Source organism: Streptomyces sp. NBC_00224, from assembly GCF_041435195.1.
Classification (GTDB): Bacteria; Actinomycetota; Actinomycetes; order Streptomycetales; family Streptomycetaceae; genus Streptomyces.
In genome coordinates, this window is record NZ_CP108106.1 from 7,687,698 (window position 1) to 7,744,516 (window position 56,819).

Consider the following 56,819-nt stretch of genomic DNA (forward strand, 5'->3'; position numbering starts at 1 on the left):
CCTCGCGGGCCCCACCGGCGCCCGGGCGGACGGGATACCCAAGGCGCCCGGCCACCGCCTGGTCAGCCAGTACGAGGGCGCCCCCGCCACCGCCGCGCCGGTCCCCGGGCCGGCTCCCGCCCAGCACCCCTACCTCGCCTCCAACGGGCGCAGCGGGATGCACAGCGACGCCTGGGGCAGCGGCACCCACCCGTACGCGGGCCCGCTGGGCCGGGATCCACAGGTGACCAGCGAGCAGATCGCGGCCCTCGGCGGTGAGTGCGCCACGGCGACGTTCGACGCGGCCGGGCGGCTGATCACCGTCTGCGGCACCTTCCAGGGCTTCGAACTGAAGCTCCTGGAACCCCGCACGCTCGCCACGCTCGCGGAGTACCGGCTTCCGCAGCGCTCCTCCACCGTCGAGGCGATCACCCGCCTGGACTTCTCGAAGATCTTCAAGGACACCTCGGGCGGGGCCTACTTCTACCTCGACAACGAGGACCGCGTGGTCCTCGCCGACTCCCGCCACCACATCCTGCGCATCGCGCACGAGCGGAGCGCGGACGGCAGTTGGCGCTTCGCCGTCGTGGACGACTGGGACCTGACCGGTGCGGTCCCGCACGACTGCGTCAGCTGGACCAACCTCTTCCCCAGCGGCATCTGCGACCCGGTCACCTCCGTGATGCCGGACTGGCAGGGCCGCATCTGGTGGGTGACGCGGCTCGGCCGGGTGGGCACGGTGGACCCCGGCACGGGCCGGATCCGCTCGGTCGAGCTGCCGGGGGAGGAGATCCAGAACTCCTTCTCGGTGGCCGAGGACGGCGTCTCCATCGTCTCCGACCACGCCCTGTACAGCTTCCGCGCGGGCGCCGACGGCACACCGGTGGTGCGGTGGCGCCAGACGTACGACCGCGGCACGGGCACCAAGCCCGGCTCGGTGAACCAGGGTTCGGGCACCACCCCGGACCTCTTCGGCGACGGCTATGTGGCCATCACCGACAACGCGGACGACCGTATGAACGTGGTCGTCTACCGGCGCGGCACGGACATCCCGGACGACCGGCGCGTGGTCTGCAAGATCCCGGTCTTCGGGTCGGGCCGGTCGACCACGGACAACTCCCTGATCACCTGGGGCAACAGCATCGTCGTCGAGAACAACTACGGCTATGAGAACGTCACCTCGCTGACCTTCGGTCGGAGCGTGACCGGCGGGGCGACCCGCATCGACGTGCGCCCCGACGGCAGCGGTTGCGACACGGTGTGGGAGAGCGCCGTCCGCTCCCCCTCGACTGTTCCGAAGCTCTCGACGGCGAACGGGCTTCTCTACTTCTACGAGAAGGAACCCAACGCCCTGGGCATCGACGCCTGGTATCTGACCGCCGTCGACTTCCGTACGGGCGCGGTGCGCTGGAAGCGGCTGACGGGCACCGGCCCCGCGTACGACAACAACTGGGCGCCCGTGACGATCGGCCCGGACGGCACGGCGTACGTGGGGGTCTTCAACGGGATCGTGGCGGTGCGCGACCGGGACTGAACCGGGGCGCGGCCTGTCAGATGAGGCGGGAGCGGATGAGGAAGCGCACGCCTTCCGGGGCCTCAAGAGAGAAGCCGCTGCCGCGCCCCTCGACGACGTCGACGATCAGCCGGGTGTGCCGCCACACCTCGTGCTGACTCGTCGACATCCAGAACGGGACCGGCTCCTCGACCCCGTCGACGGCGAGGCTTTCGAGCAGGACGTCCGACCCTCCCGTACGGAACTCGCCGTCCGGGAAGCACATGGGCGCGCTGCCGTCGCAGCAGCCGCCCGACTGGTGGAACATCAGCGGCCCGTGGGCCGCCCGCAGCCGCCGTAGCAACTCGGCGGCCGCGGGGGTCAGCTCCACGCGCGCGTGGCCCGTGCCCGCGTCGCCCGTACCCGTATCGCCCGCGTTCCTGTCGGACATGAGGTTCACGGCCCTTCGGTCTGCGTGTCGTACCGGCCCCGCCAGCCAAGCACGGGCGGGGTTGCGGCGACGTTGCGGCGGGGCGGGCCTACGCCGGCGCCTGGCGCGGGTGCGGGACCGGAGCCGGGGCGGACATCAGGGAGGAGGGTGTCTGCTCGTCGTGCTGGAGCGAGACCGTCCGGGTGGGGGCCGGGATCGCGATGCCCTCCGCGCGGTAGCGCTGGTGCAGGCGCTTGATGAACTCGTGCTTGATCCGGTACTGGTCGCTGAACTCGCCCACGCCCAGGATCACGGTGAAGTTGATCCGCGAGTCGGCGAAGGTGTGGAAGCGGACGGCCGCCTCGTGGTGGGGGAGCGCGCCGGTGATGTCGATCATCACGCTGTCGATGACGTCGAGGGTCACCCGCTCGACGTGCTCCAGGTCGCTGTCGTACCCGACACCCACCTGGACGAGGATCGACAACTCCTGCTCGGGACGGCTGTAGTTGGTCATGTTCGTCCGCGCGAGACGGGCGTTGGGGATGATGACCAGGTTGTTCGACAGGTTGCGCACCACGGTGTTGCGCCAGTTGATGTCGACGACGTATCCCTCCTCGCCGCTGCTGAGCCGCATGTAGTCACCGGGCTGCACCGTCTTGGAGGCGAGGATGTGCACACCCGCGAAGAGGTTGGCCAGGGTGTCCTGGAGCGCCAGCGCGACCGCGAGGCCGCCCACGCCGAGGGCGGTGAGCAGCGGGGCTATGGAGATGCCCAGGGTGTCGAGGGCGACCAGCGAGCCCATCGCGACCACCACGACCCGGGTGATGTTGACGAAGATGGTGGCCGACCCGGCCACCCCGGTCCGCGACTGCGCCACGGACTGCACCAGGCCTGCGATGACACGGGCCGTGGAGAGCGTGGTGACCAGGATGAGCACGGCGGTCAGCGAATGGTTGACGATCGCCGCCATCCGCGTGGTGAGCGGCAGCGCCGAGGCCGCCGCCGCGGTGCCCGCGATGACGGCGGCCCAGGGGGCGACGGTGCGCAGCGCGTCGACGATGACGTCGTCCCCGCTCCACCGCGTTCTGAGGGCGTGCTTGCCCAGCCACCGCAGCAGGGCGCGCAGGAGGACCGCGGCGACGAGCCCCGCGGCCAGCGCGATGGCGGCGACCACCCAGTCGTGCACGACCAGGCCCCGGGTCAACGGACGCCCTCCGAGCCGCACCGGGCCGGAGAAACACCGTGCGGGGCCGGAGAAACACCGTGCGGGGCCGGAGAGACTCCGCGCCGGGCCGGGGAAACGCCGTGGGTGGCCACCGGCCGCCGTATGTGAAGTGTCGCCATCTTGTCACCTGTCAGTTCGTCGTGCGTGAAGCCTCGTTCGGGGTCCGCGTACACGCCGAACGGGCTGCCATCCTGCCCCATGGGCAGAGTGACGTCGCAGGTGGGCCGGGGTGACACCGGGCACCCGCTCAGCCGCGCAGGGTCTCGCCCAGATCCCGGGCCACCGGGTCCTCGGGAGCGGTGAGTCCGGCGCGTTCGGCGAGCACACCGCCCTGGAAGCGGCTTTCGGCGCCCAGCTCCTCAAGGAGATCCGCGATGTGGCGGCGGCAGGTGCGCAGGGACATGCCCATGCGCCGGGCGATCACCTCGTCCTTGGCGCCCTCCGCGAGCAGCCCCACCAGCGCCCGCCGCAGACTGTGGCCGACCTCCTTGTACGCGGCCTCGCTGGTGCCCAGGAACGGGGTCGCGCCGGACCAGTGCTGCTCGAACACCCGGCAGAGGTAGGCGACCACATCGGGGTCCCGGACGAGCACCGCGCCCTCGCCCGACCCGCCGTCCGCCCGCCGGGGCAGAAAGGCCACGGCCCGGTCGAACACCACGGCGCGGTCGGGCAGTTCGGCGGCGGTGCGGTACTCGGCACCGGCCTCGGCGAGCGTCTCCACGTACCCCTGGGTGGACAGGCTGGCGCGCGCCGAGTGCTGGTAGAGCGTGCGCATCCGGATGCCGCGGCGGAGCATCGCCAGATCGCGGTCGATGGCGTCCCCGAGGCGGTGGGGTGCGCGGCCGCCGCCCGGCTGGATGCTGAACACCTCCTCCCGGCAGCCCGCCGCCGCCTCGGTGAGCATCGCCGACGCGGCCGACAGGTCGGGCAGCAGGTCGATGCCCTCCTGGTGGTTGCGCCGGCGCCGGGCGGCGCGGTAGTGCGGCATGAGGGAGTGCAGATCGTCGCGTACGGACTGGGCGTGCGCCGCGTCCTGTGCGAGCCGCGCCTCCAGTGGACCCACCACCTCCGCCGCGGCGGCGTCGGGACTGACCGGTATGAGCTCCTCGGGTCTGCCCGGAGCGGGGCGCAGCAGCCGGAGCAGCAGCAGGGTCCGGCAGGCCGCCTCGACCTCCTCCTGGGTCAGGCCGAGTGCCGGGGGCGCGTCGGGCGGCCACCGCTTGAGGCTGCCCCGTGACAGCACGTACTCGAAGACGGCGACGGCTCTCGCGTCCAGCTGCGGCAGCTCGTCCAAGTTTGCCCCGATAGTCATGAGTTTCCCCCGCAATGCGGCCGTACTACTTCGTTGCCATGCAGGCTATTGCCAGGTCAAAGCGCTGGACCAACGGGGCCCGCCGGGATGAACTTTGGGCGTCGGGCCGGGCAAACCCCGCCAGGACGACATTTGGGACCCCGCGTGTCCGTGAGTTCATGATCTCCCGACCCTGGAGCCGTGCCATGCCCGGAGCAGTCCGCTGTCTACTCGTCCTCACAGTCCTGATGGTCGGGGGCGCGTGCGTCACCGCGGCGAACGGCGGGCCGGGGACGGCGGTCGGAGTGCACGGTGGTGCGACGGCGACGGTCGCCGCGGACATCCTCGACACGAGCTGGGGCGACGACTACATACGGCCCGAGCGCTAGGCCCAAGACCCCACCCCTTCTTCTGCGAACAGTGAGGTCGAACAGCGTGTCCACCCTCCCCGCGGCACCGCCGCCCGCCCCGTTCCCGGCTCTCCCCGGGCCCCGGCGGGCACGCGCCGAACGTCCGGCGGACCTCGCGCTGTTGCCCGATCTGGTACGCGCGGCCATCGCCCGGTCCGGGGAGGGTTCGGCGCTCCGGGGCGAGCCCGAGCCTGACGGGGCAGCGGACTGGACCGTGGAGCCGGGCGACTTCTGGTGCCACGTCGTGCCCGCCGGGGCCGCCCGCCGCACCCAGGGCTGGAAACTCCATGTCTCGGCCACCCCGCTCTCCGCGCCCCTGGCCCTGGCCCGGTCCGCCGAGGTGCTCGTCGCCCACCGGGCCGCCTTCAAGTTCGCGGGCAGCCCCGCCCGGGTCGCGGCCCTCGTCTCCGGGCGCTACGAGCGCGGTGGGGGCGGCAAGTTCATCACCGTGTACCCGGCCGACGACGACCACTTCCGGCTGCTCGCCGAGGAACTGCACCTCGCCACCGTCGGGCTGCCCGGCCCCGCGGTCCTCTCCGACCGTCGCTATCTGCCCGGGAGCCAGGTCTACTACCGGTACGGCGTGTTCGCCGCCGCCCCCGACCTCACCGCCGACGGCTGCTTCGCCACGCGGCTGACCGACCCCGAGGGGCGCCCCGTCGCCGACGAGCGGAACGCCTGGTTCAGCCCGCCGGCCTGGGCGGGCGACCCGTTCCCCGACCGTCCGGCGGCCCCGGCCCGCAGCAAGGCCACGGCCAAGCCGGTCCTGCTGAACGACCGCTATCTCGTACGCGGCGCGATCCAGCACTCCAACAAGGGCGGGGTGTTCCGGGCCGAGGACACCAGGACCGACACCCAGGTCGTCGTCAAGCAGGCGCGGCCCCACGTGGGAGCGGGCCTGGAGGGGCTGGACGTCCGCGACCTGCTGCGCCGGGAGGCGGCACTGCTCGACCGCCTCGGGAGGGTCCGCCCGGACCGGGTCCCGCGCCTGGTCGAGGTGTTCGAGCAGCAGGGCAGCGAGTTCCTGGCAACCGAGTCGGTACCGGGCGCGACCCTGCGGCGCACCGTCGCCGAGCGCCTGATCCAGGACGGGACCGGCTGCCCCGACGACCGTACGGCCGACTCCCTGGTCTGGCAGCTCGTCGAACTGGTCGGCACCGCCCATGAACTGGGCGTCACCCTCCACGACTTCAACCCCAACAACGTGATGGTCACGCCGGACGGCCAACTCCTGCTGATCGACCTGGAGATGGCGGCGCGGGAGGGCGAGCGCTGGGTACTGGGCGCCACCCCCGGCTACACCGCCCCCGAACTGCGCGCCCTGGACCAGGTGGCGCCCGCGTCGGCGCCGAGCGTCGACCTGTATGCCCTGGGGGCGACGGTCCTGCACGCGCTCAGCGGCGCCGACCCGCTCTTCGCGCCGGACCGGCCGGGCGCCGGGGCCCGGCCGGAGGAGGAGCGCCTGGCAGGCCTTGTGGGGCTGCTGGCCCGCGACAACCCGCTGGTACGCCGCTTCTCGCCGCTGATACGGGGGTTGATGCGGGACGACCCCGCCGACCGCTGGACGCTGGAGCGGGCGCGGCAGTTCGTCACCGGGTCCGCGGCGGCGGACGCGGACGCCGTCGCGGTGCAGGCGGCGCCCGCGGCCTCGGTGTTGCCGCCTGCCACCCGTACGTCAACCGACGCGGAGCCGACCGATGCCGCGCACACCCGCGCGCGGCTGCTGTACGACGGTGTCGCCCACCTCCTCGCCACCATGCGTCCGCACGACACCGAGCGGCTCTGGGCCTCGGAGGCGTTCGGCGAGACATGCGACCCGGTGGCCGTGCAGCACGGTTCGGCGGGCGGCGTGAGCGTACTGGCCCGGGCGCTGCGACACTGGGACGAAGACGCCGAAGGAACAACAGACATACAGACGACGCCTGTTGGGCTTGCGGCACTCGTCACGCGGGGCGCGCTGCGCGAGGGGCTGCGGTCCGCCGCGTACTGGACCGCGGACCGGCAGGACGCCCTGCCCGGGGACCTCCCCGGCCTGCACTTCGGCCGCTCGGGCACGGCGTGGGCCCTGCTGGACGCCGCCCGGGCGCTGGACGACACCGCGCTCGCCGCACGCGCCGCCGCACTCGCCCTGGCGCTCCCGGTCGAGTGGCCCAACCCCGACGTCTGCCACGGCGCGGCCGGATCCGGTCTGGCCCAGCTGCACTTCTGGCGCACCACCGGGGACCCGCGCTTCCTCGACCGTGTCACGCGGGCCGCCGACGGGCTGCTCGCGGCGGCCCGGCGCACCCCGGAGGGGATCTTCTGGCCGGTGCCGGAGGACTTCGCGTCCGCCCTCGCGGGAGCCTGGCACTACGGCTTCGCGCACGGCGTGGCCGGCGTCGGCACCTTCCTGCTGCTCGCGGCCGATGCCACGGGGGAGGAGCGCTTCCTCGGCGCGGCCGTCGAGGCGGGTGCCACGCTGGCCGCCGCGGCCCGCAGGGGGCCCGCGGGTGCGCTGTGGCCGGTCGACCGCGCCCGCCACCTCGCCGACTCCCCGGAGCTCGCCCGGCACTGGTGCAGCGGCTCGTCCGGAGTGGGCACCTTCCTGGTCCGGCTCTGGTCGGCCACCGGCGCGCACGACGACGCCCTGCGCGAGCTGGTGGAGGGCGCGGCCCTCGCCGTACGGGCAGGCAGGGTGACCGACTCGACCTCTACCTGCCACGGGCTTGCGGGCAACGCCGAATTCCTGCTCGACGCGGCGGAGTTGACGGGCGACGCGCACCACCTCGCCGGAGCGGAGTCGCTGGTCGAGCACCTGGCGGCGCAGGCGGTCCTGCACGACGGCCGTCTGCTGGTGCCCGACGAGAACCGCAAGACGGTGCTCGCCGAGTACGCCACCGGCCTGGGCGGAAGCCTCTCGCTGCTGCTGCGCATGCGGTTCGGCGGCCCCCGCGCGTGGCTGCCCGAGGGCGAACGCGCCCACCCCTGAACGTCCGGTGGCCACCCGGCCACCGGCAGCCGGACCCGCCCGGGTCCGGCCCACCCTCCCGAACGAAGGAGCCCATCATGATGGAGCACGACATCGACGCCCTCCAGGTCCTGCCCGAGGACCTCCGTACCGAGAGCCTGGGCGGCGAGGAGCACGCCGCCGCGCTGATCACCGCCTGCCGCATCCACACCAGCGGCTGCTGACGCGCCGGTGGAGGGGGCGGGGCCCGCCCGGCCCCCTCCACCGCACACCGTCTCCAGGCCCTAGCGGTGCAGCAGTTGGGTCGTCGCCAGTTCGCGGTACAGGCTGTCGTTGTCCATCAGCTGGGCGTGGGTCCCCACCGCTCGTACGCGCCCGGCCTCCATGACCACGATGCGGTCGGCCGTCGTCACGGTGGACAGCCGGTGGGCGACCACCAGGACCGTGGTGGTGCGGGCGGCGTCGGTGACGGTGTCGCGCAGGGCCGCCTCATTGGCCGCGTCGAGCTGCGAGGTGGCCTCGTCCAGTAGGAGCAGTCTCGGCCGGCGCAGCAGGGCACGGGCGATCGCCACGCGCTGCCGCTCGCCGCCGGAGAGCCGGCAGCCCCGATGGCCGACGTGGGTGTCCAGGCCGTGGGGCAGACGGTCGGCCACGCCTTCCAGCCGGGCCAGTCGAAGGATGTGCCGGAGCTGGTCCGGCGTCGCCTCGCCGACTCCCAGCGTCAGGTTGTCGCGCAGGGTGCCCGCGAGGACGGGGGAGTCCTGTTCGACGTAGCCGATGTTCGCCCGCAACTCGGCCAGCGGCCACTCCCGTACGTCCTTGCCGTCCAGTGACACACGGCCGGCATCGGGCTCGTAGAACCGCTCGATCAGGGAGAACGCGGTGGTCTTGCCCGCCCCCGACGGCCCCACGAACGCGGTCAGGCCGTACCCGGGAACCGTGAAGGAGACCCGCCGGTGGACGTCGGGCAGCCCCGGGCGGTAGGCGAAGCGCACCTCGTGGAACGCCACGGTGGCGGGCAGAGGCTTCCGTTCGCGCACTCCCTCTGCCTCCAGTTCCTCCGCCTCCAGCTCCTCCACCTCCCGGATGCGGGCGGCCGCGGCCGAGCCGATCTGGAACTGGCCGACGCCTTCCACCAGTTGGCCGATCCGGGGTGCCAGCGCGAAGAGGTAGAGGAGGAAGGCCACCAGCGTGGAGACACCGATCGCGCCGGAGGTGACCCGCGCGCCCCCCACTCCCAGTACGACGAGGAAGCAGATCTGTACGACCACCGCCGACACGGTCGCGGACAGCGCCTCCCACGCGGCGGCGCGCACACCGGTGCGGCGGGCGTGTTCGGCCGCCTGGTGCAGTACCGCGGCCTCCCGCTGCTCGGCGCCGGACGCCTTGACCGTACGGAACGCGCCCAGGGCCCGTTCGAGTGCGGCCGCCATGCGGCCGACCGCCTCCTGGGTGTGCCGGGTGGCACGGCCGATGCGCGGGGAGACCACCGCGACGACGACGCCCACGAACGCGATCACGGCGAGCGTGACGCCGAGCAGCACGGCGTCCAGCAGCCCCATCATGACGAGCGTCGCCGCGGTGATCAGCGTGCCCGTGACGGCGGCCGACACCGCCTGGGGGGCGGTCTGACGCAGCAGCGCGGTGTCGGAGGTGGCGCGGGTGATCAGATCGCCCGGCTCGGTGCGCTCCAGCACCGGCACACGCAGCCGCAGGAGGCGGTCGGCCAGCCGGCGGCGGGCGGCGCAGACGACGGACTCGGCGGACCGGTCCAGTACATAGTGGCCGAGGCCGGCGAGGATTCCGCCCGCCACGACCAGCAGGCTGAGCGCGAGGACGGGGCCGGCCGCCAGGTGCCCACGGCGGCCCATGTCGTCCATCACGTGCTTCGCCGCGAGGGGTTGCGCCAGTCCCATCAGGCTGCCCAGCAGGCCGAGGAGGACCCCGGCGAGCATGCGGGCACGCTGTGGACGGAGGTGGCCCATGAGGGCGCGGTGGCCGGACCGGTAGGTGCGCCGCGGTTCGTCCCGCCGGGCCGTCGCGGGATCGTCGTCGGACGTGCGGCCGGTCTCGACGGGAGGCGCTGCGGTCACGGCCTCACTCCACGGCGAAGAAGCGCTGGAAGTAGTCGGCCGGGGTGCCCTCGCCGACGAGTTCGCCCTCGGCCTCCACCCAGGCGTGTGCGGCGAACGGCGGACGGGTGCGCACCCCCACGCACCAGGTGGGCCACTGACCGCGGCAGCGGCAGAGCAGCACGGTGGCCAGCGACCGGGGCAGGCACCCCCGGTGCCCGCCCGCGGCCAGGCTCACGGCGAGCACCGTCTCCCGTGCCCGCGTCGCCTCGGTGAGGGTCGCGGGCCGGGCTCCTCTGCGCAGCAGCCCCAGGACGGCCCGGATGCGGCCGGGTGGCAGGGTGGCCAGCGCATGCGCGCAGCCCACCACCAGCCGGGCCGCGACCCGGCGGGCCGGCGGAACGGAGCGAGGGTCGTAGGGAACCGCTTCCGGCGTCGACATTCCGTTCCTCTTCTCTGCGGACCCGCGGACCCGCGGATTCTCTGCGGACGGCCATGGTGTCCACGGGCTTACGGGGCGATGAGTCCCGCCGAGCTCAGGTCGTCCACGATGCGCGTGACGTCCCGCGCCGCCGTCTCCGCGTCGACGCCGTCGTACTGTTCGAGCAGGTTCGCCACCGCCCGCTCGGCGCCGTGGCCGTCCAGCAGGGTCTGCAGGACCAGTGCCGCGGTGGGGTTGAGGGTCCAGTACTCGGCGCGCTTCTGGTCGAGCAGGGCCATGCCGTACTCGGTCTCGGTGAGCAGGACGTCGGGCTTCAGCGTGCACATCGGCTCACCCTTCTCGGCCGGCCGTGGGTCCGGCCTGGGACGGTGTCATCTCCCGGGAGCGCAGCCACACTTCGCAGGCCACGGTCGAATGCAGCAGATAGCTCTCGGTCTCCGCGGACAGGGAGCGGCGGCACCACTCGCGCAGGACCCGCTCGTCGACGAGCCCGAGCCGGGCCAGCCGGGAGTCCTCGCACAGCGCGAGCAGCCGGGCACGGTGGCGACGCAGCCCCGCCTCTTCCTCGAAGGTGGCATTGGCCTTGGTGCCGCGCGTACGGCTGGCCTCCGGCACGATGCCGCGCATGGCCTCGACGATGAGCGGCTTGTAGCGCCAGGGCGTGATCCGCTCCTGCGGCCGCACGGCGAGGGCCGCCTCGATCACGCGGTCGTCGTAGTACGGCGCCGCCACGGTGATCCCGAGCGGCGCGGCCATCTGCCCGATGTGCCGGGTCCACTGGGAGATGCCGTCCATGGCGACCAGCTCGCGGTGTTCGCCGTGGTCCCGGCCGCGTGGCCCGACGTCGCGGAGGCGGTCGCGGAGCAGGGCACGCACCGCCTCGACGGCCTCGGGGGTGGCCCAGGGCGGCATCCTGGGCGGCACCGACCAGTCGAGCAGCGGCTCCTGCACGGGGACGGGCGGCGCGGTCAGGTCGCGGGCGACCCGGCCCAGCCAGGACCGGTACGAGCGGCGGTCGAGCAGCTGGTGCGCCGTCCGCCCCCGCGCCCACTGGTACTTCGCGCCGTACCCGCGTATGTGGCGCAGGGCGATGAAGGGATGGGTCCGTACCAGGGCGTGCAGCCGGGCGGGTGTTCCGGCGAGGAGCTCGTCGCCTCCCAGCCCGGTCAGATGCAGCCCGGAGCCCCGGGCCGCCGCCAGCGCCACGATGTGCATGCGCCGGTTGCGGTCCACCGTGAGGATGCTGGGGGTGTCCAGGAGGTCGTCGAGCACGTCGATGCCGTCGAAGGTCATGGCCACCTCCCCGGCCGGTACGACGTGGTGCTCGATCGTTTCCAGGGCCTGGACGGTCCGCTGCGCCCAGTGCACGTCGTCGCCGAGCTCGTCGTGGAGGGCGGCGGTGTACGCGACGACCTTCGCACCGCCGCGTGCGGCGGTGCAGCACACGGCGGTGGAGTCAAGCCCGCCCAGGTCCGCCGTCACCAGATCGCGCCCCCGCGTGCGCGCCTCGACAGCGGCGGTCAGTGCCTCGCGCAGTTCTACGGCACCCTCGGCGAGGGGGATCTCGGGTTCGGGCGGTGACCACCAGCGGGTCGTCCGGGCCCGGCCGCGGGCGTCCAGGGTGAGGCCGTGGCCGCCGGGCACGGCGTGCACGCCGTGCCACATCGGGGATCCGGAGAGCGGGTACGGCACCGATGCGAGCAGTTCGAGGGCGAGCCGGTGCTCGTCCAGCTCGGCGCCGACGAGTTCGGCGAGCACATCGGCCCGGTCGGACGCCAGGCTCACGCCCGCGGAGCCCGGCGACGCGGGATCGGTGTGGAACACGCGCCGCAGACCGACGACACCGCCCCGTACCAGGACCCGCCCGCCGCAACTGGCGACCAGGTGGAAGCTGCCGGTCCAGGCGGCGGCGAAGCGGTCGAGCGCCGTGAGGGAAGACGCCGCGGAGGTCGCGGTGGCGGCGCGTTGCACCTCCTGGGTCGTGACGGTGTGCTCCCCGATCAGGGCGACACGCACGCCGCGGTGCTTCGCCGCGACGATCGTCTCGGGCGCCCAACGGCCCACCAGCCAGGGCCGGCCGGAGGCATGGCACAGACTCCGGTTCGCGTGGGCAAGCGCTTTGGCGGCGAGGGCGGCGGCCGCGTCCGTATCGGGCAGGACGGCGAACCAGGCGGGCAGAGCCCGCAGGGACAGGAACTCTTGCACGGCTATGGCCTCCGGTCGGCAGTGTCCAAGGGGGAGGGCTCACGCTTCACGGCAAAGGGATCGGGTGGCGGCTGGATGCCGCCACCCGATGGCCGGGCCGGTTCAGCGACCGGCAGGCCTACGGCAGGACTCGCACCGCGCGGCGGTCACGAGCCGCCCGCGTCAGAGGAGCTGCTTGCCGCCGAGGACGTCCTTGGGCCCGTGGTCCTTGATTCCCGTGACCTTGCGGAAACCGCCGGCCTTGGCGAGGGTGGGGCGCTCGTACGTCATGGTGGAACTCCTTTTCCCGTTGGGGATGATGAGATTCACAGGCGCGCCTGAAGCGGATTCGCGATGCGCGAAAGGGCTGCCGTTTCCGGCTTTCCCGAGCGGTGAAATCCGCATCGCCACCGTAATTACGATAAGAACATCATCACAACGAGCGTCCGGGGGTGGTGCGCAGCGCGCGGAGGGCGTGACTTTCGCCCGTGCGACCGTGGTCCGGTCGCACCCGCCCCAGGGTGTGACCAGTGGGGCTGTGAGGGCCGCTCGGGTTTCTGGTCAATAGAACCGCCCTTCGGCCGAAGAACCGCCCTTCGGCCAAGGACTCATCCGATCGGCAGGTGGAGCCGGGTCGGCGCCGCGGACCGCGCGTTGGGCTGTCCAACACCGCGCGTCCTCTCTACGGTGGTGGTCGACCGGCCCGACGGGCGGGAGACACGAAGGGGGCCGGGTGGAAGCCGAGTTGACCGCGCTCGCGGCATCGGGTGCGACGAGCCTGGTCGGGCTCATGGTCTCGGACTCCTGGGCACAGGCCAGGGAGCGGTTGGGACGCTTCCTCGCTCGTCGGCGAGGAGACGCGGACGGCGCGGACGGGACGCGCGGCGCCGGGGACGCGGAGGACTCCGGGGACGCCGAGGACGAGCTCCAGGCCACCAGTGACGAGCTGGAGGCGGCGCGCGCCGGACGGGACGAGCGTGCTGTGGCGGACCTTGAGGAACGCTGGTCGCGGCGGCTGCTGCAGATCCTCCGGGAGGACCCGGACGCGGCCGGGGAGTTGCGGCGGCTGCTCGACGAACTCGCCCCGGGACAGCCGCACTCGCCTCGCCCCCGGCCCGAGGTGCGGCCGGACCAGGTGCCCGCCCTCACCGTCGCGTTCGTCAACCGCACGGCCGACCTCTCGGCCCTGGACCGGTGCTTCGCGGGCGGCGGGACCCGCGCCGCACAACACATCGGGATCGGCGTGCTCCACGGTCTGCCGGGCGTCGGCAAGACCGCGACCGCCTGCCACTGGGCGGACAGGTCCCGGGAGCTGTACCCCGACGGCCAGATGTACGTGGACTTCGCGAGCCTGCACGGGCAGACCGGCGGCGACGTCTCCGAGGCCGTCGCCATGTGCCTCAGGTCGCTCGGGGTGAGCGACGACTGGATGCCGCGCTCGCTCGCCGAGCGCACCGCCCTGTTCCGGTCGCGCTCCGCACAGCGCCGCATGCTGGTCGTCCTCGACGACGTCAGCCATCCCGCGCAGGTCAGACCACTCGTCCCCAAGGGGCCCGGCAGCGCGGTGCTCGTCACCAGCCACGGGAGACTCGGCGAACTGGTCCTGGACGGCGCCCGGTTGATCTCACTCGACCCACTGGACGGGGACGGCGGGATGCGACTCCTCGCCGACCGCTGCGGCGAGGACGCCGTGGCCGCGGAGCGGTCGGCGGCCGAGCGGCTGGTGGAGCTGTGCGGCGGCCTTCCGGTGGCGCTGCACGTGGTGGCGGCCCGGCTGCTCACCGACCGCCGCCTGACCATGACCGGCCTGGCGGAGGAGCTCGCCGACGAGACCGGACGGCTCGCCGGAATGTCGATGCGAGGGGAGCGCCCGGTGTCCGCCGTACTCGGCCCGTCGTACCGCATGCTGCCGCCCGACGCGGCCCGGCTCTACCGGCTTCTGGGGTGGGCGCCGATGCGCACCTTCGACACCGCGACGGCCGCCGTCGCCGCCGGAATCGACACTCCGCGCGCGGCGGACCTCCTGGACGTACTGGAGAGCGCGAGCCTGCTCGAAGGCTCCGCGGACGGCCGGTACCGCCTGCACGACCTCGTGCGGCTGCACGCCCGCGCATGCGCGGAGCGGGAGGAGGCGGACGGCGAGCGGGCGGCGCTGACGCGGCGCGTCGTCACGCACTACCTCGCCCTCACCGCCTCGGCGGACCGGGCGATCCGGGCGGACCGCCTGCGCATCGCGGACCTCTCCGAGCTGCTGACGGAGACCCCCGACCCGTTCGCCGCGTCGGGTGGCCCGGCGCCGCTGGACTGGCTGGAGGCCGAGCGTACGAACATCCTCCAGGTGCTCCGGGCGGCCTCGCGGCTGCAATTGCACGAGCACGTATGGCAGTTGGCCGAGGCCTTCACCGTCCTGTTCCTGCACCACCGCCACCTCGTCATGTGGCGGGAGTCCCTGGAGCTGGGCGCGGCCGCCGCGGCGGCGGAGCTGATGCCGGCGGCCGAGGCACGGCTGCGCAGCCTGCTGTCGCGGCCCCTCCTCGACCTCGGCGAGGACGACCGGGCGCGCGCGGAGCTGGAAGCGGCCGTCAGCTGCGCCGAGATCGCCGACCATGTCGTCCTGCGGGCGTCCGTGCAGGAGTTCCTCGGGCGGTCCTGGGACCGCGCCGACCCCGCTCGCGCCATCGAGGCGTACCGGCGCTCCCTCGAACTCAACCGCCGGGCGGGAGAGGCGCGCGGCGCGGCCATCGCGGCGTACTTCCTGGGATGCGCGCAGGACGCCCACGGCGACCACACCGACGCCCTGGTCACGCTGGGCCGGGCGCGGGAGGAACTGCTCGGCTGCTCGGACGCGCGGATGGCGGCGCGGGCGACGGCCGCCATCGGGACCGTCCACGACCACCTGGGCGACACCCAGGAAGCCCTGCGCGCACTGCGAGAGGCCGCACGCACCCTCCGGGGCCAAGACGCCACCCACTACGAGGCACAGGCCCTGGTCCAGCTGGCCGACATCACCGAGCGGACCGGGGGCGCACGCGGCGCCGTCCGCCCGTACCTCACCAGGGCCCTGGAGATCCACGAGGCGGGCGGCAGCCCCTCGGCGCAGGGGTTGCGCGAGCGGTTGGAGCGCTTGGACGGCGAGGGGTAGACGGAGGGCAAGCAGGGGGTCAGGCCGGCGGCGCGCTCGTCCGCGCCGAGTGCGGTCGCAGACGTACGTCCGTGTCGTGCGGCCCGCCGACCCTCAGCGTCACCGTGATGTCGTCCACTGGGTGCCCCGCGCGCAGACAGCCGTACACGGCGGCCGCCAACAGCCCCGCATCGAGGGCCGAGCCGGTGGCCGCCGCTTCGACGACCCGCCCGTCCCGAAGCCCGATCAGCCACCCGGCCCCGGCCCCGGCCTCGTCTACGCCGGTCGCGGCCAGGTGGCTGCCCGGCAGCCGAGTCAGCGTGTCCCGGATCCAGTCCAGGGCCGTGGCCACCGTCACGGCCGGGCGGGCGCGGACGACGACAGACGCGCTCTCCGCCAGTCGCGGGTCGCGTTCCTCGTCGGTGCACGCCAGATGGACGTACGGGCCCGGGCCCTCGGCCCAGTCGTCGCGGAGGGGGGCGGGGAACCGGTGAACGATGACCACCGGCCGGCCCGCGCCCTTGGAGACTGCGGTGGTCACCCGCCATGAAGTGACCGCCGCCGACGGGGGATCCGGCGGGAGCAGGGTCAGCGCGGCGGGCGGAGGTGAGGGTGGCTCGGGCAGTTGGAGCAGCTGGTAGAGAGCGGTGCGGAGACGGGCGAGCGCCTGCCCGGAGTCGCTGAAGGCCCGCCCGGCCACCTCCGCGTACCGCTGCGGCACATGGCCGTGGACGGCGTCCTCGATCTGCCGGCGCAGGTCTCCGGCCGGATCGAGCCGGGGCGCGACGCGCGCGAGGTCGGCGCCCGCGGTCCCCGGCACGGCGTCGCTTCCGAAGGCGCCGAGCAGTACGGGCTTGTCCAGGGCGGCCCCGTACAGCGTCACAGAACCGTGGTCGCCGATCACGACATCGGCCGCGACCAGCGCGGGGCGCCAGCTGTGGACCGGCGGCATCAGCAGCAGCCCCGCGTCCAGCGCGGTGGCCTGCGCCGTACGGACCTGCCAGGGGCCGTGCGCCGACCACACATTGGGGTGGACGATCGCGCCCACCCGGTACTCGTCGTACGGCAGCGCGGCGAGCAGGCGCGCGGGCAGTCCCGGCTCCCGGCCGATGAGGGAGGTCCGCCCCCAGGTCGAGCTCACCATGACCAGCCGCTGCCCGGCGCCGACGCCCAGCGCCTCCCGGTACGCGTCCCGGTGCCGCATGCTCACGACCAGCTCGTCGAAGCACGGATCGCCCACCAGCAGGGTGCGACCCGCGGTCTTGGGGTGGCTGGCGAGCAACTGGGCTTCCTGGTCCGGGTGCGACACGGCCAGCCAGGCGCGCCCCGCCTCCAGGAGGGAGTCGGGGACCACGCCGGACAGTCGGCTGCGCTCTGCCCGGGAGTCCGGTACGAACTTCTGGAAGCCGATGCCGTGCGGCAGGACGAGGACGGGGCAGTCGCCTTCCGGCACGTCGATGTTCTCGCTGGCGGAGACGATCAGATCGGGGTCGATCTCGCCCAACTGCCGCCAGGGCATGACCCGGCAGCCGGAGTCGTGCAGCAACTCCAGGACGCCGTTGTCGAAGGCGGACGTCGGGTCGTACGCGAAGACCACGGCCACGCGGGTGTCGTCGCGGAGGAGGGCGGGCAGCGACTCCAGGACGCGGGCGGTCGAGGTGACCGTGCGGGCGGCGACGACCAGCGTCCGCCGGGCGTGGAACGTGCTCCACCGCTCGGCGTCGTGCCCTACGGGGACGCGCAGGGGCGGGCTAGGGTGCATGGCCACCCCGAGAAGCTACGCGCCGAATGTCCCATTCGGCCGCGCGGCTCGCGGCTCGCGGCTCGCGGCTCGCGGCTCGCGGCTCGCGGCTCGCGGCTCGCGGCTCGCGGCTCGCGGCTCGCGGCTCGCGGCTGTGGCCATCGTCGCTCTATCGCACTTCAAACCGCGGAACAACCCTTCTGGGGACGTGGCCTGACCGGGCTACAGGTTACCGGCAGGGCCCTGACAGGGGTTCAGCCTCGGCGCGGGAGAGTGAAGTTCGGTCCGGCGGGGGTACGCGCTCGGCGGACGGTGCACATGTATGCGCCATGTGGAAGTTCCCCCGAGCCCGCCGCACCCTGCGGGCGCTGATCCCCGCCGCGCCCCTGGCGCTGACCGTCGGCGTCCTGCCCGCGTACGGCGTCGCCGTCGCACCCCCGGCGCCAGGGAGCGCCCCGCTGAAGTGCTCGACGGCCGACGGCCCGTATCAGCGCGAGGTCGAACAGCTGCTGGGGCTGGAGGCGGACGGCTCGCAGTCGCCCGCCGACTGCCTGGCGATCCAGCGGTACCAGGAGAGCCAGCTCATCGTGCCGGCCGACGGCTCCGCCGGACCGATCACGTACACGGCCCTCTACTGGGAGTGGGCCCAGAACTATCCCGAGCAGCTGCGCGGCTGCCCCGAGCGCAAGGGCCGGGTCGCCTGCGTCGATCTGGGCCACCAGATCATGTGGGTCGCCCTGGACGGCAAGGTGGTCTTCACGCCCGTCGCCATCCGGTCAGGCCGGGCGGAGCTTCCCACCCGTACGGGCTGGTTCAAGGTCGAACGGCGCAAGCAGGACGACTGGTCGACGCTCTACAACTCGCCGATGACGTTCAGCCAGTACTTCAGCGGCGGCCAGGCCATCCACGGCGTCTACAACAACCTCTACGAGGGCGTCGGCTCCCACGGCTGCGTCAACCTGCGCTACGAGGACGCCAAGCGCCTGTGGACCGCTCTGCAGCAGGGGGACGCGGTGTACGTGTGGGGGCGGAAGCCGGGGGCGTGACCCTTCGGCCGCCGCCCTTTGGTGGTACCCCGATGGCGGCCTCCCAGCGGCTGGGGCATCGTGACAGGCACTCACTCACAGTTATCAACTGTGGGGTTTCCGTCACTGTCGCGCGCGGCCCGGTGCCCCTCGCCGAAGGAGAAGACCATGAACGCTCGCAGAGTGGCTCGCATGGCCGTGGCGGTGGCCGCGGTGGTGGGTGCGGCAGCGCTGTCGGCTCCGACGGCCTTCGCCGCTGGTGGAGGCGGCGACGAGTGCCGGAGTACGGAGGAGTCGGTCCTCTGCGTCGGACCGCAGGGCCCGGCCGGTCCGCATGGACCCGCCGGCCCGGCGGGCAAGGACGGCTCGGTGGGCCCCAAGGGGGACAAGGGAGATAAGGGGGACCCGGGGCAGGTGGGACCTACCGGTCCGAAGGGAGACAAGGGCGACAAGGGCGATAAGGGTGACCACGGCGAGCAGGGCGCCACGGGTCCGGAGGGTCCGGCCGGCGTGGCGAAGGCCCCCAGGATCGTTCACAGCGTTCAGACGACCGTCGCCCCCGGTAAGACCGAGTTCGCCATCGCGAGGTGCCCGACCGGAACGACGCCCACCGGCGGTGGCTTCTTCTACCGGACCGAGCCCAGCGGTCTTGCCGCGGTGACCTCTCGCACGGTGGGAAGCGACTGGATCGTCGCGATGACCAACACGTCGACCGCGGACCGCGTCTTCCAGGCCCAGGTGGTCTGCCTGCCGATCGCCTAGCCCCGCTCCCGTACACATAGCTGCACGTCCGCTCCACCTCCGCGCGCTAGGCGGCACCCCTTGAACGGCCGAACAGGGGTCGGGTTAGCATATGAGCGCCGCCTAGCTCGAAAGATAAACTCGTGACTGTCAATGACGACTCGTTCACCAATTGGAAGAACCGCGAGGAGATCGCGGAGTCGATGATCCCGATCATCGGGAAGCTGCACCGGGAGCGGGACGTCACCGTCCTCCTCCACAGCCGCTCCCTGGTGAACAAGTCGGTGGTCAGCATCCTGAAGACCCACCGATTCGCCCGGCAGATCGCCGGTGAGGAACTCTCGGTCACCGACACGCTTCCGTTCCTGCAGGCTCTCACCACCCTCGATCTCGGCCCCTCGCAGATCGACATCGGCATGCTCGCCGCCACGTACCAGGCCGACGACCGCGGCCTGTCGGTGGCGGAGTTCACCGCCGGGGCCGTCATCGGCGCCACGGGTGACAACAAGATCGAGCGCGGCGAGGGCCGCGACGTCGTCCTCTACGGGTTCGGCCGCATCGGCCGCCTCGTGGCGCGCCTGCTCATCGAGAAGGCCGGTTCCGGCAACGGCCTGCGACTGCGTGCCATCGTCGTCCGCCAGGGCGGTGACCAGGACATCGTCAAGCGCGCCTCGCTGCTGCGCCGCGACTCCATCCACGGCCAGTTCCAGGGCACGATCACCGTTGACGAGGCGACCAGCACCATCGTCGCCAACGGCAACGAGATCAAGGTGATCTACGCCAACGACCCGTCCGAGGTCGACTACACGGCGTACGGCATCGAGGACGCCATCCTCATCGACAACACCGGCAAGTGGCGCGACCGCGAGGGCCTCTCCAAGCACCTGCGCCCCGGTATCGACAAGGTCGTCCTGACCGCCCCCGGCAAGGGCGACGTGCCCAACATCGTGCACGGCGTCAACCACGACACGATCAAGCCGGACGAGCAGATCCTGTCCTGCGCGTCCTGCACCACCAACGCGATCGTCCCGCCGCTGAAGGCGATGGCGGACGAGTACGGCGTGCTGCGCGGCCACGTGGAGACCGTCCACTCGTTCACCAACGACCAGAACCTGCTGGACAACTACCACAAGGCCGACCGCCGCGGCCGCTCCGCGCCGCTCAACATGGTCATCACCGAGACCGGTGCCGCCTCCGCCGTCGCCAAGGCGCTGCCCGAGCTCAAGGCGCCGATCACCGGCAGCTCGATCCGGGTCCCGGTGCCGGACGTCTCGATCGCGATCCTCAGCCTGCGGCTCGGTCGCGAGACCACCCGCGAGGAGGTCCTTGAGTACCTCCGCGACGTCTCGCTGAACTCGCCGCTGAAGCGTCAGATCGACTTCACCACCGCCCCCGACGCCGTGTCGATGGACTTCGTCGGCTCGCGCCACGCCTCGATCGTCGACGCGGGCGCCACGAAGGTCGACGGCGACAACGCGATCCTGTACCTCTGGTACGACAACGAGTTCGGCTACTCGTGCCAGGTCATCCGCGTGGTCCAGCACGTCTCCGGCGTGGAGTACCCGACGTACCCGGTGCCGATGATCTGAGCGTCATGATCCACGGCAAGAGGCGCCCGACCTGGGCTTTGTCCAGGTCGGGCGCCTCTTCTCGTGGATCGGGCGATCAAGCGTGTCAAGCCTCGATCAGACGAGGTCGAACCGGTCCAGGTTCATGACCTTCTCCCACGCCGCGACGAAGTCCTTCGCGAACTTCTCCTTCGCGTCGTCGCTCGCGTACACCTCCGCGACCGCGCGCAGCTCGGAGTTCGAGCCGAAGACCAGGTCGGCACGGGTGCCGGTCCACTTGACCTTGCCCGTGGCGGAGTCGCTGCCCTCGAAGGCGGTCGCGTCCTCGGAGGTCGCCTTCCACGTCGTGCCCAGGTCGAGCAGGTTGACGAAGAAGTCGTTGGTCAGCGCCCCGGGGGTCTCGGTGAGGACGCCCGCCGGCGACTGCTGGTGGTTCGCGCCGAGCACCCGGAGGCCGCCCACCAGGACCGTCAGCTCGGGAGCGCTCAGGTTCAGCAGGTTCGCCTTGTCGAGCAGCAGGTACTCGGCCGGGAGCCGGTTGCCCTTGCCGAGGTAGTTGCGGAACCCGTCGGCGGTCGGCTCCAGCGCGGCGAACGACTCCACGTCGGTCTGCTCCTGCGAGGCGTCCGCGCGGCCCGGCGTGAAGGCGACCTCGACGTCGAGGCCCGCGTCCTTGGCTGCCTTCTCCACGGCGGCGGACCCGCCGAGCACGATCAGGTCGGCCAGGGAGACCTTCTTGGCGCCGGAGTCGAACTCCCGCTGGATCCCCTCCAGGGTGCTCAGCACCACGGCCAGCTGGTCCGGCTCGTTGACCTCCCAGCCGCGCTGCGGCTCCAGGCGGATGCGCGCGCCGTTGGCGCCGCCGCGCTTGTCGCTGCCTCGGAAGGACGAGGCCGACGCCCAGGCGGCGGACACCAGCTGGGACACCGAGAGGCCCGAGCCGAGGATCCGCTCCTTGAGGGAGGCGACGTCCGCGGCGGAGACCAGCTCGTGCGTCACCTCGGGCAGCGGGTCCTGCCACAGGAGCTTCTCGGCCGGGACCTCCGGGCCGAGGTAGCGGACGACGGGGCCCATGTCGCGGTGGGTCAGCTTGAACCAGGCGCGGGCGAACGCGTCCGCGAACTCGGCGGGGTTCTCCTTGAAGTGCCGCGAGATCGGCTCGTAGACCGGGTCGTACCGGAGCGAGAGGTCGGTCGTCAGCATGGTCGGCGCGTGGGTCTTGGACGCGTCGTGGGCGTCGGGGACGGTGCCCGCCCCGGCGCCGTCCTTCGGCCGCCACTGGTGCGCGCCCGCAGGGCTGTCGAACAGCTCCCACTCGTAGCCGAAGAGGATCTCGAAGAAGCTGTTGTCCCAGGTGATCGGCGTGGTGGTCCAGATGCCCTCAAGGCCGCTGGTGATCGCGTCGCCGCCCGCGCCGGTGCCGTACGAGCTCCGCCAGCCGAGGCCCTGCTGCTCCAGCGGGGAGGCCTCGGGGTCGGGGCCGATGGCGTCCGCCGGGCCCGCGCCGTGGGTCTTGCCGAAGGTGTGGCCGCCGGCGATCAGCGCGACCGTCTCCTCGTCGTTCATCGCCATCCGGCGGAACGTCTCTCGGATGTCGCGGGCCGCGGCGATCGGGTCCGGGGTGCCGTTGGGGCCCTCCGGGTTCACGTAGATCAGGCCCATCTGCACCGCGCCGAGGGGGTTCTCCAGCTCCCGGTCGCCGGTGTAGCGCTGGTCGTCGAGCCAGGTGGTCTCGGGGCCCCAGTAGACGTCCTCGTCGGGCTCCCAGACGTCCGGGCGCCCACCGCCGAAGCCGAAGGTCTTGAAGCCCATCGTCTCCAGGGAGACGTTTCCGGCGAGGATCATCAGGTCGGCCCAGGACAGGCTCCGGCCGTACTTCTTCTTGACCGGCCACAGCAGACGGCGGGCCTTGTCGAGGCTCGCGTTGTCCGGCCAGCTGTTGAGGGGGGCGAAGCGCTGCTGACCGGCCCCGGCGCCGCCACGGCCGTCACTGATGCGGTACGTGCCGGCGCTGTGCCACGCCATACGGATCATCAGCGGGCCGTAGTGGCCGAAGTCGGCGGGCCACCAGTCCTGCGAGGTCGTCAGCACCTCGGCGATGTCCCGCTTCACGGTCGGCAGGTCGAGGGTCTTGAACGCCTCGGCGTAGTCGAACTCCTCGCCCAGCGGGTTGGCCACGGCGGGGTTCTTGGCGAGGATCTTCAGGTTGAGCCGCTCCGGCCACCATTGACGGTTTCCGCCGCCCTGCGTCGGGTGCGGGGCGCGACCGTGCGCGACCGGGCAGCCGCCGCTTCCGTCCTCCGTTTTCGGGTCCGTGACGATCGCGTCGTGGTTCTCAGACATCGGAATCCTTCCGGGCTGGGTGGATCACACTGCTCAGGGGACTTCGGGGGTCGAGCGGTTCGATGCGGCGGACGGGTCCCGTCGCGGTCATGGATGGACGGTGGACGGTCGGTCCGGAGCGGGGCCCGGAGGGGCGGATTGGTCCAACCGGACTTGTCCGCTCCCTTGGCCGTCTCTGGGAACCGATCCTACGATGGACGGAGTCCAGGTCAAGAAGCTCACCGGTTTCGTCCTCGGTCGGAAGCTGTACGGCCACCGGTGAACGGGTACCCCGTCACTGCTCCACTCGATCTCCACCGGGCCGAAAGGGAAGGACCACTGATGAGTGATCTGCTGGAGCGGCTCCGCGGACGAGGCTGGCGGGTGACCTCGCAGCGGCGTGTCGTGGCGGAGGTCCTCGACGGCGACCACGTGCACCTCACGGCCGACGAAGTGCACGCCCGCGCGGCGCGACGGCTGCCGGAGATCTCCCGGGCGACCGTCTACAACACACTGGGCGAGATGGTCTCCCTCGGCGAGGTCATGGAGGTCTCCACCGACGGCCGCGCCAAGCGCTACGACCCCAACGCGCACCACCCCCACCAGCACCTGGTCTGCACCGGCTGCGGCACCATCCGCGACGTCCACACGACGGGCGACCTGCTCACTCAACTCCCGGCCCAGGAGCGGTTCGGGTTCACGGTGTCGGCGGCGGAGGTCACGTACCGGGGCCTGTGCCCGTCGTGCGCCTAGGGCCTGTCCGGTGGATCTGGTCGGCTAGCGTCCACGGGTGTTCGTCATCGCCCGTCCAGGAGGGGCCGCAGAGCCGCCGTCAGACGTTCGTACTCCGCGGGCACGTTGTAGATCTGCCCGCTGACACGGATGCCGCCGCCGCCCGGCCAGGGCCAGATCAGCACCCGGAAGCCGAGGCGGGCCGCGATCTCCTCGCGCAGGGCGGCGGCCTCGGCCCGGGTGCGGGCGAGGCCGGGCGGCAGGCGCAGGGCCCGCATGGCGAGGCGGTCGTCGGCGGGCAGCGGGGTGATGCCCGGGAGGCGGGCGAGGAGTTCGGCGCCGTAGCCCGCCAGGGCGCTGTTGTGGGCGCGTACGCGTTCGGGGCCGAGCTCCGCGAGCAGATCGAGGCCCTCGGGGGCGGCGAGCCGGCCGGTGTAGTCGACGGTGGCCCGGTACTCCAGCGCGCGGGGGAAACCGCGGTCGTCCTCCCAGGAGGGAACGGGAGCGGGCACCCGCTCCCGATGGGCGGGCGAGACCGCGAGCAGGGCGCTGCCCGGCGGGGCGTACGCCCACTTGTGCAGGTTGCCGAACCAGAAGTCGGGCCCGCCGGCGAGAGGTCGGGCGAGCATGCCGGGGGCGTGGGCGCCGTCGACCACCGTGGTCACGCCTCGCGCGGCGAGGTCGGCGAGGAGCCCGGGGGTCGCGATGAACCGGGCGGTGGGCGAGCTGATCTGGTCGAGCAGGGCGACCCGGGTACGAGGGGTGAGGGCGGCGAGTACGGCTTTGCGCACCGCCTCCTCGTCGGGCAGATCCGGAGCGAGGGCGACGGTCGTGACGCGGGCGCGGCGGGCGGCCGCGGCGACGACCGTGCCGTAGCCGTGGTCGGTGACCAGGACCTCGTCGTCGGCACTCAGGCGCAGTGCGTCCAGGGCGAGGTGGGCGGCCTCGGTGGCGTTGTCGACGAGGGCGGCCCCCTCGGGGTCGGTGCCCAGATGGGCCGCGATACGGGTCCGCGCCCCGGCGAGCCGGTCCGGGACGCCCAGGAAGAAGGCGTCCGGGTCGGTGTCGGCCTCCGCCGCCAGCCGCCGGTGGGCGGCGGCGACAGGGACCGGGACGGCGCCGAAGGACCCGTGGTTGAGGTGGGCCACGTGCGGGCCGAGCCGGAACAGCTCGGCGCCGCCCGGGAACGCGGCGGGCGCGGTCACCGTACTTCGACGGTGACCGTGCGGCCGGGGGCCACTCGGGTGCGGACGGTGGTGAACGTCGTGCCGTCGATCGTCTCGGTACGGGCCGGTCGGGGCACCCCGTCGACGGTGACGGCGGAGTGGGCGCCCGGGAAGCGCGCCTCCCAGGTGTAGGGCGCGGTGCCCGAGGTGTGGGTGAGGGTGGAGCGGCGGCGGGTGTCGTGGCGCAGGGTGAACGCGGAGTCGCCGACGCGCAGGTCCTCGACGCTCAGCCACTCCATGCCGGAGGGCAGCCGCGACTGGGTGGTGAGGGTGCGCGCGGGGGCGTCGGGGCTGACGCCCATCAGCCCCTGGACGGTCTGGCTGACGAGGGTGAAGGAGACCTCCGGGTAGTCGCCGTTGGTGCCCTGGCGGGTGTTGACGTGCTGGACGTCCTTCTGCGCGTAGATCTGCCGCATCCACTTCCAGGCGGTGTCGGGGCGGTTGTTGGTGAAGAACGTGTCCGGGAGGTAGGTCAGCGCCTCGATGTTGTCGGGCCGCCCCGCGCCCTCGGCCTGCGCGTCGATGTAGTCCAGGTACGCCTCGCGCCGGGCCCCGGGCGCGAGGATCTGCTTCATCGGCATGAACCAGCTGTTCTCCTTGCCCCAGCCGGTCAGGGCGCGCCCGTCGGTGGTGTAGCCGCGCACCATGTCGGCGCCCGAACCGCCGCCGCTCCAGGTGGTGTTGAAGTACGCCTTGAGGTCGCGGGCCCGGCGTTCGAAGCGGGCGGCCGTCTCGCGGTCGCCCTTGGCGCGGGCCAGCGAGGCCATCGCCCGGTAGGCCTGGTACTGGGAGCCGATGGCGTCGCCCGCCTCGGCGAGCGGCTCGTCGCTCTGCTCGTTGTAGCTGGCGACGCCCTGGAAGATGCCCCGCCCGGTGCCCTCGGCGACGCGTACCGGGCCGTTGTCCTTCCTGCCGTCGTGCAGGGCGACGAACTCCTCGGTGGCGTGCCGGTAGAAGTCCCACAGGGCCGGGTCGTCGAGGTAGGAGCGGTCCCCGCTCCAGCGGTACGCCTCCTCCGCCTTCTGCACCAGCTCGAAGACGGCGGGCACCTCGCGGACGAAGAGGTCGGGGGAGCGGTAGTCGATGGAGAGATAGGTCCGGTTGTCGAAGTTGAGCGCCCACGCCGGGTAGTAGGCGTGCCGGGCCGTGGCGGACGCGGCGAAGGCGCGCAGCATCTCCTTGTCCTCGGCGCGCAGCCCGAGCACCTCGGCGCCGCCGAGCTGGTGGGTCATGTCGCGTGAGTAGTAGCCGCTGCGGTTGGCGTAACCGGCCCAGTAGGACGGGGCGTAGACACCGGAGCCGGTGCCGCCCGTCTGGCGTTCGTCGGCGTTGAGGGGGCCCACGGTGCCGGGCGACTGGACCCAGCTGTTGGCCTTGCGCGTGGCCCAGCCGAACATCTCGGCGGCCCGGGGGTCGCTGGAGGTGACGCGGGGGCGGGCCGGGGCCGCGGGGGAGACCATCACGTCGTCGGCGTTCATCCAGCCCTGCCCCGACTCGAAGGCGATTTCGAGGCGGTCGCCGGGGGCCAGGGTGATCGCGCCGAGCGTGTAGCGGCGGTAGTTGGCGGAGGAGGGCAGGTCCAGGGAGGCGGCGCCGGTGCCGTTGACCCGCAGGACGTACCGGCCGCCGGGGCCGCCGGTGGCTATCCAGGCGGAGACGACGTACGCGCCGCGGCCGGTCGCCGTCACCGTCTGCGAGACCTTCATGCCGCTGCCCGCGTCGAGGTAGGCCAGCCGGTTTCCGCTGTGCGGGTTGTTGGTCGCGACACCGGTGCCGGAGGTGAACTCCCAGGCTGCGCCGCCCGTTTCGAAGCCGGGTTCGCCCACCGCGAGCAGAGCGGGGGAGGCGGGCGCCTTCGTGACGGGCGCCTTCGCGACGGACGGCTGGGCCGTGGCGAGCGGAGCGAGCGTGGCGAGCAGCGCGACGGCGGTGAGCAGCGTCGTACGGGATCGCGACGAATGCGTCATGGGGGTGTCTCCCGGAGGGACTGGTTCGGTCGGAGCGGGGCGCGCGGCACGCTAGCAAGCGACTACGAATGATTGCAATGGACCAGGCAGCATTTTCCAGTTGGTCAAACTGAAAGTTTTCGTCAGTAGATTGCAAGTTGATCGTCGAGGCTTGTAGTGTCCGGCCCCGTCAACGTCGTGACAGCGTGAACAGAGGGGATCCGACGTGAGGGACGACAGAGAGCCGGAGAGACGGCCGGGACGCCGTAACGTGCTCCTGATGGGAGCCGCAACCCTCGGGTCCGTCGGCCTGGCCGCCTGCTCCGGCAGTGGTGGCGGCGGGGACGCGGGCGCGGCCGGCGACCCCCGCAAGGGCCGGATCACCGTCTGGTCCTGGCAGGGCCCGGCCGCCGAACTCAAGGCGCTCATACCGGAGTTCAACAAGGCGTACCCCGACATCCAGGTCACCGTCGAGGACATCGGCAACCCGGCGATCTGGGACAAGATCACCGCGGGGATGGCGGCGGGCGGCCGGGGGCTCGCCGACGTCCTGCACATCGGCGTCGACTACCTGCCCGGTTACGCCGAGCGCTTCCCGGGCGGCCTCGCCGACCTCGCCCCGCTCGGCGCGAACACCCACAAGGACGCCTTCGCCCCCGGTCTGTGGGGGACCGTCTGCCCCGACGGCAAGCGGGTCAACGCCCTTCCCTGGGAGGCCAACTCGGCCGGCTTCTACTACCGCGCCGACCTCTTCGAGCGCGCCGGAGTCGACGTCGAGGCGCTCCAGACCTGGGACGAGACCATCGAGGCGGGCAAGAAGCTCAAGGAAAGAACCGGCGTCCACCTGCTCGGCATCGACAAGCCCGCATCGCAGCCCGACGCCGCCAACTTCTTCCAGATGCTGCTCCAGCTCCAGGGCGCCTTCTACTTCGACCTGGAGGGCCGCATCACCCTGGACTCCCCGGCGGCCGTGCGGGCCATGACCCTGATCAAGACCATGAACGACGCCGGTCTGGTCAGCGACCTCGCCGGCGGCTGGAACGCCCTGATGAGCTCGCTGAAGCGGGGCACGGCGGCCGTGCTGCCCTGGCCCACCTGGTTCGGCGGGGTCATCGAGGAGCAGGTGCCCGCCGAGGCGGGCAAGTGGAAGGTCCGGCTCCCCCCGGCGGTGCGACGGGGCGGCCCCACCGCCGCCACGGTGAACTCCACCCACCTCGCCGTCGCCGGAAGCAGCAAACACCAGGCCGCGGCCTGGTCGTTCATCGAGTTCGCCCTCACCCGTCCCGCCTCCCAGGTGCGGATCTACCGGGGCAAGGGCATCGCCCCCGCCCTGATGAAGGCGTACGACGACGCCGTCTTCCACAAGCCGTCGGCATTCTTCAGCGGCGGGCGCAAGGGCGAGACCTTCCTCGCCGCGCTGAAGGCGCCCTCCCCGGCGGTGAACTACACCTCCGACTACGCCCGGGCCCTGAAACTCGTCACCGACGCCCAGTCCAAGGTGCTCCTCAAGGGCGCCGACCCGGCGAAGGTGCTCCGCGGCGCCGCGGACGAACTGGCCCGCCAGACCGGCCGGAAGGCCGCCCGATGACGCTCGCGCCGCCCGCACCGGCCCCGGCCAGGACCAAGGCCCCGGCCGCCCGCGCCCGTCGGCGCGGCCGGGCGGCCCCGTACCTCTTCGTCCTGCCCGCGCTGCTGCTCTTCGCCGCGTTCAAGCTGTACCCCATCGGCTGGTCCTTCGTGATGAGCCTGCACCGCACGGTCGCGGGCGTGGACACCTACGTCGGCGCCGACAACTACACCCGCATGCTCGACGACCCGCTGATGTGGACCGCGCTGCGCAACACCGGAGTGATCCTCGCCGTCCAGGTGCCGCTGATGCTCGCGCTCGCCACGGCCCTCGCCGTGGCGCTCAACTCCACCGTCCTGCACGGCCGTTCGCTGTTCCGGCTCGGCTTCTTCCTGCCCATGGTCACCGGCCTCGTCGCGTACGGCATCGTCTTCTCCGTCCTGCTCAACAAGGACTACGGCCTGGTCAACTGGTTCCTCGGGCAGCTGGGTGTCGATCCGGTGCCCTGGCTGACCGACGGACTGTGGGCGCGGATCTCCCTGGGTCTCGCACTGACCTGGCACTACACCGGCTACAACGCCGTGCTCCTGCTCGCCAGGCTGCAGACCGTCCCGCAGGAGCTGTACGACGCCGCCGCGGTCGACGGCGCGGGTGCCTTCGCCGCCTTCCGCCACGTCACGCTGCCGGGCCTGCGCCCCGCGCTGCTGCTGACCACAGTCCTGTCGACGATCGGCACGCTCCAGCTCTTCGACGAGCCGTACGTCCTCACCGGCGGCGGCCCCGACAACGCGACCCTCACCATCGGCGTGTACCTCTACCGCAACGCCTTCACCTACTTCGACTTCGGCTACGCCTCCGCCCTCGCATACGCCCTGACCGTGCTGATCGGCCTCCTCGGCCTGCTCCAGTTCCGCCTCCTGGGAGAGAAGCCGTGACGACCAGAAACCCCGGCCGCGGCATCCTGCTCACCTCCGGCCTCGCCCTCGCGCTCGCGGCCGTCGCGGTGCCCTTCTACTGGCTGGCCGTCGCCGCCACCCACAGCTCGCAGGAGATCTTCTCCAGCCCGCCGCCCCTGCTGCCCGGCGGCCACCTCCTGCAGAACCTCAAAACCCTCCAGGAATCGGCGCACTTCGGCCGGGTGATACTCAACTCCCTGGGCATCGCCGTCGTCTACACCCTCCTCGCGGGCGTGGTGTGCACGCTCACCGGCTACGGCTTCGCCACGTACGACTTCCGCGGCCGCGAGCTCCTGTTCGGGCTGCTGATGCTGGGACTCGTCGTCCCCACCCAGGTCACCCTGGTGCCGCTGTTCAAGATGATGGCCGACCTCCAGTGGCTCGACACCTATCAGGCGGTCATCGCCCCCAACCTGGCACTGCCCTTCGGCATCTTCCTCATGCGGCAGTCGATGGCCGCGCTCCCGAAGGAACTGCTCGACTCGGGCCGGATGGACGGCTGCGGCGAACTGCGGCTGTTCTGGCGGGTCGCACTGCCGCCCATGCGCCCGGCCCTCGCCGCCCTCGGCATCTTCCTCTTCCTCTACCAGTGGAACGACTTCGTCTGGCCGCTGATCGTGCTGCGCGAAGGCACCTCGTTCACCATCCCGGTCGCGCTCGCCTCGCTCCAGGGCCTCGACGAGACCGACTACGGCGCGATCCTGGCGGGAACCTCGATCGCCGCCGTCCCCATGGCGGTGGTGTTCCTCCTCCTCCAGCGCCACTTCGTCTCCGGCCTGCTCGCGGGCGCGGTGAAGGAATGACCATGAACGCACTCCCGTACGACGCCGTGACCACCGCGCACGAGGCCCCGGCCCCCTGGAAACCACTCCTCGACGAAGTGTCCATCGCCGTCCTCGCCCCGGACGGCGACCCCCAGTGGACCCTGGCCGAACTCCCGGGCGGACTGCGGATGCTGGAGGTCCACGGCCGGGGAGCCCCCGTCGAGATCCGCCTCTCGGTGCCGCTCGGCGACGCCGCGGGCTACTGGCACCCCCAGGGCGGCTGGCGGCGGACGCTCGTCGCCGACTGGGAAGGCCGCAGCCGGGTCAGCCTGGTCGACGGCCCCGCCGCCGGCTGTCTGTACGAGCACTCCGGCGCCACCCTCCTCACCTTCGCCGCCGCCGACCCGGTCTTCGAGGCCACGGTCCGCTTCGGCGTCTCGGAGGAGAACGACACCCACGTCGTCCACCTGCGGATACCGGCCCGGACCGGCCCGCACAGGCTCCTGCTCGTACCGCGCGCGCCGTCGGTCGCCGCGGCCCTGCGCCCGCTGCGCGACTGGTTCGCCGCCGCTCATCCGCCGATGCCGGTCCCGGACGCGGCCCGGCGGCCCGTCTACTCCACCTGGTACGCCTTCAACCAGAACGTCACCGCCACCGCCGTCGAGACCCAGGCGGAACCGGCCGCCGAGCTGGGATGCGGGGCGCTGATCCTGGACGACGGCTGGCAGCGCCACGGCAACGGCCGGGGCTACGCCGGGTGCGGCGACTGGCAGCCGGACCCGGCCAAGTTCCCCGACCTCGCCGGACACGTCGCACGGGTGCGCGCCCGCGGACTGCGCTACCTGGTTTGGGTCGCGCCACTGCTGCTCGGCCCGGAGGCCGACTGCCACGACGACTGGGCCGCCTCAGCCCCGGCCCCGGCCACCGTGCCCGGCGCCCGGGTGCTCGACCCCCGGCTGCCCGAGGTGCGCCGACACGTGATCGACCTGTGCGTCCGACTCGTACGCGACCACGGCCTCGACGGGCTCAAGCTCGACTTCCTCGACGAGGCCGCGGTGTACGCGGGCGACGGCGCCGGGGACGTGGGCCCGGCGATGACCGAGCTGCTGAGCGGCCTGCGTCGGGAGCTGGAGGCGATCCGGCCCGAGGTGCTGCTCGAACTGCGCCAGCCGTACGCCGGTCCGGGCATGGCCGCGTACGGCAACATGCTGCGCTCCTTCGACTGCCCGGCCGACGCGACCGCCAACCGGGTGCGCACCCTGGACACGTCGCTGCTCGCGGTGGGCGCGGCCGTCCACTCCGACATGGTGATGTGGTCGCGCGACGCGAGCGCCGAGGCGGTGGCCAGGCAGCTGATCGGCGCCCTGCACTCCGTACCGCAGATCTCGGTACGCCTGGACGAGATCCCCCCGGAGCACCGGGAGGTGGTGCGCTTCTGGCTCGGGCGCTGGCACCGGCACCGCGAGCTGCTGCTTGACGGCCGGGTCGAGCCCGGGCGGCCGGACGAGCTGTACCCGCTGGTGGCGGCCGCCCGGGGCGACGAGTGTCTGCTGAGCGTGCACGGCGACCGGGTGGCGGTCCTCGACTTCGCCGCCTACCGCCGCTTCCACCTGGTCAACGGATCGGACCGGGACCGGTTGGCGGTGCAGGTCACCGGGGGAGGCGGCCCGGTGCGGGCACGGGTTCACGGGCCCGACGGCCGTATGATGGATGATCCTCTGACGCTCCTGCCGGAGGGGCTCCGCCTGCTGGCCGTCCCGCGCGGCGGTCTGGTGTCGCTCACACACACGGAAGGACCGCGATGAAGGTCGGTATCACCGACGTCGCAGCCCATGCACAGGTCAGCGAGGCCACCGTCAGCCGGGTGATCAACCGGCGTCAGGGGGTGTCGCGCAAGACGAGGGAGACGGTCGAGCAGGCCTTGGCGGAGCTCGGCTACGAGCGCCCCACCCAGGGCCAACTCGTGGCCGTGGTGACGGAGTTCGTCTCCAACCCGTTCTTCGCCGACGTCGCCGAACGGATCGAGTCCGCCCTGGCGCCGCACGGCCTCAAGACGATCCTGTGCCCCGTCTTCCCCGGCGGCGTGCAGGAGCTGGACTTCCTCTCCGCCCTGGTGGACAAGGGCGTCGCGGCGGTCGTCTTCCTGTCGGCGTCCAACACGGTCGAGGGCGCCGACACCGACAGCTACGAGCTGCTGCGCCAGCGCCGCGTCCCGTACGTGGGCATCAACGGCGAGTTCGCCGACGGTGTGCCCGTGCCGGTCTTCTCCACCGACGACGCGCTCGCGGCCGAACTGGCCGTGGACCACCTCCACCGCCTGGGCCACCGGCGCATCGGCATGGCCTCGGGCCCGTCCGGCAACCGGCCCGCCGACCGCCGGGTGCGGGGCTTCGTCGAGGCGATGACCCGCCGGGGCGCGGACGACGCGGAGCGGTGGGTGGCGAGGCAGTCCTACACCGTGGAGGGCGGCCAGGCAGCGGCCGTGTCCCTCGTCGCGCTGGGAGCCACCGCGATCGTCGCGGCCAGCGACTACATGGCCCTGGGCGCCGTCCGGGGCCTGCGCCGGCAGGGTCTGTCGGTACCGGACGACGTCTCGGTGGTGGGGTACGACGGCTCGTCGATCACCGAGTTCACCGACCCGGCCCTCACCACGGTCCGCCAGCCCGCCGACCGCCTGGCCCTGGAGGTGGGCCGCAGCGTGCTGTCCCTGGTGAGCAACCGCGAGGTCCCCACCGGCGAGCTCCTCTTCGACCCGGAACTGGTCATCCGCGCCTCGACGGGGCCGGCACCTCGGTGACGCGGTCGCGGACGCGGCCGAATATGGTGAACAAGTAGACCTGGTACCGCTTCCATCTGCAGATTGACGGAGGATACTGGTCTGGCCCCGATCACCTAGAGAACGACTCCATGGCCAAGAAGAGCACCTCCTCGACCACCGTCCCCGACACCGCGTGGCTGGGGCGCGCGCGCCACCTCGGGCCCGAGCCCGAACAGGACGTCCGGCGCAACCTGATCGCCCTCAAGGCGGCCGGGGTGCTCGACGGCTTCCTGGACCTCGACCCCGTCGAGGCGGCGCGCTCCACCGTCCTGCACCCGCGCGACGAGTCCGCCGACCCCGGCCCGTCGGCCCGCCGCCTCTTCGAGGCCCGCTGGCGCGTGGCCGACGACGTCACGGTGCGGGCCCAGCTGACCCTGTACGACCCCGAGGGCCGCCGCAAGGAAGGCGAGGGCGTCACCTGGGTCCTCGCCGCCGAGGCGGAGCGGGCCTGGGAGACACACTGGCCCTCGCCCGTCACCATGTTCTGGCCCGACAGCGACCGGATCGCCTGGGACCACGACACGGTGCCGGGCGTGCGGCTACGGACGACGAACCAGCTGCCGAAGGACGACGACGAGCTGCGCCACCGGCTGCGGGACTGCAGCCGGCAGAGCTGGTTCATCCATGTCGTGGTGCACGAGGCGATGACACCGGACGCGGCGGGGCAGCAGCCGGTCTCGGCGTTCCTGCCGCCGAGCCTGCGCCACCGGGTGGTCGAGCACCGGAGCACACCGGAGCAGGCGCAGATCGCCGACTTCGCGATGAAGCGGGAGCTGGGCGTGCGGATGCCGCGCGGCGGCGCCGTCGTCCTGCCCACGACGCCACAGGGCCCCGAGTACGACGCGGACCGCTTCACGGTGCGCAGTGTCTTCCTCGACGGCTCGGAACCCACCGAACTCCTCGACAGGATCAAGGAGTTCGCCGCCCTGCCGCGCCCGTTGCCGGCCGACGCCGAGAGGGCCCTGACACGGCTGCGCCAGGGCTGGCACCTGCTCACCCCGGACGAGGAACTCGTCCACGCCCAGGGCATGGTCACCAAGTACGCCGAGGCGCTCGACGCCATGACGAACTCCCGTGACCTGTACCGGGAGGCAGCCGAGGCGGCGCAGGCCGCGCTGGCCGAGGCGACCGGTGGTGACGGGGTGCCCCGGCTGCCCGCGCCGAGGCCGGCCAAGCCGGACGGCTCGCCGCTGGGCGCCCTCACGAAGGCGTTCGGCCGCTTCCGGGACCCGAACAAGTAGGACCCGCCCTGGCCTGCCGGGCCTACTCGTGTGCCAGGCCGGTCAGGCCGCACCGCCCGGCCCGCATCGCCACGGCGTGGTTGAGGTGGAAGAACGGGCGCGCCAGCGGCATCCAGCGCCGCAGCGCGGCCTTGCGGACGGTGACGTGCTGGGCGAAGTGGGCCACGCAGCCGCTGCGTTCGTCGGGGATCACCGCCCAGCGGACGCTGCCGGCGATGTCGCCGTCGAGCGCCGCCTCCAGCACGCGCGCGGCGGGGTCCTCGACGACCGGCGTCATGCGGAAGGTGAGTTCGTACGGCAGGAGGGACCGGATGGTGACCTCGTACTCCCGCTCCCCGGTCAGCCGTACGGAGCGGAAGCTCGGCCACCACTGGGGGTAGGCCGCGATGTCGGCGAGCTTGGCGTACACGGTGTCCGGTGCGAGCGGTGTGCGCCAGGTGTCGGTGAAGCGGATGGCGTGGCGGTTCACACGGGGCTCGCTGTCGGTGGTCAGGACGGAACCCGAAGGTGGTTGCGGGTCCGTACGAAGAAGGCCGCTGTCCCGAGGGCCCACATGAGCAGGAACCACGCGGGACCGAGCAGCAGATGCCCGAACGAGGCGTCCGTGGACGTGAAACCGGCGGCGAAGCCGACCTGCGTGGGCCCGTAGCCGGGCAGGAACTGGAGCCCTTGCTTATCGGCTTCCGCGTTGCTCATCGGGTTCTGGAGCATCGTGTCCAGCAGGCTGGTCATGATGATGACGAAGAGCCCCGCCAGGTCGCTGCGCAGGAACGCGCCCAGCAGGATGCCGATGCCGCCGTAGCTGAGGGCGGCGGTGAACAGGCCGAGGGCGAGGAGGGCGGGCCGGACCGGGTCCCAGTACCAGCACACGACGAGCGTGGCGTACCCCGCGACCAGGGCTGACGCGACCGTCATGGCGATGACCTTGCTCACCAGCAGACAGGCGCGGGGGTATCCGGCGAGCGCGAGTCTGCTGTCGAAGGCGAGAGCCTTGAAGGTCGTCATGAACATCATGAACCCGACGATGAGCGTCACCGTGTTGACGGCCCCGGACACCATCGTCAGGTGGTTGCCGTCGACGGTCACGGTACGACCGGTCGCGCGCAGCAGGAACCGCGCGGGCACCGGCGTGACGAACCAGTGCTCCAGCGTCAGCCAGAGCGGGATGTAGACGACGACCAGGACGATGGCGAGGCGGTTGCGGGCGTGTTCGAGGAGCGCGAAGACGGCGCCGGTACGGAACACCTCCCACGCCCGTGTCAACGCGACGCTCCCTGCGTGACGGCGGTGTGCTCCTCCGCGTTCCAGGGCGCGGCCACTCCGTCCTTCAGCCGGTGGACGACGTCCAGCCGTCCGGCGTCCCAGGCCAGATGCGACACGACGAGCACACAGCGGCCCCGCTCACGCAACCGCGCGGCGACGTCCCAGAACCGCAGATACGTCTCCCAGTCGAACCCCTGGTACGGCTCGTCGAGCAGCAGCACATCGGGGTCGTGCATGAGCGCCAGGGTCAGATTCAGCTTCTGCCGGGTCCCTCCGCTGAGCACCTCGACCCGGGTGTGCCGGTACTCGGCGAAGCGCAGCTCGTCGAGCAGTTCGTCGGCGCGGCCGGTTCCGTCCAGACGGTAGGCCGTCCGGAACCAGCGCAGATGCTGATGCACGCGGTGCGACCGATAGGCCTTGTGCAGGTCGAGCACGCGCAGGGCGAACGGTCCGGACGTCAAGGTGTCTCCTTCCGCTGTCCCCCTTTGTCCCCTTCCGGCGTCAGCTTCGGCGCTGCGACAGCCCACCGATGAGCGAGTGCCACTGCTGCCGTACGTCCGTGGGGAGTTCGGCGGCGTCCAGGGCGGCCATGGCCGACGCCACATGGCGAGCCGCCACCTCCTCGGCGCGTTCCCGGCTGCGCGTGGCGTCGAGCAGGCCCATGACCTCAGGGACAAGGGCGGGCGGCAGTGGGGCGGGCCCGAGGAGGGCAGCGAGCCGCCGCCCGTCGGCCGTGTCCGATCCGGCGGCCAACACCAGAGGAAGGGTCTTCTTGCCACGCACCAGATCCGTGCCAACGGGCTTGCCGGTAAGCGCCCCGTCACCCCAGAGCCCAAGCACATCGTCAAGGATCTGGAACGCCACGCCGAGATCGCTACCGGCGGCGCGCAGGGCCCGTACGACGGGCGGGGACGCCTCCGCGAGAACGGCGCCGAGCGCCGCCGCGCAGCCGAACAGCGCCCCGGTCTTGCCGCGCGCCATGCCCACGTACCGGGGCACGGACACCTCATGGGCGGAGCGGTGTTCCAGGGCGAGGTCCTCCGCCTGTCCCGCCACCATCTGCTCCACGGCGGCGATCAGCTCCTCGGTGGCGGCGGAGGCCCCGGGGGCGCGTGCGTGAAAGATGGTGGCGACGGCCTGGACGACGAGGGCGTCACCGGTGAGCACGGCGGCTCCGGTGCCGAAGTGCGCCCAGGCGGTGGGCCTGCCGCGCCGCTCCGTGTCGCCGTCCATGATGTCGTCGTGAAGCAGGGAGAGCTGGTGCACGAGCTCGACCGCGGTGCCCGCGACGGCGGCGAACCGCTCGGGAGCACCGGCCGAACGCACCGAGAGGAGCGCGAGCACGGGCCGGACGCGCTTGCCGGTCCCTGCCACTGAAGGCGCGCCGTCCCACCCCAGGTGGTACCGGCACACCGAGGCGAGGGACACGTGCAGCCGCCCCACGGCCTCGCGCAGTACGGGTTCGACGAGCGCGGTCCCCGCCCGCAGGAGCCCGAGGAACTCCTCGTCCTCCGCCCCGGATTCGACACCGCGCCAGAGCCCGGCGTCATGCGGCAGCGTGTCAGTCATGTTCTCTCGGCCACCCTGTCCTCGTCCCCGGTGATCGGGTCGGTGCTCTCGGCCCGCATAACGATGCTGACGATCACGGGTTGCGGGATGTTCAGGGACCTGTCCGGGTGACAGCAGGACCCGGATGCGTCCGGCGCAGGGCGGAGGGAGGCGCCTGGCGGGCAGGGCACAGGTCGGGCGCCGCTCAGGGTAGTGCTCTTTTCAAGAACCCATCGGCTCAGCGAACGAACGTGCTGAAAAGCGTCCTTGAACGCTTTCCAGCACGTCGTCGTCACCCGAAATACGTCACCGGGGCAACGTCACTTGCCGTAGTACGCGTTGTGGATCGTTAGCGTCGACTTGTTGCCCTGCTTGTCCGTGACCGTGGCGAGGAACGAGATGGCCTTGTCCTTCGCGGGGTTCTTCACGGAGATCCTGCCGTTCTCGACCTTCACGAGCTGCCAGGTCTTCCCGTCGTCGTAACTGACGGACACGGTGAGCGACTTGAGGTTCTTGCCGGCCGCCGAGCCCTGCACGGTCACCGGGATCTGGACCGGCTTGCCCGCCGGAGCGCGCGAGGCGAGGTCGACGGGGGCCGCGAAGCGGACCGTGGAGACCGGGAGCGCCGTGGTGGCCGCGACCTGCTCGGAGCGGAACGTGAAGCTGGTGTCGACGCGGGTGGAGGCCTCGGCGACCTTCGCCGAGCGCTCGACGGAGGCCGTCAGCCGGTACTCGGCGTCGGTGGAGTCGACCTTGAAGGGCTTCTGGCCGCTCAGCGGGTCGTCGTTCTCGCCGACCTTGACGCCGTTGCGGTACAGCGTCGACCTGGCCGAGGTATACGTCGAGGAGCCCGCGTGGCCCTGGCCGTCGGCGAAGAGCGGCAGGGAGCCGTGGATCCGCTGCTCACCCGTGGCCGGGTCGGGGGCGGTGCGGAAGACGCCCATGCCCTTGCCGAGGAGCGGGCCGAAGACGCCGGTGTTGAACGTCTCCTGGTACTTCCTGCCCGCCTCGTAACGCTTCGCCTCGACCATCTGGTAGGACGCCTCGGTCGGATAGCCCCACTCGCCCCGCTCGCCCCACTGGTCGAACTTCGTCAGCCACTTGATGCCATCGCCCGTGGAGAGGAGAAGCGTGCGGGTGCTCGCCGCGGTCTGCAGGTCCGAGAACCCGATGGTCTCCGGCGCGCCCGGCAGATGCGGGTGGGGGTAGGCGAGCGTGGTCTTCCCGGGAGCCGAGGCACCGAGGCCGACCTTGAGCGTGGCCAGCTCGCTCGCCTTCACGTGCTTGCTGTAGCCGGTCCCGAGCCTGCTCGTCCTGCCGCCGAAGGCCACCGCGTACTGGGTGGTGGCGTCCTTGAGGAAGTTGGCGCTCCAGGTCTGCACGAGCGACCCGTCGGTCACGGCCGGACCCATGTGGGCGGTGCGGAAGTTGGTGTAGTCGCGCAGCTCCCAGCCGTTGCCGACGGAGCCGATGTCGGTCGCGAGCTCGTAGTACGGCACTCCGAAGTCGACCTTGCTGAGGCCGGGCACGGTGATGTCCACCGGCTTGGTGGTGCGCGCGTCGGCGGTGACCGTCGTGTCGCCGGTGACCTCCAGCTTGGGCTGGGCGATCCAGTCGGTGCCCTTGGTGAGGTCCTCCGGGTCCTGGTAGACGGCCGCGTTGAACACGTACGAGCCCTTGGGGACACGGATCTTGTGCGCGCCCGGCTCGTCCCTGATGTTGGCCTGGAAACCCTTGCCGGGGCCGGCGACGCCGATCAGGGAGTTGGAGAAGTTCTGGGCATCGGTGCCGTCGCGGCCGATGGTCCGGAGCGTGAGGTCGTAGGACTCCGCCTCGCGTACGGCCGCCGCGGCCGTACGGACGGACTGGCCCGCGCCGGTGGCGGTGACGTACCCGGAGGAGGTGCCGTCGGCGTCGCCGATCCTGGTGTCGGCGGTCAGATCGACTTCGGCCTTGCCGCCGGCGGGCACGGTGACCTTGGTGGCGCCGAGCTTGAAGAACCCGGCCGGGGCCGGCTTGCCAGCCGGGTCCAGCGTGGACACCGACAGGTCGAGGGTGACGTCGCTGGTCCCGAGGTTGCGGTAGCTGATCTTCTTGGTGAGGGGCTGGTCGTCGGTGTGCGGCCACTGCGCGACGCCGAAGCTCAGCGAGACCGGGTCGGCGATCACGCTCTGGGCCAGTGCCTTGTCGACCCGGACGCGGCCCGAGCCCTGCTGGTACGCGGTGTAGTCACCGCCCTTGGTGGACGCGGTCAGCGCGCCCTTGAGCTCGGTGGACTTCCAGCCCGGGTGCTGCTGCTTCAGGATCGCCGCTGCCCCCGCCACGTGCGGGGTGGCCATGGAGGTGCCGTCGATCGTCAGGTAGCCGGGTGCCGGGTGAGGCGTCCCGGGGCGGGTGTCGATCGCGCTGCCGGGGGCGGCCGCCGCGGTGATGGCGACGCCGGGCGCGGTCACGTCCGGCTTGACGGCGCCGTCGCCGGTGCGCGGGCCGATGCTGGAGAAGGGCGCCGGCTTGTCGTCCTTGTCGACGGCGCCGACGGTCAGCGCGGCGTCCGCGCTGCCCGGCGAGCCGACCGTCGAGTCGCCGGCCTCGCCGTCGTTGCCCGCCGCGACGGCGAACAGGATCCCCTTTTCGGCGGACAGCCTGTTGACCGCCGCCTCCATCGGGTCGACGCCGGGGGAGTCGGGGCTGCCGAGGCTGAGGTTGACCACGTCCGCGCCCTCGGCGGCGGCCCACTCCATACCCGCGATGATGCTGGAGTCGTCCCCGTTTCCCTCGTCGTTCAGCACCTTGCCGCTGATGACCTCGGCGCCGGGGGCGACACCCTTGTACTTGCCGCCGGACTTGGCCCCGGTACCGGCGGCGATCGAGGCGACGTGGGTGCCGTGCCCGACGTGGTCCGCGGTGTCGGGGGAGGCGGAGAAGTTCTTCTCACCGACGACCTGGTCCTTCAGGTCGTCGTGGGTCTTGTCGACGCCGGTGTCCAGGACGGCGATCTTGACGCCCTTGCCGTCGTACCCGGCCTCCCACGCCTTGTCGGCGCCGATCTGCCTGACGCTCCGGTCCAGGCTCGCCGTGCGCACTCCGTCCAGCCACACCTTCCCGATGCCGGAGGCGGTGGCGCGCACGCCGTTCTTCCGCTGGTCGGTCAGCGCCGCCCACACCCTGGCCACGTCGTCCCGCGACGTACGGATGGCGTCGGCGTTGATGGACGGGAACGTGCGCCGCAGCTGGGTGTCACCGGCCGAACGCACCGCGGCCCGCACGGCACCGGCGCCCCCGTCGTACTGCACGATCAGCTTGAGCCCGTCGCGATGGCTCTTGCGCAGCAGCGGGTTGGTGAGCTCGGTGACATCGAAGAGCCGCTGGTCCAGCTTGCCCGTGGCGATCAGGCGCTGCGCGTCACTGGGCAGCACCAGGGTGTGGCCCCTGGCCCTCTGCACCTGTACGGGTATGCGCTCACGGCCCTTGGCGGGCTCGAAGCCCACCACCTGCCCCTCGGCGCCGACCACCACGCGGTCGCCCGTGATGAGCTGGATCCGCTGGTTGCCGTCGATGCGTGTGGTCTGCGGTGTGGTCGTCGTGGACGCGGCGATGGCCGCCGCGGGGCCGGTCATGCCCGCCACGAGGGCCACCGAGGTGGCCGCTGCGATGGTGAGGGCGCGTGCTCTCTGCACGTGTGCGCGCAAGTCTCCCCCAGGAGCTTGGGATGAGGTCGAGTGGTCATTTCCAGCCGGGGGCGCAACGGCGCCCGGCGGGCCGGTCAGCGCAGTATGTGAGGTGCGAGAGACGTGATCAACGGCGGTACGGGAGTGGGGGGTTGAGTCGCGTGATTCAAGCCATCCAGCAGCCGGTGAGTTCGATGGGACGACGACAGCGGTGTGACGACCGTGTGACGGCCGAGCGATGCTTGTGCGACACCGGCGCACAGTGGCTCCTCCGGATCGCGGTCCAGGGCATGCCCCGCGCACGTTTCGAGGCCCGGTGCGCTCGCGGTCGGCGCGTGCCCCTCCGATTGGCCGTATCCGCACCCCGCATGGAACCTGCTGCCACCCGGGTCCGGGCCCGGAAGCGCCGTCTGTCCGGGCCCAGGACGAACGTCGCCTGGCTGCACCGCAGCGGGCAGCTCACCCCGCGCCCCGCTCTCGTGGCCGTGGCGGGCTGACGCACCGGCATGGCTCCGTTGCGGTGACACGCGGACTCTTGTCAAGATCGGAGCAGTTGCACAGCTCGGGCCCCGGACGCGGCGGCCATGCCGCATGATGGGCGGGCCATGCGCCCGCACCGTAGGTCCGAATCACGCGCACCGCTGCCCGCGACCCGGGCAACGGCGTTCGCGGTGGTCGCCACCGTGCTGGGGATCAGCGCGCACCATCTGGTCGCGGACGGTCCGGTGCCGTGGGTACGAGCGTTGCCCGCGGCCCTGGCGCTGTTCGGGGTGGGCCTGCTGGGGGCGCGGCGGCCGCGCTCCCTCCTCGCCGTCGCGGCGGTGAACGCCGTCGCACAGGCCGCTCTGCACACCTGGCTCGGGGCGGGTACGCACCACGGGGCGGGTACGGCCGACATGCCCGCCATGCACGGCGGTGCACACGGGGCCTGGCACGAGCGCCTGCACCACTCACTGGCGATGACCGCCGCGCACGCCGTCGCGGCCGTACTCGTCTCCGTACTCATGCAGCGGGCCGACACCGTGTGCCTTTGCCCCCGCGGGTGCAACCCCCGCCGCACGCCGGTGTGCTGAGGGATGTGGTGGTACGGCGGGGTCCCCCGGCGGCGCGTCCGACGCCCGCCTTCTGACCTGCCTCGGGAACGGCCGCGCGCCCCCGGGATTCCGTACACCCACTTTTCGGAGACACCCATGTCCCGTTCCACCGTGCCCTCACGCGTACTGCGCCGCACCGGCTTCGCCACCACGCTGGCCGCCGCCTCCGTCCTGCTCACCGCCGTCCCGGCGCTCGCCCATGTCGAGGTCGAGTCGGAGGGCGCCCAGGCGCTCGCCCAGAACGTGAAGGTCAGCTTCGACGCGGAGTCGGAGTCGACCACGGCCGGGATCACCGAACTGCGCGTGGTCCTGCCCCAGGGCATCGCCCCCGGCGATGTGAAGCTCGCCGAAGGGCCCAAGGACTGGCAGCTGACCGCCGACCCCGACGGCTACACCGTCAAGGGACCGGCCATCGCCCCGGGCAAGAACGCCCAGTACGCGATCACCGTGCGCCAGCTGCCGGATGCGGCGGAGCTGGCGTTCAAGACGCTCCAGACCTACAGCGACAAGCGTGTCGACCGCTGGATCGAAGTCGGCGCCAACAGCGAGTCCCCCGCCCCCGTCCTCAAGCTGAAGCCCGCCGCGCAGGGCGCGAAGCCGGCCGCCGGCTCCACGCCGAGCGGTTCCCCCACCGCCTCGGCTCCGGTCACGGCCACCGCGTCGCCGCGTACTACGCCCGCCGAGGCGTCCGCGAAGGCCGACAAGGACGATGACGGCGGCCTGTCGGCCGGTGCCTGGACGGGCATCGGTGTCGGTGCCGTCGTCCTGGTCGGGGCGGCCGTCTACTTCGTACGCCGTCGCAGCAGCCAGCAGTAACGGTTCTGCCGATAGGTGGGGCCGTGTCGCACGGCGCGGCCCCACGCGAGGTCAGACCGCCGGGCCCGGACCGCTGTGGTGGTGGGCCAGCGCGGCGTGCGGGTCCGGCCCGCCGTCGACGGGGGGATGGTCGACATGGACGGTCGCGGTGGCAAGTCGCGGAACCGCGTGGATGAGGGCGTGCTCGGAGGCGACTGCCAAGCGGTGTGCCTGCACGACGGTCAGCGACGGATCCACCACGATGTCCGCCTCGGCGTGCAGCGTGTGGCCGATCCACCGCATCCGCACCCGACCGGTGCCGCGGACCCCCTCCACTTCGGCCAGGCACCGCTCGGCGGCGTCGACCAGGGCCGGGTCGACGCAGTCCATCAGCCGCCGGTAGACCTCGCGGGCCGCGTCCTTGAGCACCAGCAGGATCGCCACGGTGATCAGCAGGCCGACGATCGGGTCCGCCGCCCGCCAGCCGATCGCGGCACCGCCCGCTCCCAGCAGCACGGCGAGCGACGTGAAGCCGTCGGTGCGGGCGTGCAGCCCGTCGGCCACCAGAGCCGCCGATCCGATCCTCCGGCCGGTGCCGATCCGGTAGCGAGCCACCCACTCGTTCCCGAGGAAACCGACCACCGCGGCGACGGCGACGGCCCACAGATGCGTGATGTCGCGGGGGTTGAGCAACCGGGCGACGGCCTCGTAGGCGGCGAGTGCCGAAGAGGCCGCGATGGTCAGCACGATGGCGATGCCCGCCAGGTCCTCGGCGCGGCCGTACCCATAGGTGTAGCGCCGGGTTGCCGCCCGCCTGCCCAGCACGAAGGCGATGCCCAGCGGGATCGCGGTCAGCGCGTCGGCCGCGTTGTGAATGGTGTCCCCCAGCAGGGCCACCGATCCGGAGAGCGCGACGACCGCCGCCTGGATCACGGTGGTTACGCCGAGAATGGCCAGCGAGCGCCACAGCGTCCGCATGCCCTCCGCCGATGCCTCCATCGCGGAGTCGACCTTGTCCATGGCCTCATGGCTGTGCGGAGTGACCAGGTGGGCGGCCCGGTGGTGCAGCCGGGCCCAGCGGCCGACGGTGGGGCCGTGCCCGTGGCCGGAAGCGCGGGCGTGGCTGTGCGTTCGGTCGGTATGGGTGTGGTGGTCCATGGGTGTCGCTCCTCCCACGGCGGTCGTGCCTGGGGCACGTCCCTACCCCACCATCGTCACAGGCACGCCCGTCCGCACCTTTCCCATGTGCCGGCCCGTGCCCCGGATCAGTCGTGCGGAGCCTGGCCGCTGACGCGGTGGTCGGCGTGGCTGAGGGCTTCCAGGACGAGGCGACGCAGATGGCCGTCGGTGAGGCGGTAGACGATGTGCCGCCCCTCGCGGCGGGTCTCGACCAGCCCGGCGAGCCGCAGCTTCGCCAGGTGCTGGCTCACCGCGGTGCGGGACGCCTCGCACTGCTGGGCGAGCGACCCCACGTCCGCCTCGTCCATGGCAAGCAGCCACAGCAGATGCAGCCGGGTCACGTCGGAGAGCAGGGCGAACACCCCGGTCGCCGCCGCCAGCCGTGCACTGTCGGGGACATGCAGATGCGCACTTGGTGCAGGTGAAACGGGGTCGCGGTCAGGCATGACTACAGCGTAGGGCCCGGGCGAGGGCATGCGGACACCTCCGGGGGAGAGCTCGCGTTCTATAGGTGCGCAGCTGCGCACATGTACGTATAGTGGCTTACCTCAGACCGTACGGCCCAGGGACTCGCCGCATGCTCTCCGTACTGCGCAACCGCGCCTACCGACACCTCTTCGCCGCCCAGGTCATCGCCCTCGTCGGGACCGGCCTGGCCACGGTCGCGCTCGGCCTGCTCGCCTATGACATGGCGGGCGCCGACGCCGGGTCGGTGCTGGGCACCGCGCTCGCGATCAAGATGGTGGCGTACGTCCTGATCGCCCCCGCGATCGGCGCGATAGCCGACCGGCTGCCGCGCCGCACCCTGATGGTGGGCGCGGACCTGACCCGGGCCGGTGTCGCCCTCTTCCTGCCGTTCGTCGACCAGGTCTGGCAGGTGTACGTCCTGGTCTTCCTCCTCCAGTCCGCCTCCGCCGCGTTCACCCCGACCTTCCAGGCCGTCATCCCCGACATCCTGCCCGAGGAGCGCGACTACACCCAGGCGCTCTCCATGTCCCGGCTCGCCTACGACCTGGAAAGCCTGTTCAGCCCGGCCCTCGCCGCCGCCCTGCTGACGCTGATCACGTACAACTGGCTGTTCGCGGGCACGATGCTGGGCTTCCTCGCCTCCGCCGCGCTGGTCGTCTCCGCCGTCCTGCCCAAGCCCGCCCCGGCCGCGCTGCGCACCGGCGGTGTGTACACGAAAGCCACCGCCGGGACCCGCCTCTTCTTCGCCGTCCCGCGCCTGCGCGCCCTGCTGGCCCTGAACCTCGCGGTGGCCGCCGCCAGCGCGACCGTCACCGTCAACAGCGTCGTGTACGTACGCGACCACCTCGGCCGCTCCGCGAGCCAAGTACCCTTCGCGCTCGGCGCGTACGGCGCGGGCTCCATGGCCGTGGCCCTGCTGCTGCCCCGGATCCTGCAACGGGCGTCCGACCGCGCGGTGATGCTGCGCGGCGCCCTCCTGCTCACCGCGGTCTTCGCCGGGCTCGGCGCGATCACCGCGGCCCACTCCGGCGGCTGGCGCTGGCCCGCGCTCCTGGTGGCCTGGGCGGCGTTCGGCGCCGCCTGCTCGATGGTGCTCACCCCCACCGGACGGCTCATCCGCCGCTCGGTCCCGCCGCAGGAGCGCACCTCCGCGTTCGCCGCCCAGTTCTCCCTCTCCCACAGCTGCTGGCTGCTCACCTACCCCCTGGCGGGCTGGCTCGGCGCGGCGGCCGGTCTCCAGGCCGCCGTGGTCGCCCTGGGCGCGATCGCGCTCAGCGCCGGACTCCTCGCGGTACGGCTGTGGCCCGCACACGACCCGTCCGAGGTCGCCCACCTGCACACGGCGATGGCCCCCGACGACCCGCACCTGACCGGCGCCACCAGCGTGCCGGGCGGCTGGCGGCACACCCACGACTACGTCGTCGACGACCTGCACCCCGCCTGGCCCACCGCACCGGACCGGGCACCTGCGCGCTGAGCGGGATCCGATGAGCGCGTGCCCCGCCGCTCATCAGGACGGCGCATCCCGCGAGCTGGCTGAGAAGGGCGGCCACGCCCGGAGCCTGAGGTGCTGCGAACAGTCTTCAGCCTCAAGGGAATTCGCGGGACGGCGCCGCGCGCGGCCGGGGCGCCCCCCACCGTCGACACCCAACCCGTCGCCACCATCTGGCACTTCAGTGTCGCTTAACACAGGCTTTAGTTGTATCCGGCACGGTGAATCACGGGTGAGAGGCGGCGTCCGGGCTTTCCGCGGCGGGGCGGGCGCTGGCTGGGCATCCCGATGCCAACGCCGCGATCCGCGGGCGCCTGCGACCGCGGATGGCATGGTACGAGTCGGTAAACGGGAAGATCGCGCTGGACAAGACCATCAACGGCCAACGGGTGGTGGTCTCGACGGTTCTGCAGGACGTGCACCGGATGGGCATCGACGCCATACAGCAGCGGGTACAGCATTTCCGGGTGGGCGACCCAGTCACTATGCCCGAGTTCGCCTCGATGCGGATGCTGCACCGCCTTCCCCGACCGCTGGCCCGGCTGGCCTTCCGACTCAGCGTGCGGCCGCTGGCGGGGCGCGCGGCACTGATGGGGACCTTCGCGGTCACCTCCTTGGGGCACCGGCCGGTGGACGGTTTCCACTCGGTCGGCGGGACCACGGTGACCCTGGGATTGGGGCAGATAGCCGAACGTGCCCTGGCCCGCGACGGCCAGATGATGGTCGCCCCGGTGATGCGGCTCAGCTTGACCTTCGACCACCGGGTCATCGACGGGGCGGAGGCGGCGGATGTACTCACGGAGATCAAGTACGCCCTGGAGACGTGGCAGGCCCCTGTGGCCCAAGTGGCCCGGATGAGCGCCCACGCTGTCCGTTCACCGTGGGGAGGGGCCTCCCCACGCAGGCAGCGAGCTTCTCCAACCGCAGGTTGAGGGGTGGTGAAGGACGACGGCGCCCCTGCACGAAACGGTTCCGGACCAAGGACGTCTCTTGGTCGGATGACGCGTGCACGGTAGGCTCGCCAGGTTGATCAACGACGGCAGGACGGAAGCCCGGTGAGACTCCGGCACGGTCGCGCCACTGTGTAGCCGGGACCGCCGCCGTCAGCGGCAGGAGCCGGCCAGTCAGACCCGATGGCCGTCGTCCATGCTCCACCCAATGGGACGCGTCGTTCCCAAGGAGGTTCTGCCGCCATGGCTCAGTCCACCGCTGTCCCCGCCGTCGCTCCGGTCCTCGAAGCAGGCTCCCCGCTCCCCGTGCGCTCGGTCCTTCCGTGGGCGCTGTTCGTCGGCACGCTGATGCTGATCGCCCTGTACTTCGTCGGCGCCGAACAGGGCGCCACGGCCGTCTTCTCCGGCGAGGACGTGCATGAGTGGGTGCACGACGGCCGCCACATCCTCGGCTTCCCCTGCCACTGACGACGCAGAGGTAGCAACACCATGCATGCAATATCTGTCAGGCAGCTCCTCGTCCGCGGCATGCTCGCGGGCCTGCTGGCCGGTCTGATCGCTTTCGCGTTCGCCTACGTCGTGGCCGAGCCGTCCATTGATGACGCCATCGCGGTGGAGCAGGCCCAGTCCGCCGCGCACGCCGCACCGACCGGCAGCCACAGCGGGCACCACGGCGGCGATGCCGCGGTACCGGCGGCGGACGAGGAGGAAGAACTCGTCAGTCGCGCCGTCCAGTCCACCTTCGGCCTGGCGACCGGCCTGCTCGTCTACGGCGTCGCGCTCGGTGGGATCGCCTCGCTGGCCTTCGCCTTCGCCCACGGCCGGACCGGCCGCTTCGGTCCACGGGCCACGGCCGCGTTCACGGCAGCCGGTGTCTTCGTCACCGTGTACCTGGTGCCGTACCTGAAGTACCCGGCGACCCCGCCGGCCGTCGGCAACCCCGACACCATCGGGAAGCGGACCACGCTGTTCTTCTTGATGATCCTGCTCAGCGTCCTGGTCGGGGTGGGGTGCGTGGTCATAGGGCGGCGGCTCGCTCCCAGGCTGGGGAACTGGAACGCGAGCGTGGCGGCGGGAGCGGGCTTCGCCGTGGTCATGGCCGTTCTGTTCGCTGTGTTGCCGGACAACGGCGACGCGGTGAAGGGCGCCTTCCCGGCCGCTGTGCTCTGGGAGTTCCGGATGGCCTCTCTCGGCATGCAGGTCGTGCTGTGGACCGGATTCGGCCTGATATTCGGCGTGTTCGCCGAGCGACTGCTCGCACCGCGGCCCGGTACCTCGGCCGCCGCGGCCCCGGCCGTCTGACGACACAGCCGAAAAAATGGGGGCGCCGGACCATCCGGCGCCCCCTCGTCGCACCCGGGCTCCCGTCGCCCTCCGGCGGTCGCGGGAGGCAGCGGGCTGGACGCCGGGCTGCCGGGAAGCATGTGGTTGTACGTTCTGGGACACGGGTGCTCCAACGCGGCTCAGGGCGGAGCGTGTGGCATGTCGTCCGGGGTGTGCGTACGGGATTGGTGTGTGGTGTGCTCAGTTTTCGCCGGTGCCTTCCGGTCGGCTACTCACCGGGGTGACAATTCCGGATCCCGGTGACTCCGGTGTTTCGCCCCTTCGTGCCAACCGTGGCGATTTCCGCAGTCCGAACACCACCAGGCCCGCGCTCGTTGCTGTGAGCAGGGTGCCCGCTCCGGCCCCGGTCAGCGGCGCGACGGTGCCGATGAGGAGCAGTTTGCGGTTGTCCTTCGCCGCGAGGTCCACCTGTTGGCGCTGGGTCTGCCCGTCGAACTCCAGCCGGTCGCCCTGGAGCAGGGTCACCGCGTCCGTCGCCCCGCCCGGAGCGCGCAGGGTCTTCACCGGTGAGATCGCGGCGTCGAGCACACGGCCGGTGCGTGGGTCGACCACCAGGTCGATCGCCGGGTTCGCGTACCACTCCTCGGCCTGGACCTGCGGGCTTCGCGGCAGGCCGACGAGGATGCCGGGGACCTGGCGGGTGTCGACCCGGGTGGGCGGCACGGTTCCGGTGTAGCGATAGCCCTTGTGTCCGAGGACTGCACGGGTGCCGGTGTAGTGCAGCGGCACGGTCCCCCTCAGCGCGGCGTCCCACCACTGGTAGGTGTGTTTGCGCAGGTCGAAGGGGAATTTGAGGTACGCGTCCCCCTGGTGCGGAACCGGGGCCTCCTGGCAGCAGTGGACCGGGGCGTTGGTGCGCCGGTCGGTGACCCAGCGTTCGGTGGTCCACTGGAGCGATTTGTGCGGGTCGGCCAGGGGCAGGGTGCGCGGGGTGTCGATGGTCGTCGAGACGTCCCATACTGCGCGGCCGCTGCTCTTGCTGGCGGCCACGTTCCCCAGGACCCGCCGAGTGATGGTGAGCGTCTGGTCGTGGCGCACGGAGAGCGAGCCGATGTCGAAGTAGCTGCCGTTGCCGGTGGAGACGGTCGTGATGTGCACGTTGATGGGGGTGCGCTTCGCGTGCGGTGTGACGTACCAGGCGAGCAGGGGCGCGAGGGTCAGCAGAAAGACGCCGAGCCCGAGTGAGACGAGCGTCAGGCGTGACACAGTGCGGCTCATATGTGTGCCTCCGGGGGAGGGTTCGGGTATCTCAGGTGTGTGCACGTGGGGGGCGTCGCCGCAAACGGCAACGTATGGGCCGGGAACCGTAGGGCGGACTTGACGGAGTGTCAATGTCACGTCCATGCTTGCCTGTTGTCGAAACCGGGCCGGTGCGTTGCCAGATGGAAGGGCTTCCCGCGCCATGCCCAGACTCCCCATCGTCGTACTCACCGCAGTACTCGCCGCCGCGCTCGCGATCGCAGTGTCCTTCGGCATCGTCGCCCTGCTCGGCACCACCCCGGATCAGCCGAACGACCCGCTGGTCACCTTCCCGGCGGCCACTTCGGCGTCGGGATCCCCCTAGTGCCCACCACGGCGACCGACTCCGCCTGGCGCAAGGTGCCCCGGCCGCAAGTGCGCCGGTTCGCGGAGCTCGCGCTCGCCGAGGTCCCCGACCTCGCCCGGTCGATCCTGCGCCAGATCCGCCGGGAGTACCCAGGACTGCCGCTCACCCTCGACGAATCGGGTGAGCCGCTGGCACTCGTCGGCATTCGGCGCGCACTTGAGCAGTTCGTCGGGAGCATGACCGACGGGCTCGACCCGCACCGCGAACTCCCCTATGTGTTCCAGGAGTTCGGCCGTGGCCAGGTCCTCTCCGGCCGCAGCCTCGACTCGCTCCAGGCCATCTACCGGCTCGGCGTCAAGCTCGCCTGGCGACGCCTCGCCGAGCTCGGCGACAAGGTCGGCATTCCGGCTCCCGCCATGTACGAGGTGGCCGAGTCCGTCTTCGAGTACCTGGACGGCATCGTCGCCGAGACCATGCGCGGCTACGCCGAGGCCGTGGCACGGCAGGCCAGCGAACGTATGCGGCTGCAACGCCAGTTGCTGGACCAACTACTCACAGAATCGCCGCGTGCGGACCGGTCGACCGCGCTCGCCGAACGCTGCGCCAGGATCGGCTGGCCCCTGCCCCACCGGGTCGCCGTCGCCGTGCTTTTGAGGCCCGCTCGTGAGGCCCTGGCCCCGGCCGTCGGCCAAGACGTCCTGCTCGACATGGAGCGCGAGCAGCCCCGTATGGTCGTCCCCGAGCCGGACGCGGCCGGGCGGTCCGAACTGCTGCGACGCGCCACCGCCGGCTGGTCCGGGGCGCTGGGTCCCTCCGTACCGCTCGCCCAGGCGCCGAAGTCGCTGAGATGGGCGGCCACCGCCGTACAGCTCATCGAGCGCGGCCTCCTGCCCGGTGGCGAAGTGATCCAGTGCACGGACTACACCGAGATGCTGATCCTGCTTCCGGCCGAGGAGCTCCTCGGCGACCTCGACCGGCGCCGACTGGCCCCCCTGCTCACCTGCGGCCCCGCCCAGGCCCGCCACCTCGCCGAGACGCTGCTCGCCTGGCTCGAAACCCGGGGCGGCGCCACGGAGATCGCAGCCCGGCTCGGGGTGCATCCGCAGACCGTACGCTACCGACTGCGCCAGATCCGAGAGCTGTGGGGCGACGAGGTCGCCGACCCCGACCGCCGCTTCGAGCTGGAACTGGTACTCAGGGCCCGACGGCTGCGCGGCGAGCTGGGCTCACCCCCTGAGTGACGGCGTGCGCCGGGGCGTTGCATGGCCGGGCGATGGCCTTCGCATGAGCATTTGGTCCGTGACTGGTCCGGAAGTGCTGGTCAGGAGCGGGATAGCCGTGGGAAAAACTGGGAGTTACCCCATAAACCGGATCTCGCTCCGAGCGAGTCGAACGGAAGGCGCCTTGCGGGCAAAAGCCCAGGTCAGGCGCCTTCTCTCGTACCCTTAGAAGAAGCCCAGCTTCTTCGCCGAGTACGACACCAGCAAGTTCTTCGTCTGCTGATAATGATCCAGCATCATCTTGTGGTTCTCCCGCCCGATCCCCGACTGCTTGTAGCCGCCGAAGGCGGCGTGTGCCGGGTAGGCGTGGTAGCAGTTCGTCCAGACGCGGCCCGCCTGGATCGCTCGGCCCGCGCGGTACGCCTGGCTGCCGTCGCGGGTCCAGACGCCGGCGCCGAGGCCGTACAGGGTGTCGTTCGCCGTGCGGATCGCGTCGTCGAAGTCCGTGAAGGAGGTCACCGCGACGACCGGGCCGAAGATCTCCTCCTGGAAGATCCGCATGCGGTTGTCGCCTTCGAAGATCGTCGGCTGGACGTAGTAGCCGCCCGCCATCTCGCCGTCGTACTCGATGCGCTGACCACCCGTCAGGATCTTCGCGCCCTCCTGCTGGCCGATGTCCAGGTAGGACAGGATCTTCTGGAGCTGGTCGTTGGAGGCCTGGGCGCCGATCATCGTGTCGGTGTCCAGGGGGTGGCCCGCCACGATGGCCTCGGTGCGGGTGATGCCCGCGTCCAGGAACTCGCTGTAATGGCCGCGCTGGATCAGGGCCCGGGACGGGCACGTGCAGACCTCGCCCTGGTTGAGGGCGAACATGGTGAAGCCCTCCAGCGCTTTGTCGCGGAAGTCGTCGTCCGCCGACCAGACGTCGTCGAAGAAGATGTTCGGGGACTTGCCGCCGAGTTCCAGCGTCACCGGGCGGATGTTCTCCGACGCGTACTGCATGATCAGGCGGCCCGTCGTCGTCTCGCCCGTGAAGGCGATCTTCGCCACGCGCGGGCTCGACGCCAGTGGTTTGCCCGCCTCGACTCCGAAGCCGTTGACGATGTTGACCACGCCCGGCGGGATCAGATCGGCCACCAGGCCCAGCCAGATGTGTACGGACGCCGGGGTCTGCTCGGCGGGCTTGAGCACCACCGCGTTGCCCGCCGCGAGTGCGGGCGCCAGCTTCCACGCGGCCATCAGGATCGGGAAGTTCCACGGGATGATCTGGCCGACGACCCCGAGCGGCTCTTGGAAGTGGTACGCGACCGTGTCCTCGTCGACCTGGCTCAGCGAGCCCTCCTGCGCGCGCAGCGCCCCCGCGAAGTAGCGGAAGTGGTCGATGGCGAGGGGGATGTCGGCGGCCAGCGTCTCGCGGACCGGCTTGCCGTTCTCCCAGCTCTCCGCGACTGCCAGCTCCTCCAGATGCGCCTCCATCCGGTCGGCGATCCTGTTGAGGATGTTGGCGCGCTCGGTCGGGGCGGTCCGGCCCCAGGCGGGCGCCGCCGCATGGGCCGCGTCGAGGGCGCGCTCGACGTCCTCCGCCGTGCCGCGGGCGATCTCGGTGAAGGGGCGGCCGTTCACGGGGCTCGGGTTCTCGAAGTACTGGCCGCCCGCCGGCGGTACGTACTCGCCGCCGATGAAGTGGTCGTAGCGGGACTCGTACGAGACGATCGCACCCTCGGTGCCGGGCGCTGCGTAACGGGTCATCTCCGTGGCCTCCCTCCGGCGCCGCCCGCCCTTGGGCGGCACTCGCAGCGGAGGCTAGGGCCGTCGACGTTGCGGGCTCGTTGCGAGCGGCCCGGTGCCCACGGCGGTTCGGGTGCTTGCGGCGAGCCCGGTGGCCACGGCGGTCAGGTGCTGCCGGCGAACCCCGTTCCCTGCTCCGCGTCCAGCTCCCGCACCCTCGCCCGCGCGGCCCCCCGCCCGCACTCCGGCAGCGCCTCCGCCAGCGCCCGCCACACCCTCACGTCCTCCTCGCCCCACGGGCTGCGCGCCCAGTCCGCGAGGAGGCCGGGGTCGGCGCGCTCGATCAGGGCCGTGCGCAGCTGTCCGGCGAGGCGGGACCGTATCCGTACCACCGCGGGTGCCTGCGACGCGGGCAGCAGGGGGCCCGCGTACGCGCCCATCGCCGCCGCCACCGCGCCCGAGCCCAGGCGGCGGGCGACCATGTCGAAGTCGGTGTCGACGGGGAGGGCGAGGCGGTACGGGCGGGAGGAGAGGAGGTCGGGGCCCAGTAAGCGGCGCAGGCGGGACAGTTCGGCACGGACCGTCACCGGGGTCACCGACTCGTCCTCGTACAGGTCGACCAGCAGTTGATCACCCGTCAGTCCCTCGGGATGGCGCGCGAGCAGCACCAGGAGCTCGCTGTGGCGGCGGCTGAGGCGGACCTTGCGCCCGGCGGCGACCAGCAGCGCCTCGTCGCGGCCGAGGGCGCTCAGTCCGATCGTCTCGCCGGTCGGCCGCGGGGCGAGCAGGGCGAGTTCCGCCTCCGCCGCCCGCGCCACCGCCTGGACGAACGCGAGGCTGTGCGGATGCGCCAGGCCGTTGCCGCCGGTGATGTCCACCGCGCCGAGCAGCCGGCCCGTGCGAGGGTCGTGCAGCGGGGCCGCCGCGCACGTCCAGGGGTGCACCGGGCGCCGGAAGTGCTCGGCGGAGAAGACCTGTACGGCCCGGTCCTCGGCCAGCGCCGTCCCCGGCGCGTTGGTGCCCACCGCCGACTCCGCCCACCGGGCGCCGGGCACGAAGTTCATCGCGCCCGCCCTGCGCCGGGCCCCCGGGTGGCCCTCGACCCACAGCAGCCGTCCCCGCGCGTCGCACACGGCGACGAGATGCTCGCCGTCCTTCGCGTACGTGCCCATCAGCTCCCGGATCACCGGCATCGCCCGGGCCAGCGGGTGCCCGTCCCGGTACGCGGTCAGCTCGTCCTCGCCCAGCTCCACACCGGCCGTGCCGTCCGGGTTCACCCTGGCCCGGGCCGAGCGCCGCCAGGACGCGGCCACCAGTGGGCGTACGGGCCGGACCACCCGTCCGGCCGAGGTGAACGCCTCATGGGCGCGGCGCAGCTCGCCGGTCCGCTCGGCGGGGTCGGCTCCGGCCTCCAGGGCGACCCAGGACTCGTAGCGCGTATCGGTCAACTGGGCCTCCGGGCGGGCGGGGCGGGTGAGGACCGGTCCATCGTCGGCCCGCCGGGCGCACCCGGCAAGGCACCCCGCACGTCCTCGGCGCATCCCTGGCGACGCAACCCACCTGCCACTCGGTGAATCGCCGTGCCGTCAGGCGAAGTTGACCAGCCGGATGTAGCGCACCCAGTCCCAGTTCGGCCCCGGGTCGGTGTGGTCGGTGCCGGGGACCTGGTAATGGCCGATAATGTGCTCCCGGTCCTTGGGGATGCCGTGCCGGTCGCAGATCGAGGCGGTCAGCCGCGCCGACTCCTCGTACAGCGCGTTGGTGAAGTAGGCGGGCCGGTCCACCCACCCCTCGTGCTCGATGCCGACGCTGCGGGTGTTGTAGTCCCAGTTGCCCGCGTGCCAGGCGATGTCCTGCTCGCGCACCATCTGCGCCACATAGCCGTCGGCGGACCGCACCACATAGTGCGCGGATACCTTCTTCGCCGGGTTCTGGAAGATCCCGAGCGTGTTGCCGAACGTCTCCTGGGTGACGTGGATGACCACCCGTTCGACCGGATACGTGAAGGGGCGCTGGGAAGCGGTGTAGTTGGCGGTCGAGGCGGGGACCCAGTGCGCGCCCGGGTAGTCGGTGTCGGCGGCGGCCTCGGCACGCGTCGCGGGGAAGAGCGCGCCCGCGGCCACGCTGGCGGCGGCGCCCTGGAGGAGTCTTCGACGGTCCACGGGTAACGAGCTCCTGTATGTCGTGTCGTGTGTACGTCGTGTCGCTTGTACGTCGATACGTCACGTTCAACCGGCAAGAACCTCGCCGAGGTTACGGTACGGGGAGGCGCAGGAGGGTGGAAGGGCCGCGGCCGCGCGCGGCGGCGGCCGGGGCGCGGAGCGGCGCGCCGCCACGGCCGGGGCGGCTCCGGCGAGCGCCGCGGCTGAGCGACTTTGGCGTAAATTCCGGCCAGGGGTGGCGAGATGAACCGTTTCGGGCCGACTCTGGAGGCTATGGCCACGCCGCCCGTACCTCCGCGCCCACCCGGGCCGCCGTCCTCGCCGGGCGGGGGCTTCGGTCCCCCCGCCTGGCAGCCCCCGACGCCGCCGCCGTCACCCCCGGCCCCACCGGCCGGGGGAGGTCGCAGGGGCGTCTTGATACTGCTCGCGGTCGTGGTGGCCGCCGCGGCCGTCGTCGCCATCGTGCTGGTGGTGAACGGCAGCGGCGACGGGGCCGACGACAAGCCGACGAACACCCCGACGAGCAAGGGCGCCCCGACGCCGTCGCTGAGCCTTCCGAGCGGGGTCCCGACGGAGCTGCCCTCCGAACTCCCCACTAGCCTTCCGTCGAACCTTCCGTCAGGACTCCCCACGGAACCGCCGAGCGGCTTCCCGAGCGACCTGCCCAGCGAACTCCCGGACCTGCCCACCGAGTTCCCCGGCGGCATACTCCCGTCGGCGGCGAACGGGACCGGCGACGACGTGCCGTTCTACGAGATCAGGGCGGGTGGGACACCGGGCCACGCGGCGCCTGCGAGGACATAGGCGCCGCCGCCCCCCCCACCACCGCACCCCTACCGCTCCAGCACCGCCCCCGGATCCGGGTCGGCGGGACCCGCCGGGACCCACGCCCCGCGCTCCTTGCGGTACGGCCACCACCGGCCGTCCCGGCCGAGCCGCAGCTGCGCGCCGCCGCCGACCACCGTCCAGCGGTTCGCCCCGGACGCGCGCAGTACCGGCCGGTCCCCGTCCTGCCAGGCCCGCGCGAGCGCGTCCCGGGCCCGGGCCAGGGCCTCCGGCCCGGGGGTCCACTCCTCCTCCAGTACGGAGAGGGCGGCGGCGCCCCCGTACCGCCACGCTCGTACGGCGAGGTCCAGCTCGGCCGACCGGCGTCCGGAACCGGCCGCCAGTCGGCCCGTGATCCCGCTGTCCGCGCAGTCCGCCGCCAGGCGAACGGCATCCTGCTTCTGCGTCAGGCCGGTTGTCGGCGGCTGGTGTTCATGGCCCGGCGCCAGCGCCTCCGCCAGCATCTCCCGTGCCCGCCGCGCCGCGTCCGCCGCCAGGAACTCCAGCGCCGCGGGATCGACGCCGGGCTCGGGGGCGGCCTCGGTGTCGAGGTGCGGCGGCGCCCCCGCCTCGGCCGGTACCTCGGGCGCCCCGGGCAGCGGCGGCACGATGTCCCGCGCCGCGAAGACCTCGGCGGCCGGCACCCCGGCCGGAACGTCCAGTTCCGTGGAACGGGGCGCCGCGCTCCGCTCCGCCAGCTCCGCAAGCAGCGCCCGCTCACCCCGGCCCCGCATCAGCAGCAGGACGAACGGGTCCTGGTCGAGGAGCCGCGCCACCTGGTAGCAGAGCGCCGCCGTGTGCGGGCAGTGGTCCCACGCCTCACAAGTGCACTCGGGTTCCAGGTCGCCTATGCCCGGCAGGAGTTCCACTCCGGCCGTCGCCGCGTCCTCCACCAGGTGCGGAGGCATGTCGCGGTCGAGGAGCGCCGCGATGTGGCCCGCCCGCTCCACCGCCATGCCGAGGAAACGGTCCCAGTCGTCCTCGGAAAGCCGCTGCCACAGCACGTCGCTGCGGTGGGAGGTGCCGTCCCGGTCGCGCACCACCGCGGTGATCCGCCCCGGCCGTACCGACACCGCCCCGACCGCGCCCTCGCGCGCGTAGCGCCGGCCCGTCTTCAGCTGTTGGCCGTCGAGCGCCGTGTCCTCAAGGGCCTTGAGCCACGCCTGGCCCCACCACGTCTCCGCGAAACCGCGCCCGTGCGCGGGCGGCAGCGCCGCGAAGGTGCGCTCCTCGGGAGCACGACCCTCCTCGGCCCGGTCCCCGTACATCCGCTCCTCCGAGAGATCCCCGTACCCGC

At 72.1% G+C, this 56,819-nt stretch carries 49 protein-coding genes (2 of these 49 cut by a window edge); 25 read left to right on the plus strand and 24 right to left on the minus strand.

The annotated features are described in order from the left end of the window. Positions 1-1,513, plus strand: partial view of a hypothetical protein gene (locus OG965_RS34415; RefSeq protein ID WP_371655965.1) — the 3' portion only. It extends 59 nt beyond the left edge of the window; 1,513 of the gene's 1,572 nt are visible here — the last part of the coding sequence; the start codon falls outside the window, past its left edge; the stop codon is at positions 1,511-1,513. A gap of 16 nt (positions 1,514-1,529) precedes the next feature. Here OG965_RS34415 and OG965_RS34420 read toward each other — a convergent pair whose 3' ends face one another. From OG965_RS34420 to OG965_RS34430, 3 genes are all read right to left on the minus strand, one after another. Further along, complete coding sequence (locus tag OG965_RS34420; RefSeq protein WP_371655966.1) at positions 1,530-1,922, minus strand: DUF779 domain-containing protein; 393 nt, start codon at positions 1,920-1,922, stop codon at positions 1,530-1,532. Positions 1,923-2,010: 88 nt separating this feature from the next. Next, positions 2,011-3,105 (minus strand): mechanosensitive ion channel family protein, encoded by a 1,095-nt coding sequence (locus OG965_RS34425; RefSeq protein WP_371655967.1) that lies wholly within the window; start codon positions 3,103-3,105, stop codon positions 2,011-2,013. A 268-nt stretch (positions 3,106-3,373) separates the two neighbouring features. Further along, entirely contained in the window at positions 3,374-4,438 is a 1,065-nt protein-coding gene (locus OG965_RS34430; RefSeq protein WP_371655968.1) for a hypothetical protein, read from the minus strand. A gap of 185 nt (positions 4,439-4,623) precedes the next feature. Between OG965_RS34430 and OG965_RS34435 the strand changes: the two genes are divergently transcribed. From OG965_RS34435 to OG965_RS34445, 3 genes are all read left to right on the plus strand, one after another. Next, positions 4,624-4,806, plus strand: coding sequence for a hypothetical protein (locus OG965_RS34435; RefSeq protein ID WP_371655969.1), 183 nt, complete (start codon positions 4,624-4,626; stop codon positions 4,804-4,806). Positions 4,807-4,852: 46 nt separating this feature from the next. Further along, a complete protein-coding gene (lanL, locus tag OG965_RS34440) occupies positions 4,853-7,795 on the plus strand; it encodes a class IV lanthionine synthetase LanL (protein WP_371655970.1) in 2,943 nt (980 codons plus the stop codon). 77 nt (positions 7,796-7,872) lie between these two features. Continuing rightward, on the plus strand, positions 7,873-7,998 hold the full coding sequence (locus OG965_RS34445) for an ALQxL family class IV lanthipeptide (RefSeq protein WP_371655971.1): 126 nt from the start codon (positions 7,873-7,875) through the stop codon (positions 7,996-7,998). A gap of 60 nt (positions 7,999-8,058) precedes the next feature. Here OG965_RS34445 and OG965_RS34450 read toward each other — a convergent pair whose 3' ends face one another. From OG965_RS34450 to OG965_RS34470, 5 genes are all read right to left on the minus strand, one after another. After that, positions 8,059-9,867, minus strand: a complete 1,809-nt coding sequence (locus OG965_RS34450; protein WP_371655972.1) for an ABC transporter ATP-binding protein — start codon at positions 9,865-9,867, stop codon at positions 8,059-8,061. Positions 9,868-9,871: 4 nt separating this feature from the next. Then, positions 9,872-10,288, minus strand: a complete 417-nt coding sequence (locus tag OG965_RS34455; RefSeq protein ID WP_371655973.1) for a lasso peptide biosynthesis B2 protein — start codon at positions 10,286-10,288, stop codon at positions 9,872-9,874. A gap of 68 nt (positions 10,289-10,356) precedes the next feature. After that, the gene (locus OG965_RS34460; protein WP_371655974.1) at positions 10,357-10,614 is read right to left on the minus strand and encodes a lasso peptide biosynthesis PqqD family chaperone; all 258 of its coding nucleotides are present in this window, start codon (positions 10,612-10,614) and stop codon (positions 10,357-10,359) included. A gap of 4 nt (positions 10,615-10,618) precedes the next feature. Then, on the minus strand, positions 10,619-12,493 hold the full coding sequence (locus tag OG965_RS34465) for a lasso peptide isopeptide bond-forming cyclase (RefSeq protein WP_371655975.1): 1,875 nt from the start codon (positions 12,491-12,493) through the stop codon (positions 10,619-10,621). 162 nt (positions 12,494-12,655) lie between these two features. After that, entirely contained in the window at positions 12,656-12,763 is a 108-nt protein-coding gene (locus tag OG965_RS34470; RefSeq protein WP_371655976.1) for a keywimysin-related RiPP, read from the minus strand. Between the two features lie 442 nt (positions 12,764-13,205). Between OG965_RS34470 and OG965_RS34475 the strand changes: the two genes are divergently transcribed. Beyond that, complete coding sequence (locus OG965_RS34475; protein ID WP_371655977.1) at positions 13,206-15,614, plus strand: NB-ARC domain-containing protein; 2,409 nt, start codon at positions 13,206-13,208, stop codon at positions 15,612-15,614. A 19-nt stretch (positions 15,615-15,633) separates the two neighbouring features. Here OG965_RS34475 and OG965_RS34480 read toward each other — a convergent pair whose 3' ends face one another. Next, positions 15,634-17,355 (minus strand): hypothetical protein, encoded by a 1,722-nt coding sequence (locus tag OG965_RS34480; RefSeq protein WP_371657142.1) that lies wholly within the window; start codon positions 17,353-17,355, stop codon positions 15,634-15,636. A 308-nt stretch (positions 17,356-17,663) separates the two neighbouring features. Here OG965_RS34480 and OG965_RS34485 point away from each other — a divergent pair, with 308 nt between their 5' ends. The 3 genes from OG965_RS34485 (at position 17,664) to OG965_RS34495 (ending at position 20,689) form a co-directional block, all read left to right on the plus strand. Next, positions 17,664-18,380: a L,D-transpeptidase gene (locus tag OG965_RS34485; RefSeq protein WP_371655978.1), complete on the plus strand. Its 717-nt coding sequence runs from the start codon at positions 17,664-17,666 to the stop codon at positions 18,378-18,380. Between the two features lie 147 nt (positions 18,381-18,527). Beyond that, positions 18,528-19,121, plus strand: coding sequence for a hypothetical protein (locus OG965_RS34490; protein ID WP_371655979.1), 594 nt, complete (start codon positions 18,528-18,530; stop codon positions 19,119-19,121). Positions 19,122-19,243: 122 nt separating this feature from the next. Further along, positions 19,244-20,689 carry a glyceraldehyde-3-phosphate dehydrogenase gene (locus OG965_RS34495; RefSeq protein WP_371655980.1) on the plus strand — a complete coding sequence of 482 codons (1,446 nt, stop codon included), beginning with the start codon at positions 19,244-19,246 and terminating at the stop codon, positions 20,687-20,689. A gap of 96 nt (positions 20,690-20,785) precedes the next feature. On the opposite strand, the gene katG is transcribed toward OG965_RS34495, so the two are convergent. Continuing rightward, positions 20,786-23,011 (minus strand): catalase/peroxidase HPI, encoded by a 2,226-nt coding sequence (gene katG, locus OG965_RS34500; RefSeq protein WP_371655981.1) that lies wholly within the window; start codon positions 23,009-23,011, stop codon positions 20,786-20,788. 321 nt (positions 23,012-23,332) lie between these two features. Here katG and OG965_RS34505 point away from each other — a divergent pair, with 321 nt between their 5' ends. Then, positions 23,333-23,743, plus strand: coding sequence for a Fur family transcriptional regulator (locus tag OG965_RS34505; protein ID WP_371655982.1), 411 nt, complete (start codon positions 23,333-23,335; stop codon positions 23,741-23,743). A 44-nt stretch (positions 23,744-23,787) separates the two neighbouring features. Here OG965_RS34505 and OG965_RS34510 read toward each other — a convergent pair whose 3' ends face one another. Continuing rightward, the gene (locus OG965_RS34510) at positions 23,788-24,927 is read right to left on the minus strand and encodes an aminotransferase class V-fold PLP-dependent enzyme (RefSeq protein WP_371655983.1); all 1,140 of its coding nucleotides are present in this window, start codon (positions 24,925-24,927) and stop codon (positions 23,788-23,790) included. After that, the gene (locus OG965_RS34515) at positions 24,924-26,915 is read right to left on the minus strand and encodes a hypothetical protein (protein WP_371655984.1); all 1,992 of its coding nucleotides are present in this window, start codon (positions 26,913-26,915) and stop codon (positions 24,924-24,926) included. Before OG965_RS34515 ends, OG965_RS34510 begins: the two co-directional genes overlap by 4 nt. A 259-nt stretch (positions 26,916-27,174) precedes the next feature. On the opposite strand from OG965_RS34515, the gene OG965_RS34520 reads away from it, so the two are divergent. The 6 genes from OG965_RS34520 to OG965_RS34545 all read left to right on the plus strand — a co-directional run bounded on the left by OG965_RS34520 (position 27,175) and on the right by OG965_RS34545 (position 34,240). Next, on the plus strand, positions 27,175-28,482 hold the full coding sequence (locus tag OG965_RS34520) for a sugar ABC transporter substrate-binding protein (protein WP_371655985.1): 1,308 nt from the start codon (positions 27,175-27,177) through the stop codon (positions 28,480-28,482). Continuing rightward, entirely contained in the window at positions 28,479-29,396 is a 918-nt protein-coding gene (locus OG965_RS34525) for a carbohydrate ABC transporter permease (protein ID WP_371655986.1), read from the plus strand. The genes OG965_RS34520 and OG965_RS34525 overlap by 4 nt, the downstream gene beginning before the upstream one ends. Beyond that, the gene (locus tag OG965_RS34530; RefSeq protein WP_371655987.1) at positions 29,393-30,220 is read left to right on the plus strand and encodes a carbohydrate ABC transporter permease; all 828 of its coding nucleotides are present in this window, start codon (positions 29,393-29,395) and stop codon (positions 30,218-30,220) included. The genes OG965_RS34525 and OG965_RS34530 overlap by 4 nt, the downstream gene beginning before the upstream one ends. Positions 30,221-30,222: 2 nt before the next feature. Beyond that, on the plus strand, positions 30,223-31,986 hold the full coding sequence (locus OG965_RS34535) for a glycoside hydrolase family 36 protein (protein WP_371655988.1): 1,764 nt from the start codon (positions 30,223-30,225) through the stop codon (positions 31,984-31,986). After that, a complete protein-coding gene (locus OG965_RS34540; RefSeq protein WP_371655989.1) occupies positions 31,983-32,978 on the plus strand; it encodes a LacI family DNA-binding transcriptional regulator in 996 nt (331 codons plus the stop codon). Before OG965_RS34535 ends, OG965_RS34540 begins: the two co-directional genes overlap by 4 nt. A gap of 110 nt (positions 32,979-33,088) precedes the next feature. Then, positions 33,089-34,240 (plus strand): hypothetical protein, encoded by a 1,152-nt coding sequence (locus tag OG965_RS34545; protein WP_371655990.1) that lies wholly within the window; start codon positions 33,089-33,091, stop codon positions 34,238-34,240. A gap of 22 nt (positions 34,241-34,262) precedes the next feature. On the opposite strand, the gene OG965_RS34550 is transcribed toward OG965_RS34545, so the two are convergent. From OG965_RS34550 to OG965_RS34570, 5 genes are all read right to left on the minus strand, one after another. Further along, positions 34,263-34,709 (minus strand): SRPBCC family protein, encoded by a 447-nt coding sequence (locus OG965_RS34550; protein WP_371655991.1) that lies wholly within the window; start codon positions 34,707-34,709, stop codon positions 34,263-34,265. Between the two features lie 20 nt (positions 34,710-34,729). Then, entirely contained in the window at positions 34,730-35,503 is a 774-nt protein-coding gene (locus OG965_RS34555; RefSeq protein WP_371655992.1) for an ABC transporter permease, read from the minus strand. Next, positions 35,500-36,108 (minus strand): ATP-binding cassette domain-containing protein, encoded by a 609-nt coding sequence (locus tag OG965_RS34560; RefSeq protein WP_371655993.1) that lies wholly within the window; start codon positions 36,106-36,108, stop codon positions 35,500-35,502. Before OG965_RS34560 ends, OG965_RS34555 begins: the two co-directional genes overlap by 4 nt. Further along, positions 36,005-37,072: a polyprenyl synthetase family protein gene (locus tag OG965_RS34565; protein WP_371655994.1), complete on the minus strand. Its 1,068-nt coding sequence runs from the start codon at positions 37,070-37,072 to the stop codon at positions 36,005-36,007. Before OG965_RS34565 ends, OG965_RS34560 begins: the two co-directional genes overlap by 104 nt. A gap of 299 nt (positions 37,073-37,371) precedes the next feature. After that, positions 37,372-40,728: a S8 family serine peptidase gene (locus tag OG965_RS34570; RefSeq protein WP_371655995.1), complete on the minus strand. Its 3,357-nt coding sequence runs from the start codon at positions 40,726-40,728 to the stop codon at positions 37,372-37,374. A 359-nt stretch (positions 40,729-41,087) separates the two neighbouring features. Here OG965_RS34570 and OG965_RS34575 point away from each other — a divergent pair, with 359 nt between their 5' ends. From OG965_RS34575 to OG965_RS34585, 3 genes are all read left to right on the plus strand, one after another. After that, positions 41,088-41,216, plus strand: coding sequence for a hypothetical protein (locus tag OG965_RS34575; protein WP_371655996.1), 129 nt, complete (start codon positions 41,088-41,090; stop codon positions 41,214-41,216). A gap of 108 nt (positions 41,217-41,324) precedes the next feature. Beyond that, a complete protein-coding gene (locus tag OG965_RS34580; RefSeq protein ID WP_371655997.1) occupies positions 41,325-41,792 on the plus strand; it encodes a hypothetical protein in 468 nt (155 codons plus the stop codon). Positions 41,793-41,909: 117 nt separating this feature from the next. Next, positions 41,910-42,629: a DUF1775 domain-containing protein gene (locus OG965_RS34585; RefSeq protein ID WP_371655998.1), complete on the plus strand. Its 720-nt coding sequence runs from the start codon at positions 41,910-41,912 to the stop codon at positions 42,627-42,629. Between the two features lie 51 nt (positions 42,630-42,680). Here OG965_RS34585 and OG965_RS34590 read toward each other — a convergent pair whose 3' ends face one another. Beyond that, positions 42,681-43,766: a cation diffusion facilitator family transporter gene (locus OG965_RS34590; protein ID WP_371655999.1), complete on the minus strand. Its 1,086-nt coding sequence runs from the start codon at positions 43,764-43,766 to the stop codon at positions 42,681-42,683. Positions 43,767-43,873: 107 nt separating this feature from the next. Continuing rightward, the gene (locus OG965_RS34595; RefSeq protein WP_371656000.1) at positions 43,874-44,233 is read right to left on the minus strand and encodes an ArsR/SmtB family transcription factor; all 360 of its coding nucleotides are present in this window, start codon (positions 44,231-44,233) and stop codon (positions 43,874-43,876) included. Between the two features lie 131 nt (positions 44,234-44,364). Between OG965_RS34595 and OG965_RS34600 the strand changes: the two genes are divergently transcribed. The 4 genes from OG965_RS34600 (at position 44,365) to OG965_RS34615 (ending at position 47,999) form a co-directional block, all read left to right on the plus strand. Continuing rightward, positions 44,365-45,732, plus strand: coding sequence for an MFS transporter (locus OG965_RS34600; RefSeq protein ID WP_371656001.1), 1,368 nt, complete (start codon positions 44,365-44,367; stop codon positions 45,730-45,732). Positions 45,733-46,073: 341 nt separating this feature from the next. Beyond that, a complete protein-coding gene (locus OG965_RS34605; protein ID WP_371656002.1) occupies positions 46,074-46,679 on the plus strand; it encodes a 2-oxo acid dehydrogenase subunit E2 in 606 nt (201 codons plus the stop codon). A 261-nt stretch (positions 46,680-46,940) separates the two neighbouring features. Further along, entirely contained in the window at positions 46,941-47,165 is a 225-nt protein-coding gene (locus OG965_RS34610; protein ID WP_371656003.1) for a CbtB-domain containing protein, read from the plus strand. Positions 47,166-47,186: 21 nt separating this feature from the next. Then, positions 47,187-47,999 (plus strand): CbtA family protein, encoded by an 813-nt coding sequence (locus tag OG965_RS34615; protein WP_371656004.1) that lies wholly within the window; start codon positions 47,187-47,189, stop codon positions 47,997-47,999. Positions 48,000-48,221: 222 nt separating this feature from the next. On the opposite strand, the gene OG965_RS34620 is transcribed toward OG965_RS34615, so the two are convergent. Then, positions 48,222-49,259, minus strand: a complete 1,038-nt coding sequence (locus OG965_RS34620) for a DUF3068 domain-containing protein (RefSeq protein WP_371656005.1) — start codon at positions 49,257-49,259, stop codon at positions 48,222-48,224. A 184-nt stretch (positions 49,260-49,443) separates the two neighbouring features. Here OG965_RS34620 and OG965_RS34625 point away from each other — a divergent pair, with 184 nt between their 5' ends. Beyond that, positions 49,444-49,605, plus strand: coding sequence for a hypothetical protein (locus OG965_RS34625; RefSeq protein WP_371656006.1), 162 nt, complete (start codon positions 49,444-49,446; stop codon positions 49,603-49,605). Then, positions 49,605-50,828 (plus strand): helix-turn-helix domain-containing protein, encoded by a 1,224-nt coding sequence (locus tag OG965_RS34630; protein ID WP_371656007.1) that lies wholly within the window; start codon positions 49,605-49,607, stop codon positions 50,826-50,828. The genes OG965_RS34625 and OG965_RS34630 overlap by 1 nt, the downstream gene beginning before the upstream one ends. Before the next feature lie 204 nt (positions 50,829-51,032). On the opposite strand, the gene OG965_RS34635 is transcribed toward OG965_RS34630, so the two are convergent. The 3 genes from OG965_RS34635 to OG965_RS34645 all read right to left on the minus strand — a co-directional run bounded on the left by OG965_RS34635 (position 51,033) and on the right by OG965_RS34645 (position 54,697). Next, positions 51,033-52,556, minus strand: coding sequence for an aldehyde dehydrogenase family protein (locus tag OG965_RS34635; protein WP_371656008.1), 1,524 nt, complete (start codon positions 52,554-52,556; stop codon positions 51,033-51,035). 143 nt (positions 52,557-52,699) lie between these two features. Continuing rightward, positions 52,700-53,983 carry a GAF domain-containing protein gene (locus OG965_RS34640; protein WP_371656009.1) on the minus strand — a complete coding sequence of 428 codons (1,284 nt, stop codon included), beginning with the start codon at positions 53,981-53,983 and terminating at the stop codon, positions 52,700-52,702. Between the two features lie 138 nt (positions 53,984-54,121). After that, on the minus strand, positions 54,122-54,697 hold the full coding sequence (locus tag OG965_RS34645) for an N-acetylmuramoyl-L-alanine amidase (RefSeq protein ID WP_371656010.1): 576 nt from the start codon (positions 54,695-54,697) through the stop codon (positions 54,122-54,124). A gap of 414 nt (positions 54,698-55,111) precedes the next feature. On the opposite strand from OG965_RS34645, the gene OG965_RS34650 reads away from it, so the two are divergent. After that, positions 55,112-55,501 carry a hypothetical protein gene (locus OG965_RS34650; RefSeq protein WP_371656011.1) on the plus strand — a complete coding sequence of 130 codons (390 nt, stop codon included), beginning with the start codon at positions 55,112-55,114 and terminating at the stop codon, positions 55,499-55,501. A 29-nt stretch (positions 55,502-55,530) separates the two neighbouring features. Here OG965_RS34650 and OG965_RS34655 read toward each other — a convergent pair whose 3' ends face one another. Beyond that, positions 55,531-56,819: the 3' portion of an SWF or SNF family helicase gene (locus OG965_RS34655; protein WP_371656013.1), read on the minus strand. The gene runs 4 nt beyond the window's last position; only the last 1,289 of its 1,293 coding nucleotides appear in the window; its start codon lies off the right edge, out of view; its stop codon occupies positions 55,531-55,533.

What these genes read in the sequence shown, in the direction of transcription:
- OG965_RS34565 (WP_371655994.1), bottom strand. Translation starts at nt 37,072, where the DNA reads ATGACTGACACGCTGCCGCATGACGCCGGGCTCTGGCGCGGTGTCGAA.
- OG965_RS34540 (WP_371655989.1), top strand. Translation starts at nt 31,983, where the DNA reads ATGAAGGTCGGTATCACCGACGTCGCAGCCCATGCACAGGTCAGCGAG.
- OG965_RS34610 (WP_371656003.1), top strand. Translation starts at nt 46,941, where the DNA reads ATGGCTCAGTCCACCGCTGTCCCCGCCGTCGCTCCGGTCCTCGAAGCA.
- OG965_RS34545 (WP_371655990.1), top strand. Translation starts at nt 33,089, where the DNA reads ATGGCCAAGAAGAGCACCTCCTCGACCACCGTCCCCGACACCGCGTGG.
- OG965_RS34585 (WP_371655998.1), top strand. Translation starts at nt 41,910, where the DNA reads ATGTCCCGTTCCACCGTGCCCTCACGCGTACTGCGCCGCACCGGCTTC.
- OG965_RS34490 (WP_371655979.1), top strand. Translation starts at nt 18,528, where the DNA reads ATGAACGCTCGCAGAGTGGCTCGCATGGCCGTGGCGGTGGCCGCGGTG.
- OG965_RS34505 (WP_371655982.1), top strand. Translation starts at nt 23,333, where the DNA reads ATGAGTGATCTGCTGGAGCGGCTCCGCGGACGAGGCTGGCGGGTGACC.
- OG965_RS34590 (WP_371655999.1), bottom strand. Translation starts at nt 43,766, where the DNA reads ATGGACCACCACACCCATACCGACCGAACGCACAGCCACGCCCGCGCT.
- OG965_RS34535 (WP_371655988.1), top strand. Translation starts at nt 30,223, where the DNA reads ATGAACGCACTCCCGTACGACGCCGTGACCACCGCGCACGAGGCCCCG.
- OG965_RS34470 (WP_371655976.1), bottom strand. Translation starts at nt 12,763, where the DNA reads ATGACGTACGAGCGCCCCACCCTCGCCAAGGCCGGCGGTTTCCGCAAG.
- OG965_RS34525 (WP_371655986.1), top strand. Translation starts at nt 28,479, where the DNA reads ATGACGCTCGCGCCGCCCGCACCGGCCCCGGCCAGGACCAAGGCCCCG.
- katG (WP_371655981.1), bottom strand. Translation starts at nt 23,011, where the DNA reads ATGTCTGAGAACCACGACGCGATCGTCACGGACCCGAAAACGGAGGAC.
- OG965_RS34605 (WP_371656002.1), top strand. Translation starts at nt 46,074, where the DNA reads ATGGCATGGTACGAGTCGGTAAACGGGAAGATCGCGCTGGACAAGACC.
- OG965_RS34625 (WP_371656006.1), top strand. Translation starts at nt 49,444, where the DNA reads ATGCCCAGACTCCCCATCGTCGTACTCACCGCAGTACTCGCCGCCGCG.
- OG965_RS34485 (WP_371655978.1), top strand. Translation starts at nt 17,664, where the DNA reads ATGTGGAAGTTCCCCCGAGCCCGCCGCACCCTGCGGGCGCTGATCCCC.
- OG965_RS34480 (WP_371657142.1), bottom strand. Translation starts at nt 17,355, where the DNA reads ATGCACCCTAGCCCGCCCCTGCGCGTCCCCGTAGGGCACGACGCCGAG.
- OG965_RS34600 (WP_371656001.1), top strand. Translation starts at nt 44,365, where the DNA reads ATGCTCTCCGTACTGCGCAACCGCGCCTACCGACACCTCTTCGCCGCC.
- OG965_RS34575 (WP_371655996.1), top strand. Translation starts at nt 41,088, where the DNA reads ATGGAACCTGCTGCCACCCGGGTCCGGGCCCGGAAGCGCCGTCTGTCC.
- OG965_RS34520 (WP_371655985.1), top strand. Translation starts at nt 27,175, where the DNA reads ATGGGAGCCGCAACCCTCGGGTCCGTCGGCCTGGCCGCCTGCTCCGGC.
- OG965_RS34635 (WP_371656008.1), bottom strand. Translation starts at nt 52,556, where the DNA reads ATGACCCGTTACGCAGCGCCCGGCACCGAGGGTGCGATCGTCTCGTAC.
- OG965_RS34615 (WP_371656004.1), top strand. Translation starts at nt 47,187, where the DNA reads ATGCATGCAATATCTGTCAGGCAGCTCCTCGTCCGCGGCATGCTCGCG.
- OG965_RS34580 (WP_371655997.1), top strand. Translation starts at nt 41,325, where the DNA reads ATGCGCCCGCACCGTAGGTCCGAATCACGCGCACCGCTGCCCGCGACC.
- OG965_RS34430 (WP_371655968.1), bottom strand. Translation starts at nt 4,438, where the DNA reads ATGACTATCGGGGCAAACTTGGACGAGCTGCCGCAGCTGGACGCGAGA.
- OG965_RS34460 (WP_371655974.1), bottom strand. Translation starts at nt 10,614, where the DNA reads ATGTGCACGCTGAAGCCCGACGTCCTGCTCACCGAGACCGAGTACGGC.
- OG965_RS34595 (WP_371656000.1), bottom strand. Translation starts at nt 44,233, where the DNA reads ATGCCTGACCGCGACCCCGTTTCACCTGCACCAAGTGCGCATCTGCAT.
- OG965_RS34420 (WP_371655966.1), bottom strand. Translation starts at nt 1,922, where the DNA reads ATGTCCGACAGGAACGCGGGCGATACGGGTACGGGCGACGCGGGCACG.
- OG965_RS34435 (WP_371655969.1), top strand. Translation starts at nt 4,624, where the DNA reads ATGCCCGGAGCAGTCCGCTGTCTACTCGTCCTCACAGTCCTGATGGTC.
- OG965_RS34515 (WP_371655984.1), bottom strand. Translation starts at nt 26,915, where the DNA reads ATGACGCATTCGTCGCGATCCCGTACGACGCTGCTCACCGCCGTCGCG.
- OG965_RS34455 (WP_371655973.1), bottom strand. Translation starts at nt 10,288, where the DNA reads ATGTCGACGCCGGAAGCGGTTCCCTACGACCCTCGCTCCGTTCCGCCG.
- OG965_RS34445 (WP_371655971.1), top strand. Translation starts at nt 7,873, where the DNA reads ATGATGGAGCACGACATCGACGCCCTCCAGGTCCTGCCCGAGGACCTC.
- OG965_RS34620 (WP_371656005.1), bottom strand. Translation starts at nt 49,259, where the DNA reads ATGAGCCGCACTGTGTCACGCCTGACGCTCGTCTCACTCGGGCTCGGC.
- OG965_RS34560 (WP_371655993.1), bottom strand. Translation starts at nt 36,108, where the DNA reads ATGTGGCGTCGGCCATGGCCGCCCTGGACGCCGCCGAACTCCCCACGG.